A 56,113-nucleotide genomic window follows, 5' to 3' on the forward strand; every position below is an offset into this window, starting at 1 on the left:
CCGAGGCACACGAGCTGCGGGTCGAGGAGGCGCGCCGCGAGCGCGAGGAGCGCCGGCTGGCCGAGGACGGCGATCCGGAGGAGGCGCGTGCGCACGAGCGCCGCGCCGACAAGCACTCCTACCTGCGCGAGAAGCTCGCCGACCGCGAGCGCTCCGAGAACGACTAGAAGAGCGCCCGCAGGCTCGCGGCGTCGGCGTGGCGCGGCAGCGGCGTGGGGCGCTCGAGGCGCGTGTACACGGCCAGCAGCGGGTCCGGCCCGGTGTCGGGCGCGCTGACGGCGAGCAGGTCGGCCGATCCCTCGGCGTCGAGGCCGGCGGCGGCGACCGCGCGCAGCAGCGCGTCGACGGACGTGTCGCCGAGCTCGATCACGAGCGTGGCCGGGTCGGCACCGCTGAACGCGCGCCCGTAGCCGGCGAGCAGCGAGGGATCGCGCACGAGCTCGTCCGCGTACGCGAGCGCGGCGAAGCGCGCCGGTGCGGGGCGCAGATCGCCGTAGGCGGCCGCCTCGTCGATCGTCAGCGCCCACGCGCCGAGGTCGGCTCGGCGCGCGCCGAGCAGCCATATCGACCGCACCAGCACGCCGAGCTCGCGCGCGGCGCTCAGGCGCGCCTCGAAGGGCGCGGGGGCGGCGGCGAGGCGCTCGAAGGCGGCGGCCGCGTCGAGCTCGCCGCGCGCGCCGGCGAGCGCGGCGGCCACGACCTGCGCGGAGGCGACCGCCTGCTGCCGGAGGGCGTCGGGCGGTGGGTCGCCGAAGCCGGCGCGGACGTGAGGGATGATCAGCCCGTGGCGCAGGACGCGCCGCAGCAGCCAGCCCTCGTTCAGGCGGGCGGGGTCGATGCGGTGCCCCATCACGGCCCCCGCGGCGTACCCGAAGCGGCCGAGCCCGCGCCGGCGGACCTCGAACTCGGCGGCGCTCTCCTCGCCCGGCAGCGAGCCGAAGCGGCCGGCGCCCCAGCGGTCGTCGAAGCCGCCGATGGCCTCCAGCACGTCGCGCCGGATCGCCCAGTTGGCGCCGTAGAAGCTGCAGTCGTCGGCCGCGAAGTCGGCGTCGCCGCGCGTCAGCAGGCTGTAGTAGCCCGCGAACGCGGCCGGCGGGCGCCACGCGGGCGCCTCGGGCCAGAGCGCGTGGATCGGGCCGCCGCCGATCGCGACCTCCGGGTCGGCGAACGCGCCGCGGATGCTCTCCAGCCAGCCCGGGCCGGGGCGCGCGTCGTCGTCGACGAAGCAGAGCACGCCGTGCGCGGCGGCGGCGGCGCCGGCCATGCGGGCGCACGAGAGACCGCGCACGTCCTCGCGGACGACCGTCACCCCCGGATGGCGGCGCGCGAGCTCGCGCGCGACGGCCGGCGTCGCGTCTGCCGAGCCGCTGTCGACGATCACGATCTCGCAGCCGGAGGCGAGCGTCCCGTGGGCGACGAGCGCGTCGACGCAGCCCGCCAGCTCCTCGGCGCGGTCCTGGGTGCACACCACGACGCTCACCAGCGGACCCTCGCCGGCGCGCGCCACGCGCGCGGAGGCCACCACGGCAAGCGGGCCGGCGGCGCGGGCGAGCTGGAGCTCGTAGGTGCCGGCGAGCGGGTCCGTGGCAGGCAGGCCGGCGCGCCAGAACGAGCGCGGCGCAGCGAGGCAGTCGAGCGCCGGCGCGTCGGGCGCGCCCGGCGCCGTGAGCGGCAGCAGGCTGCCGTCGCCTGCGTCCGCGTATCCGTATACGGCGCCGGCCGCCGTCTCGAGCACGGGCGCGGCGAGCGCGGCGCCGTGCACGATCGCGTCGGCCAGCGGGGCGGCGAAGCCCGCGCGCGGACGGGCGAGCGGGCCGAGCGCGATGCAGACGTGCCCCGTGGCGCGGGCGGCCGCGAGCGACAGCGCGGCGCGGCGGCCGGCGCCCGCGGCCGCGTCGCAGCGGACGAGCGCGAGGCCCGCCGGTGCGGGCAGCTCCCGCTCCGCCGGCGCGGCGACCACCGTCTCGACGCCGCACGCGGCGAGCGCCTCGAGCTGCGCGGCGAGGCCTGCGCCGCCGCCGGAGGTCGCGTCGACGAGGACGCTCACGGGCACGCGGAAGCTCACGCCGCAGGGATCGGTCCGCCCGCGCGGGAACTTGAGCCCCGCTCAAGCGGCGGCGCGGATCGGCCGATGGCGCACGCAACGGACCTCTCGCCCGGTCCCTCTCGCCACTCCGATCCCCCGGAACCGCCTCTATGCCGCCAAGCACCGCCACGCCGTACGCCCGTGACTTCTATGAAGCGCAGGAGCCCGGCTCGCTGCGCTCCGCCCGCGCCGTCCTGCCGAACGTCATCGACGCGACCGCTCCGTCCTCGGTCCTCGACGTCGGCTGCGGCACCGGCACCTGGCTCGCCGCCGTGCGCGAGCTCGGCATCGAAGACGTCATCGGCGTGGACGGCGACTACGTCGAGCGCCGCCGGCTCTCGATCCCGGAGGACGTGTTCGTCGCCGCCGACCTCGAGCAGCGGCTCGACCTCGGGCGGCGCTTCGACCTGGCGATGTCGCTGGAGGTCGCCGAGCATCTCGCGCCGCACGCGGCCGACACGTTTGTGGGCACGCTCACGCGCCATGCGGACGTCGTGCTCTTCTCCGCCGCCCAGCCCGAGCAGGGCGGGACCAGCCACGTCAACGAGCAGTGGCCGGCCTACTGGGCGGCGCGCTTCGCGGCCCGCGGCTACGTCGCAACCGACCCGTTCCGCGCGCGCTTCTGGCTCGATCCCGCGGTCGAGCCGTGGTATTCGCAGAACATCCTCGCGTTCGTCCGCGCCGAGCGCCTCGGCGACTTCCCGGTGCTCGCGTCGGCCGTCGTGCCGGGCGGCGTCCCGCTGCCGCTCGTGCATCCGGAGCTGCAGGCGATGGCGCTGCGCCGCGCCGGGGCGCCGTCGCCGCGCTCGGTCTCCGCGCCCGCCCCGGCGCCGGCCCCTGCCCCGGCCCCTGAGCCGGAGGCCACCGGGCCCGAGCTGGGCTCGTTCGTCGCCGTCATGCACGTCGACGAGGTCGCGCAGGACCCCGAGCTGCTGGCCGCCTACGCGCGCCGCTTCAGCATCGCCGACGACGCGACGCTCGTGCTCTACGCCCCGGGCGCGGATCCCGACCGCGTCGGCGACGTCCTCGGCGACGCGCTGGTGGACGCCGGGATGCACGAGGATCGTGCGCCGCACGCCACGCTCGTGCTCGAGCCGGCGCACGAGGCCGGGCCGATGCTCAACGCCCGCGCCGCGATCGTGCTCAGTCGCCGTGCCGCGCGCCCCGGCCTGGCGTCCATCACCCACTGCGGCCCGGACGCGATCGTGCTGCTCCACGCGCTCGCCGCGGGCCGGCTGCCGCGCCTGTCGCGCACCGGCGGGCTGGGCACCGCGCTCGTCGGCGGGGTGATCCTGGCGGCCGGTGGCCCCGACGTCGAGGACAACGTCGATCACCTGCGCTACGTCAACGGCCAGCCGGCTCCCGCGCCCGAGGCCTGGCCCGGCCTGCTCGCCGCCCAGCTCGCGAACGCGGACGCGCTCGAGCCGCTGTGGGACGTCCTCGACGAAGGCTCGCGCGAGGTGCTCGTCGCGCTGCTCTCCTACAAGGTGCTCGGCAACCGCAAGGTGCGCATGCCGGTCGGCCCCTACAGCACGCTGCGGCGCAGCGCGCAGGAGATCCAGGACCGCATGCTCGTCGAGGCCGAGACGGACGACCCCGAGTTCCTCGGCTGGATCCTCGGCCGCTACGACCTGGCCGCGCTCGGGCTGCCGATCGAGCTGCACTCGCACCCGCGGCTGATCATCAACGAGTTCATGCTCGAGCAGTACCGCGCGCCGGCGCCCGTCGACGTGTCGGTGCGCCCGGGCGACGTCGTCGTCGACGGCGGCGGCTGCTGGGGCGAGTCGGCGCTGCACTTCGCGCACCTGTCCGGTCCCGGCGGGCGCGTGGAGACGTTCGAGTTCGAGCCCGGCAACCTGCGCCGCCTGCACCGCAACCTCGAGCTCAACCCGCGGCTCGCGGAGCGCATCTCCGTCAACGAGCGTCCGCTCTGGCGCGCCGCGGACGAGCGCATGAGCTTCCGCTCCGACGGGCCGGCGACGCGGCTCGACGGCGGCGCCGCGGACGGCGTGCTCACAGGCTCGATCGACGCGCTCGTCGCGTCCGGGCAGGTCGACCGCGTCGACTTCGTCAAGCTCGACATCGAGGGCAGCGAGCTGGCCGCGCTCGAGGGCGCCGCCGAGACGCTGCGACGCTTCCGGCCGCGCCTGGCGATCGCCGCCTACCACCGCGCCGACGACCTGCTCGAGCTGCCGGCGTTCATCGCCGGCCTCGGCCTCGGCTACCGCTTCGCGATCGGGCATTACACGATGTCCGACGAGGAGACCGTGCTGTTCGCCTGGTGCGACTGATTTCGCCAGGTCGTGGGGCGGGTACCACCGCCCCACGATGAGCGAGCACGAGAAGGCGGCCGAGCGGATGGAGCGCGAGGCCGAGGACATGGAGCACCGGTCCGAGCAGGTCGGCGAGGACATCGCCGATGCGCGCGAGGACTGGGAGCGCAAGAAGGCCGACGACAAGGTCCCGGGCGCGGGCGGCGACCCGCAGCGCGCCGAGGGCGGCCTGCCGCCGGAGGCCAACTACACGACGTCGGGCGACGAGCCGCCTGAGGATGGGGGCAGCAGGCTGCCGCCGCCCGAGCCGGACGAGACGGACTAGGTGTAGCTCAGGCCGGCGACGGTCACGCCGGGCGTGTCCGTCGCGGTGCCGATCCGGCGCGCGCCGGGGTGGTGCCCGGCGAGGATCGCCGCGGCGGCGTCCGCGTGCTCCGGCGCGACGACGGCGACGAAGCCGCAGCCCATGTTGAAGACCTCCCACGCCTCCTGGGCGGAGACGCCGGCGCGCTCGATCACGAGCTCGATCACCGGGGGGACCGGCAGCGGGTCCTCGAGTGCGAAGCCCGCGGTCTCGCTCAGCCGCAGCAGGTTGCGCACGCCGCCGCCGGTGATGTGCGCGAGGCCGTGGACCGGGATGTCCGAGCGCAGCAGCTCGAGCACCGCGCGCACGTAGATCACCGTGGGCTCCAGCAGCGCGAGGCCGACCGTCGTGTCGCCGAGGGGCTCCTCGAGGTCGGGCAGCGCCTGGCGGGCGAGCGAGTAGGAGTTCGAGTGCAGGCCGCTGCTCGGGAGCCCGATCAGCGCGTCGCCGGGCGCGATCCGCTCGCCGGTGATCACCGCATCGAGCGCGACGGTCCCGAAGCATGTCGCCGTGAGGTCGAACCCGTGCGGCGACGGATGGCCGCGGATCAGCTCCGGCAGGATCGCGACCTCGCCGCCGGGGATCTCCACGCCGGCCTCCTCGGCGCCCTTCTTGAGGCCCTCGCCGATCGCGGCGAGGACGTCCGGATCGGCCTGCTCGACGGCGAGATAGTCGAGCACGGCGATCGGCTCGGCGCCGACGCAGACGACGTCGTTGACGTTCATCGCGATGCAGTCGACGCCGACGGTGTCGTAGCGGCCCAGGCGCTCCGCGACGATCAGCTTGGAGCCGACGCCGTCGGTCCCGACCGCGATGCCGAGGTTCGGCGCCACCTCGAGGATCGCGGCGTAGTGGCCGGACGCGAGGACCGAGCGGCTCGCGCGGCCCGTGTCGATCGTCTTCAGGACCCCGACGAGCGCCGCGACGGCGCGGTCGGCGGCGCTCTGGTCCACGCCGGACCGGGCGTACGCGTCGGTGCTCACTTCGCCCGACGGTAGCGCACGGCGAGGATGCCGCCCGCGAGCGCCGCGCGCTCGGCGGCGTACGGCCAGAGCGGCCTTGTCCGCCGCGTGCCGAGGACGCGGACGGCCGCCGCCGTCGCCGCGAACGCCGACAGCGCGGCGATCGCCGCCGGGCCGCGATGCCCGCGCGGCGCGGCCCGCAGCCGCCACGCCTTCAGCGCCGTGGCTCCCACCAGCACCGGCCCGGCGACGCCGAACGAGAGCGCCGAAGCCTCCTCTCGCGCGAACCCGCGCGCGCGAGCGGCGGCCAGCGTCGCGCCGGTGCGCGACACACCCGGAGCGAGCGCGACCGCCTGGGCCAGCCCGAGGGCGAGGCCGTCGGCGGCCGACGGCGACTTGAATCCCTCAGAGGCCTTCAGGTCGGCCGCCGCCAGCGCGAGCGCCCCCGCCAGCAGCCCGCCCGCGATCGCCGCCGGCCCGCCGAGCCGCGTCTGGATCCGCTCCTCCAGCAGGTACCCGGCGATCACCGGGGGCGCGAGCGAGAGCGCGAGCGTGCGCAGGTCCGGCCGCCCGCGCCACAGCGCCGGCGCCAGCGCCAGCCCGGCGCCGCAGTGCAGCGCGACCTCGAGCTCCTTGCGGCGCGCGGGCGGCCACGCCGCCACCTCCCACCCGAGCAGCCACGGGATCATCGCCACGTGCGCCGAGGACGACACGGGCAGCAGCTCCGCGGCGCCCTGGATCAGCCCGAGGGCGGCCGCCTCTAGGGTCCGTCTAAGAAGATCCGGCGCACCGGGATTCTTCGACGGGCCCTTAAGCGCCGGTGGTGGCATCCGCCGCGGCGCTCTGGCCGCGGCGCCGGCGGTAGCGCAGGTACAGCCACACGGCGCCGGCCACGATCAGCACGACGACCGCGTAGTCGACGTAGTGCAGGTTGTCCTTCCAGGTCTCCCAGCGGTCGCCGGCCTGCTGGCCGACGAACGCCAGCAGGAACACCCACGGCACGCAGCCCGCGACGGTCAGCAGCGTGAAGCGCCAGAACGGCATCTTCGCGACGCCCGCCGGCAGCGAGATGAACGTCCGGATGACCGGCAGCATGCGCGAGAAGAACACCGTCGCGTCGCCGTAGCGGTCGAACCAGCGGTCGGCCCACGCCAGGTGGTGCGGCTTGATGCCGACCTTGCGGCCGTGCTTCTCGAGCAGGTCGATGCGGCCGAAGTAGCCGACGGCGTACGCGATCCAGGAGCCGGCGACGTTCGCGGCCACGCCGACGGCGGTCGCCGCGAACAGCGAGTACTCGCCGTTGGCGACGTTGAAGCCGGCGAACAGCATCGTCGCCTCGGACGGGATCGGCAGGCACGCGCTCTCGCCCACCATCAAGAGGAAGACGCCGGGAAGCCCGAGCTTGTCGATCACGTCGACGGCGAACTGGACCAGAGGATCCGTGATGGAGGCCTGGAGCAGCAAGCGGTGACCAGGGTAACGTCGCACGCAGGTGGAAGGCCCGCCGGTGCCCGGCGATGCGGCCGGCGCCCGCGACGGCCGACACCGGAGGGCGAAACCGATCTACGCCGGTGCGGGGGGTTCGATCCTGGGCAGCGTCAGCGACGAGATGCGCTGCTTGGTCCGCTGCGGCGGGCGACGGATGTCGGTCTTCGGCCGCAGCATCTTCAAGATCATCACGGCCTGGTCGACGTTGGCGGCGACCGCGGGGCGGTGCGCGACGTCGTAGGCGGCGAGCCGCTGTGCGACCGGCGCGGCGGCGCCCGCGACGATCAGCTCGCCCTTGCGGGCGCGCAGCGCGGCGGCGGCGTGGACCAGCGAGCCGAGCACGCCGTCCGAGACCTCGGTCGCCTCGGCGAGGTCGAGGATCAGCCAGCGCACCCCGCCGCCGAGGGCGGCGTCGACGCGCCGCCCGAGCTCCGCGGACGCGCCGTCGCCGAGCGTCCCGCTGACGTCGATCTGGTGCACGACGTCGTCGAGCCGGTGCTCACGGAAGGCCACCGTGCCGGGCTTGACGACGGCGCGCAGGGATTGCGAGGTGAACATGGCTCAGACGGACCTCACGGCAGCGTATTTCGCTGCCGTGAGGCCAGTCAACCCCACGTATCGTCGCCCGACGTCCGAACTTGAGAGGACGGAGGGCGAAACCGGTGTCCGTCTTCCGGCGGCTACGCCCCGATCAGAGAGCCGGTGAACGCCTTCGTGCCGGTCGCGAGCGTCACGTCCGGCCCGCCGTGGGACTTCATGTACGCGAGCATCCGCGACAGGTCGCTCACGCCGTTGGCCGCCGGCAGCGGCGCGATCTGCAGCGTCGAGAGCACGCCGAAGGCCTTCCCGGTCGCGTCCATGAACCCGGAGCCGGAGTCGCCGGGGATGCCGGGCGTGACCGTGTAGACCTGGTGCGTCCAGCCGTTGCCCGCCGTCCCGAGGCTCTTGCCGCGCTTGGGCGACAGCTGCGTGATGCCCAGGCGCAGCGACGAGTTGCCGTAGGAGTAGACGTCGTCGCCGGCCGCCGTCGAGTCGGCGATGCCGGTCGGGCCGCCGAGCGTCGGGACCGACGGGTTGACGCTCGCGTAGTCGGCGGGGTCGAGCTTGATCAGCGAGATGTCGTTGTACGCGCACGCGTCGGCGTTCGTCTCCCCGGCGGCCTGCATCGCGGCCCACGACGAGTAGGCGAGCGTGCCGGGCTTGGACGCGCCGTCGACGGTGACCGGCGTGCCGAGCGGCAGGCTCGGCGTCGTGCAGCCGTCGGTGTCGGTGTTGGAGCCGGTCCCGGCACAGTGCGCCGCCTGCCCGAGGTAGATCGCGTTGGAGCCGTCGTAGAAGACGAAGTTCGATGTGCATTGCGCGCCGTCGGTCACGGTCTGGACGCCTGGATGGACGGCGGCGCTTGCGGCGGGAGCCCACGTGGGGGCGGCGGAGGCCGACGCGGCGAGCACGAGCGATGCCGACGCGACGGCGAGAGCGGACAATGTCTTGTGCATGTCCGCTGTAACGTCGCCCGGGGTCCGAACTTGTGGGGACGGAGGGCGAAACCGCTTTCTCTCGCGACGAACTTGCGGCTATCGTGCCGCGGCCACTGATGCGCGTCTGGGTCGACCTCACGAACTCGCCGCACGTGCTCGTGATGCGCCCGGTGATCGAGACGCTGCGCCGGCGCGGGGCCGAGGTGCACGTGACGGCGCGCGACTTCGCGCAGACGCTCGGCCTGCTCGAGCGCTTCCGGATCGACCACACGGCGATCGGCCGCCACCGCGGCGGGAACGTCGCCGCCAAGGCGCTCGGCCTCGGCCGGCGCTCCGGCGCGCTGGTGCGCTGGGCGCGCGGGCGCGGCTTCGATCTCGCGCTCGGCCACGGCTCCAACGACGTCTCCGTCGCCGCCGCGCTGCTGGGCATCCCGTCGGCGACGTCGTTCGACTACGAGTTCGCCAAGGTCCAGCACGCGATCAACTGCCGGCTCGCGCGCCGGATCGTGGTGCCGGAGGCGATCCCGGCGCAGCGGCTCGCGCGGTACGGGGCGACGCCGGCCAAGCTGCAGCGCTACGCGGGGCTCAAGGAGGAGTACTACCTGGCCGACTTCGAGCCCGACCCCGCGGTGCTCGGCGAGCTCGGCCTCGACCCCGCCGAGCCGCTCGCCGTCGTTCGCACGCCGCCGGCGGTCAGCCTCTACCACCGCTTCGAGGCGCCGCTCTTCGGCCAGGTGCTCGACCGCCTGCGCGGACACCAGGTCGTCGTGCTCCCGCGCGTCGAGTCCCAGCGCGCCGAGCTCGGCGGCTTCATCGTCCCGGAGCGTGCCGTCGACGCCCAGTCGCTGATCGCGTTCGCCGACCTCGTGATCTCCGCGGGCGGCACGATGAACCGCGAGGCCGTCGCGCTCGGGACGCCGGTGTGGACGACGTTCGAGGGCCGCCTGGGCGCGGTCGACGAGCGGCTGATCGCCGAAAGGCGGCTGCGCCGGCTCGAGCGCGCCGAGGACGTCGTGCTCGAGAAGCGCTCCGCCGCGGGCGTCGCCGCGCGCGTCCGCCGCGACCCCGAAGCCTTCACCGACCTGTTCGTGAAGGACGGTTAGTCGCGGGTCTTCGCTCCGGCGCGGTCAATACACTGGCCGTCGCATGCGCCGCCGGATCCGCTCCGCGGCCGCCTTTCCGATCCATCGCCACGCCCTTCCTCAGGTCGCGCTGGATGCGGGGTTGGTCGCGCTGGCTTACTACCTGGCCTATCGGCTCCGGTTCGACGAGGGCATCCCGCCGCAGTACCACGATCTCTTCACGCGCACGATCACGTTCGCGATCATCGGCTCGCTGGCCGCCTTCGGGGTCGTCGGCAGCTACCGGCACTGGATGCGCTACTCGTCCCAGCGCGAGTACCTGAAGATCGCCGAAGGCGCGCTGCTGGCCGTCTTCCTGTTGATCGGCTACGTGACCGCGGTGCAGCCGAAGCTCGTGATCGCCCCGACCGGCCTGCTCTCGCTCCAAGTGCCCACGGGCGTGCTCGTCCTGTGGGGCCTGCTGATGGGCTTCTTCCTGGCCGGCGCGCGCTTCCTCGTCCACCTCGTCTACGAGCGCCCGCTGCGAGGCTACGGCTCCCTGCGCAACGCGCGCCGCGTGCTGATCGTCGGGGCGGGCGACGGCGGGCGGCTGCTGCTGCGCGAGCTGCTCCGCAACCCCGACCTCGGCCTGCGCCCCGTCGGCTTCGTCGACGACGATCCGCGCAAGCGCGGCATGCGCGTGGATCGCGGGCTCGCGGTGCTGGGCACGACGCAGGACCTCGGCGACGTGCTCGAGGACGTCGAGCCCGACGAGGTGCTGATCGCGATCCCGTCGGCGCCCGGCACGCTGCGCGCGCACGTGGTCAGCGCCTGCCGCGAGCGCGGCGTTCCGGTCCGGACGATGCCGACCGTCTTCGAGCTGCTGCAGAACAACGGCTCCACGCGGCTCATGGGGCAGATCCGCGAGGTCCGCGTCGAGGACGTGCTCGGGCGCGAGCCCGTGCGCGTGGAGGTCGAGCACGTCGGCGGCTACCTTACCGACCGCATCGTGATGGTCACCGGCGCCGGGGGCTCGATCGGCGCGGAGCTGTGCCGTCAGATCGCGCGCGTGGGCCCGAGCCGGCTGGTGCTCGTCGATCACGCGGAGGACAACCTGTTCGAGATCGAGCGCGAATTGGTCGACGACCGGCACGTGCTCAACGCCGCCGCCGTGCTCGCGGATTGCCGCGAAGAGGAGCGGATGCGGGAGGTGTTCGCCGGGCACAGGCCGAATGTGGTCTTCCATGCGGCCGCCTACAAGCACGTCGCGCTGATGGAGGGCAATCCCGTCGAGGCCGTGCGCAACAACGCGCTCGCGACCGAGGTGATGACGCGCGTCGCCGGCGATTGCGGCGTCGGCGCGTTCGTCCTGGTCTCCACCGACAAGGCGGTCGAGCCCGCCACGGTCATGGGCGCGTCCAAGGCGCTCGCCGAGTGGGCCGTCGAGGCCGCCGACCAGCGCTACCCGCGCACCGCGTTCTCGGCGGTGCGGTTCGGCAACGTGCTCGGCTCCTCGGGCTCCGTCGTCCCGATCTTCCGCCGCCAGATCGCGCAGGGCGGGCCGGTCACCGTCACAGACGCGCAGATGACGCGCTACTTCATGACGATCCCGGAGGCGGTCCAGCTCGTGATCCGCGCGGGCTCGCTGGCCGCCGGCGGTGAGTTGTTCGCGCTCGAGATGGGCGAGCCGGTGTCGATCCTCGAGCTCGCCGAGGATATGATCCGCTTCTCCGGCCTGGAGCCGGGGCGCGACATCGCGATCGAGATCATCGGCCCGCGCCCGGGCGAGAAGCTGCACGAGCAGCTGTTCAACGCCTACGAGCGCGCCGAGCAGACGCCCGCGCAGAAGATCATGCGCGCCGTCCGCACGCCGGTCGATCCGTCGTGGGTCGAGCACGTGTTCGACAAGGTCGAGCTGCTGGTCGCCGACGGCGACGCGGCGGGGCTGGCGGCGCTCGTGGTGGAGCTCGGGGCGGCCCGCGGCGGCGTCGCGAACCGCCCGCGCATGGCCGGCGCGATGAGCGAGGTTGTCCCCGATACGCCCACGGCGGGGTACACCGCCCGCCCGGGCTCCTAGAATCGGCGGGTCTGATCCATGGTCGTCCTCGCGTTCTCGCTTCAGGATCAGGTGGAGAAGTACGGCGCCTACGTGGGCATCGCGAGCTTCTTCGGCCTGGCCGTGCTCTCACTGCTCTACTTCGCCCAAGCGCGCGAGGTGCGCCGCCTGCGCGATTGGGCGGGGCGCTCGCCTGAGCGCGCGCAGGAGCTCGAGGAGCGCGTGGTCGCGCAAGCCGAGTCGGTGCGCCGCGTGCCCCAGCCCGCCGCCGTGCGCCCGCAGCCGGCGGTCGCCCCGCGGCCCGCTGAGCTTCGCAATACCGCGCCCGCCGCCAACGGCTCGCACAAGCTCAAGCCCGAGCAGGTCGCCGCGCTCGCCTTCGCGCGCGCCGCCGGCGTCGCCGAGCCGCCGCATCCGCCCCGCCCCGCGCCGGTGCCGGCGCCGCAGCCGGTCGCGGTCGGCGCCGAGGCGACGGTCGCCGCGCCGCCGGCCGCCCCGCAGACCGGCATCGAGCCGGTGCCGGCGAACGGCAACGGCCACGGCCGCGACGGCGACGTCCCCGCCCCCGCGACGCCCGCCGCCCGCCGCGTCCCGTCCGCGACGCCGCCGCCTCCGCGCCGCCCTGCCCCCGAGCGCCGCGCGCCGTCCGGCCCGCCGCCGCGGCGCGAGACGTCGACGCGCTCGGTCGTCCTCACCTCGGTGATCGGCGTGATCGTGCTCGCGGCCCTCATCTTCGCGGCGACGCAGCTGTTCGGCGGCAGCGACAAGCCGCAGGCGCCGGCGAGCAAGTCGAACCCGGTCGTGCCGCCGGGCGGCACCCCGGCGGCGGGCAACGGGTCCAACAAGCCCAAGCCGACGCCGACGCCGGCGCGTGCGACGACGACGGTGACCGTCCTCAACGGGACGCCGTCGGACGGGCTCGCGGCCAACCTGAAGGACCGCCTGACGACCGCGGGCTACGCCGACGACCACGTCGACGCCGGCAACGACCCGCAGGGCAAGGGGCGGCAGACGTCGCAGGTCCTCTACAAGCGCGGCGCCTCCGCCCAGGCGAAGGACGTCGCCCGCGTGCTCGACATCCAAACCGGCCAGATCAAGCAGATCGACGCCCAGACGCAGGCGATCGCGCCGGACAAGAGCGTCGTCGTCGAGGTCGGCGCGGACAAGAGCGGCAACTGAACGGGGTCACCCGGTGACGCTGGTCGCCCGGATCACCTTCCTGGTGCTGGTGGGCGCGACGTTCGCCGCGTTCTTCGTCGCCCAGCGGCTCAAGAGCTCGCCGCCGGTCATCCGCGTCGCCAAGCTCGACCGCGCGTTCTCGCCGGCGCGGCGCCCGAACCGGTTCTCGGTCACGCTGAAGGTCGCCGACGACGTGACGGTCGACGTCGTCAACCTCGAAGGCGATCGCATCAAGCGCCTCACCGACGCGGTCCCGGTCCCCGCCCACCGGCCGCTGCGGCTCGAGTGGAACGGTACGACCGACCAGGGCGCCCGCGCGCCGGACGGCCAGTACCGCGTGCGCGTCTCGCTGCGCAACGAGGGCCGCTCGTCGGTGATCCAGCGCACGATGACGCTCGACACCAAGCCGCCGACCCCCGAGGTCTGCGTCGGGTCGCCGTGCAGGGTCAAGCCGGACGGCAACATCATCGCGCCGTCGCATGGGCCGCTGAAGATCTACGTCACGGGCGTCTCGACCGCCTACCGCACGCAGTTCCGGGTCTTCCGCACCGACGCCGGCAAGCCGAAGCAGGTCGCGCAGTTCCAGCTCCAGCGCGGCGCGCACCTGATGCGGTGGGGCGAGAGCAGCGCGCTCGCGCCGGGCATCTACGTGGTCCAGGCGTCGGTGCGCGACCGCGCCGGCAACTGGGGCACCGTGCCGGCCGCGTTCGAGGTCGGCGCCGTGCCCGGCCGGCCGGGGATCACGGTCCGCGGGCTCGCCGTGCAGCCGCCGCTGCGGCCGGTGACGGCCGGCCAGCGGGTGGACTTCAACGTCGACTCGCGCGGCGCGGCGTACCACTGGCGCGTGCGCCGGGTCGGCGAGAGCGCGGTCCGCAAGCGCGGGCGCGGCGACAGCCCGAGCCTCACGTTCCGCGCGCCCGGCGGCGCGTCGGGCGCGTACCTGCTCGAGGTGACTGCGGGCCGCTGGCACACGACGGTCCCGTTCCTCGTGCAGGCCGAGCGGCGCTCGAGCGTGCTCGTCGTCGTGCCGGCGCTCAGCTGGCTCGGCACCGACACCGTCGACGACCCGCCGTTCGACGGCCTGGCGAACACGCTCACCGACGGCGCCGCGGTGCACTGGCCGCGCGTCTTCACCGGATTGCCCACGCAGTTCTCCGACGATGTGGCGAAGCTCTTGATCTTCCTCGACCGCCGCCGCATCCGGTACGACCTCACGAGTGACCTGGACCTCGACCTGTCGCGCAGCCCGCGCGCGAGCGACCGCACCGGCGTCCTGCTCGCCGGGCCGGAGACGTGGGTCACGCAGTCGCTGGCCAAGCGCCTGCGCCGCTACGTGCTCGACGGTGGGCGGGTCGCGTCGTTCGGCGCCGACACGCTGCGCCGCGGCGTGGCGATGCGGACGAGCGAGAGCGGCGACACCGGCGTGCTGACCAGCCCGACGCAGCCGACGAGCACCGACCCGTTCGGGGCGCACCTGGCGAAGCTGCGCACGCTGAGCAAGCCGGCGACGCTGATCCAGCTCGACGGCGCCGAACAGCAGCTCATGACGGGCGTCGTGCCGGGCCTTCCCGGCTTCACGCAGCTCGAGGAGTCGCTTCCGCCCGCCGGGGAGCGCAAGCTGCTCGCGGGCGTCGGGCAGGAGCTGACGCCGGAGGAGACCGCCTCCGCCGAGCAGTCCGGCAAGGACCCGCGCGAGCTGCGCCCGGCGCTGTCGGCCGTGCAGGTGGGGAGCAAGGGCGGCCTCGTGATCCGCGTCGGGCTGCCGGAGTGGTACGGGAAGCTGGGCGAGCCGCAGGTGGCGCAGGCGACGCGCAACATCGTCGACCTGCTGCGCAAGGTCACGCCGAAGATCAGGTCGGAGGGATGAGCGACACCGCCGCGCTCCCCCAGGGCGTCCTGGTCGCGGGCATGGTGCTCGCCGCCGCGCTCGCCGCCGGGGCCGTGCTCGGGCGCACCGTGCGCGGGCGCGCGTACGCGATGCTCGGCGCGCTCCTGCTGACGCCGGTCCTGCTCGTCGGCGAGATCTGGCACTCGCCGCAGCTGCACACCGCGCGCGCGCATCCGGTGCTCGCCGTGGCCGCCGCGGTGATCGCCGTGGCGGCCCTGGCCGCACTGGCCCTGTTGCTCTCGCGCCGTCCCGGCCTGCTGTGCGTGCTCGCGCTCGCTGCGCTGCCGTTCCGGATCCCCGTGCAGGCCGGCGGCAGCACGGCGAACCTGCTCGTGCCGCTGTACGCGGTGATCGGGGCGGGCGCGCTGGCGTGGCTGGTCCCGCGGCTGTCGCCGCGCCATCAGGGCGAGCCGGCGCCCAGGCCCGGTGCGCTGGAGTGGCTGCTGCTCGGCGGCGTCGTGCTCTACGCGCTGCAGGCGGTCTACTCCTCGGCGACGTCGGACGCGCTGCAGCAGGTCGTCTTCTTCTACGTCCCGTTCGCGCTGCTGTTCGCGCTGCTGCGCGGGCTCGAGTGGACCCCGCCGCGGTTGGCGTGGGGCGGCGGCGTGCTCACCGGCCTCGCGCTCGTGTTCGCGGCGATCGGCTTCTGGGAGTTCCAGACGCGGCGGCTGCTGCTGAACCCCAAGGTGATCGCGTCCAACCAGGTCGAGGAGTACTTCCGCGTCAACTCGCTGTTCTTCGACCCGAACATCTACGGGCGCTTTCTCGCGCTGGTGATGATCGGGCTCGCGGGCGTGCTCCTGTGGCGCGGGCGGCCGCGCGACGTCTGGATCGCCGTCGCCGCGCTCGCCGTCCTCTGGGGCGGCCTGCTGACGACGCTGTCGCAGTCGAGCTTCGCGGCGCTGCTGCTCGGGCTGTTCGTGCTCGCCTGGCTGCGCTTCGGAGGCCGCGTCGTGGCGGCTCCGGCGGTCGCCGTCGCCGCCGCCGCGCTGGTGCTCGTGCTCGCGTTCCCCGGCGCGCTGCGGCTCAACCTCAGCTCCGAGGACTCGATCAGCAAGGCGACGTCCGGCCGCGCCGACCTGATCCAGGGCGGCGTGAACCTCGCGCGCGAGCGCCCGCTGGCGGGGTGGGGCTCGGGCAGCTTCCAGCGCGAGTACCGCCGCCACGAGCACTCCTCGGGCCGCGAGGCCACGTCCGCGTCGCACACGATCCCCATCACCGTCGCCGCCGAGCAGGGCCTCGTCGGCTTCGCCGTCTACGTCGCGCTGCTCGTGCTCGCGCTGCGGCGGCTGCTGCGCGGTGCCCGCGGCGAGCCCGTGCGCGCCGTCGTGGCGGCGTGCTTCGCCGCGCTGCTGCTGCACACGTGGGTCTACGCGGCGTTCCTCGAGGATCCGATGACCTGGACGCTGCTCGCGCTCGGCACGGCGCTGGCCGCCCCGCGAGCTGCCGCCCGCGTCTCGCCGGCCGAGTCGGGGTCGCGCAACGGCCGGCCGCAAGAGCCGGTCGTCGCCGCCCAGACGGCGCCCTGAGCGCGTGAGTTCGCGAGGCTGTTCGTGCCCGGTCCACTCCTGTCGAGCTCGCCGAAGAATCGCCCCCTGGGCGATTCGGCCGTGACGGCGCTCGCCGCTCCTTCGCGCGCGGTCGCGGGGAGCCGCTTCCCCGTCGCGGCCGAGCGCGCTGCTGCTGCCGTGGTGCTCGTCGCCGCGGTCGTCGTGTGGGCCGTCACGCGTACCTATCCCAACTACGACTCCTACTACCACCTCGTGTGGGGACGCGAGCTGCTGCACGGGGTCGCGCCGACGTTCGAGGCCTACGCCGCCCCGACCCAGCACCCGCTCTACGTCGCGCTGTGCGCCGTGCTCGGCGGGGTCTTCGGCGAGTCGGGCGACCGCGCGCTCGTGCTCGTCTGCCTGCTCTCGCACGGGCTCCTGGTGATCGGGACCTACCGGCTCGGCGCCGCCGTGTTCGGGCGCTGGAGCGGGCTGCTGGGGGCGCTGTTCGTCGGCGCGAGCGCGTCGTTGTTGCTCTACGCGGCGCGCGGCTACGTCGACTCGCCGTTCCTCGCCCTCGTCATCTGGGCGGCCGTCTTCGAGGCCGAGCGCGGCGCGGACCGCGGGCCGTGGCGGCCGCTCGTCCTGCTGCTGCTCGCGGGACTGCTGCGTCCCGAGGCGTGGGTCCTCGCCGGACTCGCATGGCTGTGGTGGCTCCCGCGCGAGCGGCGGCGAGTGCTGCTCACCGCGGGGGTGGCCTTCGCCCCGCTCGCGTGGGCGCTCGTCGACCTGCTCTCGACCGGCGACCCGCTGCACTCGCTGCACGCGACGTCGGAGCTCGCCGACGACCTCGGGCGCGTGCGCGGGGTCGGCCACGTCCCCGGCTCGTTCGCCTCGTTCGTGTCCTCGACGGTCCGTCCGCCGGTCGCCGCGCTCGCCTTGGCGGGCGCGATCCTCGCCTGGCGCGTGGCGGGATGGCGTGCGATCCGCGTGCCGCTGGCGCTGTTCGCGGCCGGCGTGATCACGTTCGTCGGGACCGGCGTCCTGGGCCTCTCGATCCTGCCCCGCTACCTGACGGTCCCGTCGGTGGCGCTGTGCGTCGTCGCCGGCTACGCGCTGGCCGGATTCACGGCGCTGGCGGCGGAGCACCCGTGGCGGCGGCTGTGGATGCGAGGGTCGGTCGCCGCCGCGGTCGCCGGCACGATCGGCCTCACGATCCTCGCGCCGTCGCTGACCAACGTGCGCGACGAGGTGCGCTTCATCCGCGCCACGCACGACAGCCTGATCGCGCTGCTCGACGACCCGAAGGTCGTCGCGGCGCGCCGCTGCGGCGCGCTGACGTTCCCGACCTACCGGCTGGTCCCGGATTCGCGCTGGCACCGCGACGGGCGGATCGGCGCCCGCAGCGCGCGCAGACGGGCGACCGGCGTCGAGGTCTTCGCGCTCACGCAGAAGGCGCTGCGCCGCTACGGCTTCGCCGCGGGCACCTCGCCACTCGTCAACCTTCCGGATCCGGGCTACGCACCGCTTGCGCGGCACGGGCTGCTGAGTGCGTACTCGCGCTGCCGATGACCTCGACACGTTCGGAGCCGAGCCGCCCCGACTCGATCCCCAGCGCCTCCATCCGCTCCCACAGCGGCGTGTTCTGGGCGTGCGCGGTCTGGGCGAGCGCCCATTCGCGCAGGCCGGCGTCCGGTCTCGTCCGCGCGCCCGCCTGAGCGCGCAGCGCGGCGATCCACGCCTCCGGCGTGTCGACCGTGATCACGGCGCGGCCCCAGGTCGCGACGCCCGCCAGCGGAGGCGAGATCGTGCGGCGCCCGAGCCGTGCGTACTTGAGGATCCGGTAGGGCAGCGCGGTCTCGTTGAACTCCGAGCGCTCGAACGGCACGATGCCGACGTCCGCGCAGGCGATCAGCCGCGCCGCCTCCTCGTCGGAGCGGCGGCCGAGCCAGACGAGGTTCGGCGCCTCCCGGCACGCGCGGAAGCCGGGATCGGCGCCTGACTCGTCCTCGTGCCACTCGCCGATCAGCAGCAGCACGAGCTCCGGCATCCCCTCGGCGATCGCGCGCAACAGCGCCCAGTCGGTGCGATGGCCGAGGTGGCCGAGCGAGACGGCGACGACCGTCGCGCCGGGATCGGGCGCCGGGAACGTGTCGGCGGCGAGCGGGACCAGCACCGCCTCGCGGCCCTCCTCGCGCTCGAGCTCGCCGAGCGCGTCGGAGACCACGATCGTCAGCGCGGAGCGATGGACGGCGCTGTCGTGCAGCTCCTCGAGGCGCTCGCGGCGGCGCCTGGAGGCGTCGTAGGCGACCTCGTAGCGGTCCCAGCGCCAGTACCACAGCTCGGCATCCGGGTGCTCGGAGATCAGCGCGCGCGCGAGCGGGTACTGCAGCGGGTGGAAGATCACGATCGCGGCCGGCCTTCCCGGCAGCTTGAGGCGGCGCGCCTGCGTCGCCGCGAGCCCGTCGGCGACGGCGGCCGGAAGGCGCAGGTAGGCGCCGTACGGGACGCGCGCGGGCTCGATCGCGACCACGCCGGGCGCGGTCAGGAGATCCTCGGCCTGGTCGCGCAGGATGAACTCCTCGAGCTCGCGCGGGAGCAGCAGGACGCACAGCGGGGGCGGGTCGCCGCCGGCCTTGGCCGCGCGCGCCGCCAGGCCGCGCAGGCCGTAGGGGCTCGCCCCAGGGCGCTCGCCCGTCCTCCATCCGTAACCGCCGCCTGGATCGGTCATCGCCCGTCCCACGCTACCGCGCGCGTTCGCGCGGCATCGCGATCCCGTGCCGCCCGGTCGAGCTCGCGCACATCGCGTCGGCCTGGTGAGGCGCTAGCTTCATCGGCTGTGACCGGCTACCTGAAGCGCCTGCTCACGACGGGCGCCGCATACCAGGTCGCCGACGCGGTCTCGAAGCTGATCGCGCTCGCGCTGCTGCCGGTCTACACGAACCACCTGCGCCCGCAGGACTACGGCACCGCCGAGCTGCTGCTCACCACGATCATCCTCGTCTCGATCATCGTGCGGGCGGGGCTGGGCGAGGCGCTCGTCCGCTTCCACTTCCTCGACGCCGACCCGGAGCGCCGGCGCCGGCTCGCGCGCACGGCGACGGGCTCGCTCTTCATCCTCACGACGCTCGCCGCCGGGGCGGCCGCGCTCGCCGCCGCCCCGCTCTCCAAGGCGCTGCTCGGGGCGTCGCACCCCGACGAGCTGCGCGCCGCCGCGCTCGGGCTGTGGGCGTTCACCAACCTCGAGCTCGCGTACGCACTGCTGCGCGTGGAGGAGCGCGCGCGCGCCTTCGCCGCGGCGTCGCTGGCCAACGTCCTCCTCACCGTCGCGCTCACCGTCTACCTCGTGGTGGTCCGCGAGCAGGGCGCGCTCGGGCTCCTGCTCGGCAACTACATCGCGTCCGCCGCCGTCGTCATCGGGCTGTGGATCGCCCAGCGCGACGCGTTCGGGCTGCGCCCCGGCGGCATCGACCGGGCGCAGCTCGGCCCGATGCTGCGCTTCGGGCTGCCGACCGTCCCGGCGGAGGTCTCCGTCTTCGCCCTGTTCTTCGTCGACCGCCTGTGGCTGTATCGCTTCGAGAGCGAGGACGCCGCCGGCCTGTACTCGCTGTCGGTCAAGCTGGCGGGCGTCGTCGTGTTCACCGTGCGCGCGTTCCAGTACGCCTGGCCGCCGCTGGCGTACTCGATCGAGAGCGACGAGGAGGCCGCTCGCGTGTACGCCCGGATCACGACCTACTACGTCCTCTTCACGGGGCTCGTCGTGGCCGGGCTCGCCCTGCTCGGCCGCTGGCTGGTGCGGATCTTCGCCGCCCCGAGCTACTTCGCGGCCCACGAGGCGCTGACGTGGGTCGCGCTCGGGTGGGCGCTCTACGGCCTCTTCCTCGTCCTCGTCGCGATGGCGGGCCGCGCGCGGGTCACGGTCCGCAACGCGCCCGCGGCGCTCTGCGGGCTGGTCGTCAACATCGCGCTGCTGGCGGCGCTCGTCCCGCCGCTCGGGATCGCCGGCGCGGGCCTCGCGCTCGTCGGTGCCTACGTCGTGATGCTCGTCGCGATGTGGCTGCTCACGCGCGGCCTCTTCCAGGTCGCATTCGAGTGGGCGCGGCTGGCGCTCGTCGTGGCGGTCGCGGGCGGGCTGACGACCGTGGGCGAGCTGCTGCTGCCCGACACGGGCGCGACGGGCTTCGTCACGCGCGCGCTCGTGCTGGCGGCGATCGTCCCCGCGCTGTGGGGCGCGGGCTTCTTCCGCGCCGGCGAGGTCGCGGCCGCCCGTGGCCTGCTCAGGCGGACCCGTCCGGCGGCGGCCGCATCAGGCGGCGGTTGAACTCCTCCGCCGCCTCGGCGAGTCCCTCGCCGCGGCGCGGGAACAGCGTCGCGCCGACGTGCTTGGCGTAGCGCTTGGCGTCGTGTCCGGGCAGGAGCAGCGCGCCGGCCGCGCGCACGGCGTAGGTCCAGGCGGTGAGCCAGCGCACCAGCGCGGCCGAGACCGCGGTGTGGTGCTTGCGCATGTAGCGATCGCGGTTGCGCGAGAACTCGACGATCCGCCGCGCCGGCACGCTGCCGGTGACGAGCTGCTCGTGATGGACCGCGCGCGCCTCGGGGACGTAGAGCGTGTGCCAGCCGGCGTCGGCGAGCCGGCGGCAGAAGTCGACCTCGTCGGAGTAGACGAAGAAGGCAGGATCGAAGTAGCCGACCTCCGCCGCCGCGGCGCGCCGGACGAGCAGCGCGGCGGACTGGCTCCAGTCGACGCGGCGAACGGCGTCGCCGCGGCTCTGGACCACGAGCCGGCGGTGCAGGCACAACGCGGTCAGCAGCGCGCTCCACGGGGAGGGGAAGCGCCACGCCGACGGCTGCTGCACGCCGTCGGGGCGCACGAGCATGGCGCCCGCCGCGCCGGCCTGCTCGTCGGCCGCGAGCGCGGCGTGCAGCGCGACCGTGGCGCCGGGCTCCAGCTCGGAGTCCTCGTTGAGCAGCAGGCAGAACCTGCCGCGCGCGCGCCGCAGCAGCGCCGAGTCGTTCTCGGACTTGCCCCGGCGCTCTCGGAGCGCGATCACCTCCGTCGTCACCGGGTGGCGCGCCGCGGCCTCGGCCGATCCGTCCTCGGAGGCGTTGTCGAGCACCAGCACCTCGGTCTCGAAGTCGACCGTCGCGAGCTCGCGCGCGATCGCATCGAGGCAATAGCGCAGGAGTCCGCGCTGCTCGGTGTTCACGACGCAGAAGCTCAGCTCGACGGGCACGGCCCTGCATACTGCCCTGCGCGCCGGTCAACTGGCGCGCGGCTGCGGCCAGCCGGCCCGGTTTCGCGGGTTCGACCACGCCGGCATCGACGCGCCCGCCCGGCTCGCGCCGACCATACTCATCGCCGTGCGCGTCCACCTGGTCGACCCGGCGGCCTTCACGCCGCCCTACGACCGGGCGCTCGCGGCGGCGCTCGCCGGGCGGGGCGCGGACGTCGAGCTGTGGACGAGCGCGTTCGGCTACGGCGACGTGCCGGATGCGCCCGGCGTGCGTATGCGGGAGGCGTTCTACCGCTGGGCGCCGGGGCGCGGCCGCCGCGGCGCCCGGCTCGCGCAGCACGTGCCGGACATGCTGCGCTACGCCCGGGCGGCGCGGGCGGCCGATGTCGTGCACTTCCAGTGGCTGCCGGTCCAGCATCTCGACGGGCTGCTGCTCCCGCGCGTGCACCCGCGGCTGCTGACCGCGCACGACGTGCTGCCGCGCGAGCCGCGCCCCGGACAGCTCGCCGGGCAGCGGCGGCTGTACGAGCGCATGGACGCGATCGTCGTGCACTCCGAGCACGGCGCCGCCCGCCTGCGCGACGAGCTGCGGCTCGACCCCGCGCGCATCCACGTGATCCCGCACGGCCCGCTGACCGACCTGACGCGCCAGTCCGACGGCGCGGCTCCGCCGCCGGAGCTGCGGCGGGGGGACGGACCCGTGGTCCTGTTCTTCGGTCTCATCCGCCCGTACAAGGGCGTCGACGTGCTGCTCGACGCCTGGGGCCGCGCGGAGCGCCCGCCCGGCGCCCGCCTGTGGATCGCCGGCATGCCGCGGATGCCGATCTCGATCGACGCGCCCGACGCCGACGCGGCCCTGCGCTTCGTCTCCGGCGCCGAGCTGGCGGGCGCCTTCCGGGCCGCCGACCTCGTCGTCCTCCCCTACCGGGAGATCGACCAGTCCGGCGTCCTGTACACGGCGCTCGCGTTCGGCAAGCCGCTGCTCCTCAGCGCGGTCGGCGGCTTCCCCGAGGTCGCTGCGAGCGGCGCGGCCGAGTTGGTCCCGCCCGGGGACGCCGCGGCGCTCGCGGACGCGCTCAGCGCGCTGCTCGGCGATCCGGCGAAGCTCGCGCGCATGGCCGCGGCGACGGCGAGCGCCGCGCCGTCGTGGGACGCGATCGCGCGCCGGACGCTCGAGCTCTATGAGGCCCTGCGGGCGTAGACCTGCCAGCATGGCCGCCGCCGTGCGGCCGCTGTTCTGGATCTCGACGTCTCTGCTCGCCTGGACGCAGGCGCTCTACGCGCCGGCGCTCGCCGCCCTGCGCCGCGCAACGGGCTCCCCGCCGCCTGCGCCCCGCGCCGCGTTGCCCGTGCCGGCGCCGCGGGTCTCGCTGATCGTCGCCGCGTATCGCGAGGAGGCGGTGATCGCCGCCAAGGTCGCCAACGCGCTCGCGCTCGACTACCCACGCGAGCGGCTCGAGCTGATCGTGGCCGTCGACGGCGGCGGCGACGCGACGGCCGAGCGCGCCCGCGCGGCCGGCGCCGATCTCGTGCTCGAGCTGCCGCGCGGCGGGAAGATCCGCGCGCAGGACGCCGCCGTGCGCGCCGCCGCGGGCGAGATCGTCGCGTTCTCGGACGCCAACGCGCTGTGGGAGCCCGACGCGCTGGCGAAGCTCGCCGCCGTGTTCGGTGACCCGCGCGTCGGCTACGTCTGCGGCCAGGTGCGCTTCGTCAACGACGCCGGCACCAACCAGGAGGGGCTGTACTGGCGCTACGAGATGTGGCTGCGCGAGCAGGAGTCGGCGCTGGCGTCGGTCACCGGCGGCAACGGCGCGATCTACGCCGTGCGCCGGGAGGCCTACGTCGAGGTCGACCCGATCATGGGCCACGACCTGAGCTTCCCGTTCCGGATGGTCAAGAACGGCTGGCGCGCGGTCTATGAGCCGCAGGCGCGCGCGACCGAGAAGATGGTCCCGTCGATCGAGGGCGAGTGGGCGCGCAAGCGGCGCATGATGTCCCACGGCTGGCCGATCGTCGTCAAAGGCGGCCTGCTCGACCCGCGCGGCTACTCGCCGCTGTACGCGCTGATGATCGCCAGCCACCGCCTGCTGCGCTACGGCACGCCGCTGCTGCATGTGCTCGCGGCCGCCGCGACGCTCGCGCTGTTGCCGCGCGGCCGCGTCTACGCGCTCGCCGCAGCGGCCCAGGCCGCGCTGCTCGCGGCCGCTTTCACACCTGTCAAGGCACGCCCGTTCCTCGTGGCCCGGTACTACGTGCTCACGACCGCCGCGCTCGCCGCCGGCCTGTACGACTGGCTGCGCCACGGCACCGAGGCGGGCTGGGAAGCGCCGGAGGGGACGCGGTGACGAATCCCTACCTGCACTCGCGCCGCAAGCGCGCGCTGGACCTCGCGGTCGCCGGCACGCTCGCCGTCGTCTCGGCGCCGGTCGTGGCGCTCGCCGCCGCGATCGTCCGGCTCGAGTCGCACGGGCACCCGATCTACCGCCAGCGCCGCGTCGGCTATCGCGGGCATCAGTTCGAGGTCTACAAGCTGCGAACGATGGTCTCCGGCGCCGAGCACATGGGCGCGGGACTGGCGATCGACGAGGGCGACAGCCGCATCACGCGCGTCGGCGCGCTCCTGCGGCGCACCTCCATCGACGAGCTGCCGAACCTCGTCAACGTGTTGCGCGGCGAGATGTCGCTCGTCGGGCCGCGGCCGACGCTCCAGGTGCAGGTCGACCGGTACACCGACCGCCAGCGGCGGCGGCTCGACGCGCGTCCGGGGCTGACGGGCTGGGCGCAGGTCAACGGCCGGGCGTCGCTGCCGTGGCCCGAGCGCATCGAGCTCGACATCTGGTACCTCGAGCACGCGTCGCTGCGGCTCGACCTGCGCATCCTCGTCCTCAGCGCCCGCATGGCGATCACCGGCCACGGGCTCTACCGCGGCGAGACAGGCGGATGGCAGTCGAATCCCCCGGCGGGCGATTCTCCACGGAGCTCCGCCGGTGGGAGCGAGTGACCGCTAGGGGACGATCTCGGGACCCTTGTCGATGTAGGACTCGCGGAACGCCCGCAGCGCGTCGAACACCTTCGGGTTCATGGTCGTGCAGCCGACGAGGTGCCCCCAGGCGGTCGCGGCGACGGCGTAGGGCATGTTCGTCGTGTTCTCGAACAGCAGCATGTGGTAGCCGCTGCTGGACTGGTTGAACAGCGTGCGCAGCTGCTTGACCGTCTGGTCCGACGAGCCCTTCTTGTACTGCAGCTCGATCCGGCCGTGCTCGAGCGGATGCACGAGCATGCCGAGCCGCGGCGTGTCGCCGGGGTTGTACTCGCCGTCCTGGTACCAGGTCGGGTTGTGGTTGCCAGACGTCGGCGGGTTGGTCTTGTAGTCCGACGGCTTGAAGGCCTTGTCCTCATGCGTGTTGCCCTCGATCGGGGCGTCCTTGAGCTCGCAGCTCGCGGCGGCCGCCGCCTTCTTGAGGTCGGTCTCCTTCACGCCGGGGATGTCCGCGCCCCCGGTCGGCGGATCGCTCGGGGACCCCGAGCCGCCGCCGGTGAAGGCGCCGGCCGCGAGCGCGGCCACGCCGGCGATCACCAGCACCGAGAGCAGGCCGCCGAAGACGTACTGGAGCCGCTTGCGGCGCGACTGCGTCGCCCGCTCGGCCTGCTCGCGCTCCTCGCGCTCGCGGCGGCGGCGCTCCTTTTCTTCCTGGCGGCTCGACATGAGACGCGTGAGGGTAGCGGTCCAGGGGCCGTTTAGGACGCGCGCGTCCGCATGCGCGTGAGGCTCCTGGCCCAGCACGCTTCTGGCGATCACGCTCGATCACCGGGACGGGCGAGTTCGCGCGCAACCGATCATCGCCGCGCGCACAGGACCGGATCGATCACGCGGCCTCGCGAACCGGGCAGGCAGACCAGCCGCCGGCCGTCGAGGGTGAAGGTCGGCACAGCGGGCGATCGTAGGCTGTCGGGCATGATCCGCCCGATGCGACTCGAGGACGCCGGCGCGGCGCACGCCCTCGCCGTCGAGACGTTCGAGGCCTATGCCCGCAGCCGCAACGAGGCGCCCGAGCCGCGCCCGGACCCCGTCGCGGTCCGTCCCCGCTACGAGCGCCTGGCGCGCAGCGATCCGGGCGGTGCCTGGGTGGCGGAGGAAGGCGGCCGCCTCACCGGGTGCGCGATCTCGATCCTGCGCGAGGGCGTGTGGGGCCTGTCGCTGTTCATCGTGCACCCCGAGCGGCAGTCGGCCGGCCTCGGGCGCGAGCTGCTGCGGCGGGCGCACGACTACGCCGACGGCGCCCGCGGGCGCATCATCCTGTCCTCGCGCGATCCGCGGGCGCTGCGGGCATATGCGGGGCTCGGCCTGACGGGGCATCCCGCGTTCTGGGCCTCGGGCATCGCCCGCGACGTCGCCGAGCCCGAGGGGGTCCGCGAGGCGACGCCGGACGACCTGCCGTTCCTCGACGACGTCTCGCGTCACGCGCGCGGCGCGGCGCACGGCGACGACCTGCGGACGCTGTGGGAGATGGGGGCGACGATCCTGCTTGCCGAGGGGCGCGGTTTCGCGGTCACGCGCGGCGGCGGGCCGGTCCGCCTGCTCGCCGCCTACGACGACGCGGGCGCGCAGGATGTGCTGCGCGCGGTGCTCGCGCGCTCGCAGGGGCACGTCGCCGTCGAGTGGCTGACCGCCAAGCAGGCGTGGGCTGTGCCGGTCTGCCTCGAGGCGGGGCTTGAGCTGCGGACCGACACCGGCCCGGTCTTCACGGGCGGCGACGTCGGGCCGTTCGCGCCGTATCTGCCGAGCGGCGCCTTCCTGTGAGACTTCTCACCCTGGGCTCTAGCCTGCTCCATGCCTACGCTTCAGAAGTCAAACTATTGACATTGCGTCCAGGAACGAGGAGAAGCTCCCCATGGCCAAGAATCCGCGCTCGCTGAACGGCAAGGTCGCTGTCGTCACGGGCGGCGCCCGCGGCATCGGCAACGCGATCGCTCATGCACTCGCGCGCGAGGGGGCCGTGGTGGCCATCGGCGACTTGGACCGCGCGGCAGCCGAGGCCGCCGCGGCACAGCTGGGCGGCCGCTCGCTGGGCCTCGCGCTGGACGTCACCGACCGGCCGGGCTTCACGGCGTTCCTGGATGCCGTCGAGCAGCGCCTCGGGCCGCTGGACATCGTCGTCAACAACGCCGGCATCATGCCGGTGCAGCCGCTCGAGCAGGAGTCGGACGCGAGCATCACGCGGCAGCTGGAGATCAACCTGCACGCGGTGATACACGGGACGCAGGAGGCGATGCGCCGCATGCGGCCGCGCCGCACGGGCCACATCGTCAACGTCGCGTCGCTCGCCGGTCGCGCCGCCGCGCCCGGCCTGGCGACTTACGTCGCCACCAAGCACGGCGTGATCGGGCTCTCGGAGGCCGTGCGCGCCGAGCTGCGCGGCTCCGGCGTCGAGGTCACTGTTGTGATGCCGGGCTTCGCCCGCACCGAGCTCGCCGGCGGCGTGCCGGATCTGCGTGGCGTCAGGCGCGTGACGCCCGAGGAGATCGCGGCGGCCACGATCGATGCGCTCAAGGTCCCGCGCTTCGACGTCTGGGTACCGCGCCGGCTCGGCCCCCTGGTCGCGTTCGGCGCGATCCTGCCCCGCAGCTGGCGCGAGGCGGTCTCCCGCGCGATGAACTCCTCCGCGGTCGCCCACACCGACCCAGGCGCCCGCGCGGCCTACGAGGCGCGCGCCGCGGAGAGCGCCCCCGCCGTCGAGGCCGAGGCTGAAGAGGCGCAGGCGGCGTAGCCGGCTTCTGAGACGGACGTCTCAAGGACGATCCGCTCGGTCGCGGGTCCTGTCCTCGCGGGACCCGGGTCGTCGGTCGACCCGACGCCCGCGCGGCAGGCGCTGTCGCCTGCCGCGGTCGACGCGCCGACCCCCGCACGCCCACGAGGCCACTCGCGAGTGATGCGGCTGCGACGCAGCCGCGTGGCCACCGGGCGGCCCGGCTCGCTCAGCTCGACTGGAGCCAGTCGGCGATCGTGGTGCCGACGAGCTCGCCGCGGTCTTCCTGGAGGTAGTGCCCGGCGCCGCGCACGAGCGTGGGCGCCGGGCGGCCGAGCGCGCTCGCGAACGCCTCGCCGGCGCTCGGCGGCAGCGGCTGGTCCTCTTCGCCCCAGAGCATCAGGAGCGGGCGGCGGTCCTCGCGCAGCGCGGCCAGCACGCGCGCGCCCTCGGCCGCGCCCGGGTCACCGGGGTCCTGTGGCAGGATCGCCGGAAACGCCCGGGCGCCCGCCTTGCTCGCCTCGTTCGGGAACGGGGCGTCGTAGGCGGCGGCGACCTCGTCGCCGGGATCGCTCGCGCAGCCGCGCCGCACGAGGAAGCCGATCGGCAGCTCCTCCGCGCGCTCGACGAACGCGGCGAAGCGCTGCCAGGCCGGGCTCATCGGCTGGCGCCCCGTGAACAGCCCCGTGTCCATCAGCACCAGCCGCGCGACCCGCTCGGGCTGTTCGACGGCGACCCGGAGGCCGATCGGCCCGCCCCAGTCGTGCAGTACGAACGTCGCGTCGCGCACGTCGAGGTCCTCGAGCAGCGCGGCGAGCAGATGCACGTGGCGGTCGTAGGAGTACCAGTCGCGGTCGATCGGCTTGTCCGAGCGGCCGAAGCCCGGCAGGTCGGGCAGGATCACGCGGCGCCCCGCCTCCAGCAGCGGCGGGACGACCTTGCGCCACAGGAAGCTCCACGTCGGCTCGCCGTGGAGCATCAGGACCGGCGCTCCTTCGCCCTCGTCGATGTGGGCGAGGCGCAGGCCGTCGTAGGCGCGGAACCTCGTCTCCCACGGGAAGCCGGGAAGCCCGTCGAGCAGCACGTCGGGGGTGCGGATCGCGTCGGTCATCGCTTCAGCAGCGGCTCCAGCCTCGCCGCGTCCTTGGAGACGGTGATATGGATCGAGCGTGCATCGCGCCACCACTGGATCGCGCCGAGCACGCGCAGCCGGTCCAGAACGTACTGGAACGCCACCGCCTGCGCCGGCGAGGCGTAGCGGCGGGAGACGTCCAGCCGCCCGCCCGCTGTGCCCGTCACGTTGAGCGACGGCGCGCCCGAGATCGTCTTGACCAGCGCGCCGGCGTAGAGCGCGAGCGCGGCCGCCTCGCTGCGCAGCCGCGCGCCGGGCGGAAAGCGCATCCCCGAGGCGCTCCGCACCGCCACCAGGTCGCCGTCCGCGGCAGGGGGCGCGGGTGCCTCGAGCAGCGCCGATTGGCGCGCGAGCCGCGCCGGGTCGGTGCGCATCAGCCGCATGATCGCCTCGGCGGCGCCGATCTTCCAGAAGTAGTTCGAGGAGTCGTCGCCGAAGCCGGACAGCTTCGCGTAGGCCGCGGCGTGGCGCAGCGGCGTCGAGTCGAAGTACAGCTGCGCATACGGCACCGGGCCCTTGCCGTAGGCCTTCAGGACGCCGTCCAGGTTGCCCATGCCCATGTGGTAGGAGACGAACGCGAGATCCTCGCGGCCGAACTTGTTCTTGGCCATGGCGAGGTAACGCGCCGTCGCGGCGAGCGCCTTGCCCGGGTCGAAGCGCTCGTCGACGCGGGCCCGGGCGCGCTCCAGCGCCGCCACCCGGCGGGCGCCGGCGGCGCGCGCGATCCGGCGCGTGTAGCTCGCGCTGCGCGCCGTATCGATCTTCATCCCGAGCAGGTCCTGTCCCGTCTCGGCGAGGATCTGGGTGAGCCCCGCGGCGCTTTGAACGCCGCCCGCCGTCGCGTCCGGCCGGCCGGCGCTCTCGAGGAACACGAGGCCCTCCAGCCGGTCGGCGCGGACGCCGGCCGCCTTGGCCGCCCGCTCGATCTGCGGGCGGAAGCGGGCGACCCGCGCGGCGCTGACCGCGACGCCGCCGGGCGACAGCTCGTACAGCGCGCCGGCCGTGCCCGCCGCGGCGCGGCGCGAGAAGTCGGCGGAGCGGTCCGGCGCCCACGCGTACGGATCGGCGAGCGGCTTGACGCCCTTGGGCGCCGGGACGGTCGGGACCGCCACCGTCCGGCCGTGGTCCTTGCGCAGGGCGAAGGCGATCGAGACGACGACGATCAGCGCGCCGGCGACGAGCGCCAGGCGCGAGCGGCGGGGACGGACCACGCATCCCAGGGTGGCAGGATGCGGCGCATGAGACGGCAGGCGGTCCTCGCGTGGCGGATGCGCCGCCGCCGAGGCCGAGGCCGCCCGCCTTCACGCTTCCCGCGTGACGTGGGGCTAATCTGCGCGCCACGCCCGCGCTCGTGACCCTCTCCGCCTCCTTCGGAGCCGGCGGCAGCCGGGTGGGTCCTGCCGTGGCCGAACGGCTGGGCGTCGAGCTGCTCGACCGCGCGATCCCCGTGCGGGTGGCGGAGCGCCTCGCGGTCCCGCTCGACGACGCGCTCGCGCACGATGAGTCGCTCGGCGACGCGATCGGGCGGCTCGCGTCCTCGTTCGCGCTGCTGCCCGAGCTCGCCGGAGCGATGGTGCAGGCGGGCGTGCTGGCGGGCGAGGACTACCGGCGCGAGACGGAGCGCATCATCCTCGAGCACGCGCCGCGCGGCGAGGTCGTGCTCGGGCGCGGCGGCGCGATCGTCCTGCGCGAGCACCCGGAGGCGCTGCACGTGCGCCTCGACGGCCCGCAGGAGCGCCGGATCGAGCAGGCGATGCGGCTCGGCGACCTGGAGCGCGCGGACGCGCAGCGGCTGCTGCGCGACAGCGACCGCGCGCGCGAGGCGTATGTGCGCCACTTCTACGCCGCCGACGCACGCGACCCGTCGCTCTATCACCTGGTGATCGACTCGACGGCGCTTCCGCTGGACACCGTGGTCGACGTGATCGTCGCCGCCGCGCGGTGACGCGGACGCTCACGCAGCTCGAGCTCAACCGCGCGGTGCTCGCGCGGCAGGGCCTGCTCGAGCGCTTCGACGCGCCGCTCCCCGGCGTTCTGGAGCGGATCGGCGGGATCCAGGCGCAGTACGCGCCGTCGATGTACATCGGACTCTGGTCACGTGTCAACGACCTCGAGCGCGATGCCGTGACCGACGGGCTGGAGCGGCGCGGCATCGTCCAGGCGACGCTGATGCGTTCGACGATCCACCTCGTCTCGAAGGCCGACTACTGGCCGCTCGCCCTTGCGATCCGCGGGGCTCGGCGCGTCTCGTGGCGGCGCGCGACCAAGAGCACCGCCGACATGGATGCGGCGGCGGCGACGGCGCGCGAGGCGCTGCGCGGCCGCCATCTGCGCCGCGCGGAGCTCGAGCAGCTCGTCGGCAAGGAGGCCTTTCACGGGCTCGGGCTGTGGCTCGACATGGTCCGCGTGCCGCCGTCGGGGACGTGGGAGCGCCGCCGCGCGGACCTCTACGGCCTCGCGGAGGAGTGGGTCGGCGCCCCCGGGGACGCCGGCGACGCGCACGCGACGCTGGTCCGCCGCTACCTGCAGGGCTTCGGTCCGGCGACCCGCAACGAGATCGCCAACTTCGCCGGGCTGCGCGTGAGCGACCTCGAGCTCGACGGCCTGGACCTGTGCCGCTTCGCCGCCGAGGACGGCGCGGAGCTGCTCGACCTCCCCGGTGCCCCGCTCCCGGGCGCGGACACGCCTGCGCCGCCGAGCTTCCTGCCGACGTGGGACGCGACGCTGCTGGGCCACGCGCGCCGCGCGCTGATCATCCGCGAAGAGGATCGCCCGCGGATCTTCAGCTCGAAGACCCCGCAGTCGTTCCCGACGTTCCTCGCCGGCGGCACCGTCGCCGGGACGTGGCGCTTCGCGGACGGCGAGGTGATCCTGGACCCCTGGCGCCCGCTGCCCGCCGCCGACCTGCGGGCGCTCGAGGAGGAGGGCGAGGCGCTCGCCCGGTACCTTGGGGGCCAGTGAGCAGCCCGCACGCCGGCCCGTTCGCCGTCTTCGCCGAAGAGGCCCACGAGGACTCGGCCGATCTGTTGTTCCTGCCCGAGGCGACGGCGTCGGACTGGGCCGTGGTGTTCTCGCACGCCGAGGTCCTTCGCGTCGCCGCGGGGCTCGCGCTCGTCCAGGCCGGCGAGGAGGACCGCGCGCTCTACCTCATCACCGAGGGCAGCGTCGGCGTCCGCCTGCCGCGCGACGAGAGCGCCTTCAAGGTCATCGACGCGCCGTCCGTCGTCGGCGAGCTGGCGTTCTTCGACGGCCGACCGCGCTCGGCGACGCTGGACGCGGTGACCGACGTCGAGGTCGTGCGGCTGGATCAGGAGGGCTTCGCGCGCTTGACCGAGGCGGCCCCTGAGCTCGCGCACGCGATGCTGCGCGACCTCGCGCGCATCCTCGCCCTACGCCTTCGTATGGCTTCCGAGGTCATCGCGAACCTCCGCAGCGCTTAGACTCCGGCGCGCCGGGTCAAGGAGGAGGAGAGAGAGATGCGCAGCAGGATGCTCGCGCTGGCCGCGGTCGCGGCCAGCTTCGTCGTTCCGTCGGCGGCGCAGGCCGCGATACCGAGCGTGTTCGGGGGTGCCGTCGCCTGCACGGTCCAACCCAACGGGCAGCGGTTCTGCGGCACAGGCGCCGCGACGATCCCCAGCTTCGACGGCAGTCCGGTCGACGTCTCGGCGGCGTTCCCGCCGGCGCCCGCGTCGGGTCCCGACGGCCCGTACCCGGTGATCGGCGTCTACCACGGCTGGGGCGGGTCGAAGCTGGCGCTCAGCGGCGCCGACGCCCAGCGCGCGCTCGCGCGCGGCTACGCCGTGTTCACGATGACCGATCGCGGCTGGGGACGCTCGTGCGGGACCGCGCCGCGCGCCGCGGAGTGCGCCGGCAAGGGCTACATCCACCTGATGCACGACGCCTACGAGGTGCGCGACGCGCAGTACGCGCTCGGTCTGCTCGCCGACGACGGGGTGATCGACCCGCAGCGGATCGGCGCGACCGGCGGCTCCTACGGCGGCGCGATGGCGATCGCGCTCGGCGCGCTGCGCAACCGCATCCAGCGCCCGGACGGCACGCTCGCGCCGTGGACGAGCCCGCTCGGCAAGGCGATGCAGATCGCCGCGACGGCGCCGCAGTACACCTGGAGCGACCTCGACACCGCGCTGATGCCGAACGGCTCGAGCCTCGACTACGTCGCCAACGGCACCTACCGCGGCCCGCTCGGCGACCGCCGCATCGGCGTCCAGAAGCAGAGCTGGAACGCCAGCCTCTTCCTCGCCGGCCAGGTGCTCGGCTTCTACGCGCCGGCCGGAACCGACGCGTCGGCGGACCTCGTCGGCTGGAAGGCGACGACCGACTCGGGCGGCCCGTTCGACGCCAACGCCGCCGCCCAGGCGATGACCGACGAGCTGGCCGCCGACCACTCGGCGGTCTACATCGACGACTCCGTTGCGCCGGCGCCGGCGCTGCTGGCGAACGGCTGGAACGACGACCTCTTCCCGGTCGACGAGGCGATCCGCTACTACAACAAGGTCCGCGCGCGCCGGCCGGAGCAGCCGATCACGATGTTCCACCTCGACTTCGGCCACAACCCGCGCGCCGGCACGGTCTCCGCGGCCGACGGCGCGGCGCTCACGGCGGCCGTGAACGCCTGGTTCGACTACTACCTCAAGGGCGTCGGGCCCGAGCCCGCCGACGCCCGCGGCGGCGTCGACATCCTCACGAGCAAGTGCCCCGTGAGCGGCGCCGGAACGCACTTCCACGCGGCGAGCTGGCCGCAGCTCGCGCCGGGCGAGATCCGGCTGAGCACGACCGGGACGCTGACGGCCGCGCCCGGCACGGCGCCGTCGAACGCGTTCACGTCCGGCGATGTGTGCGCGACCACGAGCAGCGCGGACAACCCGTCGGCCGCGACGTACACCGTCCCCGCCGCGAGCTCGGCGTACACGCTCGCCGGCTCCGCCACGATCGTCGCCAAGCTCGCGACTGCGGGCGCGAACGACTTCGTCGCGGCGCGCCTCTACGACGTGGACGGCGCGACGGAGCGGCTGATCGCGCGCGGCGTCCAGCGCCCGGTCGGCGTCGGCGCGGGGCCGGTCGAGCAGGTGTTCCAGCTGCATCCGCAGGCTTGGACCGTCCAGCCCGGGCACGCGCTCAAGCTCGAGCTGCTCGCGCAGGACTCGCCGTACCTGCGCACGTCCTCGGCCGTCGCGCCGCAGCAGCCCGTCGGCGTGACCGACCTGCAGCTGCGGCTACCGGTCGTGAACGCCCCCGGAACCGATCTCGGCAACGGCGTCACGGTGGCGGCGCCGGTGGCCAAGGTCGTGCCGCCCGGCTACAAGCTCGCGCCGGGCTGGGCGACCTACGCGGACGGGACCGCGGGCGGGACGGTCCCCGCGACGCTCGCGCTCAGCCTCGGCGGCCCGGCGAGCTTCGGGGCGTTCCGGCCGGGCGGGCAGGACGAGTACACGGCGCAGACCACGGCGACCGTGACATCCACCGCAGGCGAGGCGACCCTGACCGCGTCGGGACCCGTCCAGCTCCGCAACGGCGCGTTCAGCCTGCCGCAGCCGCTGCGGACCGAGATCGCGCCCGGGAGCTGGTCCGGGCCCGTGTCCAACGGCACGGCGGCGATCACGTTCCGGCAGGCGATCGGTGCGACGGATGCGCTGCGAACCGGCGCCTACGCGGCGACGGTGACGTTCTCGCTGTCGACGACGAACCCCTAGCGAAGCGGTCGACGCCCCAGCCGAGCAGTCCGAGGAACCCGAGGCCCAGCACCAGGACCACGAGCGAGGCCGACGTCCACAGCCAGGCCGGGACGTCCGGCCTGCGCTCGCGCTGCAGCAGGTCGCGCGTCTTCTCCAGCGGGCGCGTGACCCGCGCGCGGGCGGGGACCTCGCGCACGGGGATGGCGGAATCGGCCGGCTCGTAGACCGGCGCGGCGACGAGCGCGCGGCCGCTGTCGATCAGGACGAGCGACTTCCAGTCGCCGCGCGCCGGCACGGCGTCGCCGGTGCGGTAGACGCCCGGCGCGAGGCGGCGCAGCGTCGCCTCCCGCCGCGGCGGCCCGCCCTGCCATGCGACGTAGCGCACCGATGCGGCGTCGTCGGCGAGCGCGGCGGGCTCGACGCGCACCGTCATCCCGGCGCCGTCGCGCACGATCGTCGCGCGCGCACCGGCCGGGGTGTGCTCCACCAGGCCGTCGGCGATCACGGCCGCGAACGCGGCGAGCGCGGCGGTGGCGAGCCATCGGCGGGGTGGCTCGCGCCGCAGCGCGCCGCCGAGCTGGCCGCCGATCACGGCGCCCGCGACGCCCGCCACGACCGCCATGATCGCCGCCTCGGGCAGCAGCGCGGGCGTCCAGGCGATCGGCATCGCCGCCTGCGTCCACGCCCACTCGCCGGCGAGGCCGACCGTCGCCGTCAGCGCGCCCGCCGTGACCGGGCCGCGGCGCGCGAGGAAGGCGAGCTCGACGGCGATGCCCCCGGGGAGGAAGAGCGGCATCAGCGGCATCGCCTCGCCGGCGAGCTTGACCGTGAGCGCGGTCGCCAGCGCCATGGCGAGCGCGAGCCCCGACGCCGCCAGGGCGCCGCCGGGGCCCGCCCAGCGCCGGGCCGCGACGAGGGCGACGCCGCTCGCGAACGCGATCAGCGCCGGCTGCAGCACGAGCCGGAACTGGGGCACGCTGAAGTCGAACTCGCCCATGAAGGCCGACAGGCCGACGAGCAGCGTCGCGCAGGCGAGCACGCGCGCGAAGCACAGCCGCGAGCCCGACTCCGCGAGCAGCACGGCGACCCCGACGATCGAGAGCACGCCGCCGCCCATCATGATCAGGTGCGTCGGGCCCCAGAGCGTCACGTCCTGCCCGAACAGCCGGTGCCAGACGTCGTCGAGCGGGAAGCCGGCGAGCGCGAACGTCCCCGCCGCAGCCAGCAGGATGCCGCCGGTCGGCCGGCGTCCCGGGGTGCCCAGCGCCAGTGCCAGGAACCCCGCCGCGAAGATCCCGTAGAGGCCGAGGAGGATCAGGTAGTGCGCCGGGTTCGCCAGCGGCCCGGGGTCGCGGCCCTTGTCGATGTGCAGCGACATGTCCCACATCAGCCCGAGGTAGACGGTCACGAGCGAGACGCTGACCACGCCGAGCGGGAGCCCCGCCCACGGCGGGATGCGCTGCCAGGCGCCGATGCGCTCGGCGAGGGCGCCGATCCGCGTCGGCCGGCCCGCGCGGTGCGCGAGGGCGAACGCGAACAGGAACGCGTAGGCGACGCTCACGAAGCCGACCACGATCGCGATCTGGCCGAGCTCCGCTCCTCCAGCGGGAGCGGCGGCGGACATCCTGGGTACGCTAGCGTACATACGGCACCGTAGGTTGCGGTTCCTCACACATGGCCCCAAGCACCGCCCCACGCCGCCGCGCTCCGCGGCTCCCGATCGAGGTCCGCCGCGAGCAGGTGCTCGACGCCGCGCTGCGGATCATCTGCGCACGCGGCTACGGCGCCGCCAACATGGAGGCGATCGCGCGCGAGACGGGCGTCGCCAAGACGGTCGTCTACGAGGCCTTCGGCGGGCGCGGACCGCTCCTGCGCGCGCTGCTCGAGCGCGAGGAGCGCCGCATCCTCCCGACGCTCGCGGCGGTGTCCCCGCCGGAGGGCGACCCGCGCGAGGTCCTGGTCGCCTGGGTCGAGCGCGGCCTGCGCGCCGTGCGCGAGAGCCCCGCCGAGTGGCGCCTGCTGCTGGCGCCCGCCGTCGAGACGCCGGAACTGGTGCGCGAGCACGTCGAGGCCGGCCGTGCGGTCGTGCTGGAGCAGCTGCGCGCGCTGCTGCGTCCGCTACGCCCGGCCGATCTCGAGCTCACCGCGCGCGCCGTCCTGGCCGTCGCCGAGCGCGCGGCGCTCGACGTCCTCGACGGCGACGCCGAGCCCGACCGCTACATCGCCTTCGCACGGGCCACATTCGCGGCGCTCACCGGCTGATCCGCCGCCGTCCGCCGGCCGCTCGGGCGGCGAGGCCCCGGTGTAACCGCCGGCGCCACCGGGAAGGCGCCTGGAAGTGAACGGCCTCTTGGTCGGGCTCCTCGCCGCCGCCGCGGCACCTGGTCCCTCGCTCCCCGTGGGCGGGAGCCTGATGCGCGCCGACGGCGCCGTCGTCGAGCAGCGCACGGTCACCGTCGATCCCGTCCGGGCGCCGGACGTGCGCTCGCTGACGCTCTCCGTGGACGGGCGCCGCGTGGCGGGGGGCCCGCCGTGGAGCGTGGCGACGCGCGAGTACGGCGACGGGCCGCACCGCGTGGAAGTCACCGCGACCGACGCGGCGGGCCGCGCGACGACCGAGACCGCCGAGGTGCGCTTCGCACGTGCCGGCCCGCTGCCGCCCGATGCGCCCGCGGGGACGACCTTGCTGCGCGGCGCGCGGCCGGGCGACGCGCTCGGAAGCGCGGTCGCGAACGTCGGCGACGTCGACGGCGACGGGAGCGAGGACGTGCTGGCCGGCGCTCCCGGCGCCCGTACCGCCTACCTCGTCCTGCGCGGCCGCGTGCTGCGCTTCCGCGGCGACGCCGGGACCGGACGCGCCGTCGCGGCGGGCGGCGACGTCAACGGCGACGGCTATCGCGACCTCGTCATCGGCTCCGCGCGGCGGACGTACGTCGCCTTCGGCGGACCGGCGCTGCGCTCGCTCGACCTGCGCCGGCTGGGCCGGCGTGGCCTGACGATCCCCGCCGCGGGCGCGCTCGCATCGCGCCGGCTGGGTGACTTCGCGGTCGACGGCGACGTCGACGGCGACGGGCTCGACGACGTGGCGATCGGCGAGGGCGAGACGACCGCCGTCGCGCGAGGCCGCCGGTCCGCAGGTTTGACACCTGTCACATACCGGATCCAAGGCGCCGGGCGGTCCGTCGCGTTCCCGGGTGACGTGAACCACGACGGGCGCGCCGACCTGCTCGCCGTGGGCGACGGCGGCGCTGACGTGGTCTATGGCGGCGGCGGCGGCGGGTTCCGCGTCCGCGGCGACGTGACGTCCGCCGGCACGGTCGGCGACGTCGACGGCGACTCCACCCCTGACCTCCTCCTCGGCGGCCCGAGCGCCGCCTACGTGGTGTTCGCCCAGCCCGGCGGCGACATCGACCTGCGTGGCGACTTCCCCGGGTTCCGGATCGACGCGCCGCCCGGCGCCGGGCCGGCGACGGTGATGGGCACAGGCGACCTCGACGGCGACTACGCGCCCGACGTCGCCGTCGGCCTTCGCGGCGCGGCCTACGTCGTCTTCAGCCCGCTCGCGCAGAAGGTCGTCTCGCTCGCGGACCTGCCGGGCGAGCTGGGAGCGCGGATCGGCTCCGGGCCCGCCGTCGACGGCCTCGACGCGTTCGGAGCCGGCGTGCCGGCCGCGATCGCCGGCGACCCGCGCGGGGCCGGCAGCGTGGCGGTCGTCTCCGGGTTCTCGGGCGCGGACGCAACCGGATGCCTGCCGGACGCGCTCTGGAGCTTCCCGCTCTCCGCCGATCACGTCCTACCGCGCTGCCGCCGCGCGTCGCGCCTGGTCGACTCGCCGGCGTTCAACCCCGGTCCCGATGCCGGCCAGATCGGCCGCTTCAACCCCGCGCCGGCCTGCGGCGCGCCGTCGCGCACGTGCCAGCCGACCGCCTACCGGAGCGGCAACGCGCGCATCCACGGGCCCGGCGTCGGCCCCGCGACCGGCGCGATCGTCGACCTGGTCGACTCCTACGGCGCGCGGTTGGCCGCGGTCCAGCGCGCCGGCCCGGACTGCTTCACCGTCTTCGACCGCGACCTCACGCGCGTCGGCGCCACGTGCGATCCCACCGGCGATCCGCGCGTCCCGCATCCGATGGAGGTCCAGGTCCAGGGCCGCGCGTGCATGGCGACCGATGCGCTCGAGCAGTCGCACTACCTCGTGCGCCTGCTCGACCCCAGCGGACCGCCCGCCGGCGCCTACCGCGAGCTGCAGGGCTTCGTCCGCCGCGACCAGGTCACGCTCGGGTCCGAGCAGACCACCGTCGGCGGCGCGACGTACAGCCCGCAGGAGCTCGCCGAGGCCGCGTACTCCGGCTGCGGTCCGGCGCCGCCGAAGCGCCGGGCCGTGCCCATCCCGTTCATCGCGCTGCCGGGGCTGCCGTCCGGCGACCGCCTGTTCGGCTTCGAGGACCGCTACGTCTCCAACGCCTCGTTCGCGGACTGCGAGGGTCATGCGCCGCCGCCCGACCTGCGGCCGGGCTGCTACGGCCCGTACGCGAACTACCAGGTCCCGACGCTCGCGGCCAAGGACCCGCAGGTGGCGACCGGCGATCCCCGCGCGGGCGCCGACTGGGCCGCGCTGACGGTCTCGAGCACCGGCGTCAGCGGCTCCGGTTACCCCGCGCACCCGCAGGACGGGCAGGACGTCGACGCCGCAGGCGGCGGTCTCGTGCGCGCGATCGTGCCGCGCGGCCGCCCGTTCACCGCCCTGGACGCCTTCGCCTACGCCGACCCGAACGTCCCGTGCGACACGCCGCGCGTCGCGCGCTGGGCGTACGGCTTCGCGGTCCCGCGGCCGGGCGAGCGCGCGATCTACGGGTGGACGCCGTTCCGCGAACCGCAGGGGGTGCGCGAGCGCAACGGGCTCTCGCCGGCGTGCCCGTGAGATGCCACGAGCCCGATCGCAAGGCCCACGAGCCCGCCGCTGCGGCGCCGCTCGCGGCGGACGGACAGCTGCGACGCGTCCCAGGTCGGGACGCTGGGCACGGGCGTCCCGGGACGCGTGGGCGGCGGCGGGGGTGGAGGCGGCGGGGGCGCGGGGCGCGGTGCCGCCGCGACGAGCGAGAGCTGCGCGGAAGGATGCGGCGGCCCGTCGAGGCCCAGCTCGAGCTGGCCTTCGCACTGGCGGGCGAACCGCGGGGGGCGCTCGACGTCGAGCAGGAACGCGAGCTGCGGCCGCGATTCGTCGGCCGCGGCGCCGGCCGATGCGGGGACGAGCGCCAGCGCGAGCTGCTCGAGCGGGTGGCCCTCCGCCTCCGGCTCGGGCTCGGGCTCGGCCGGCGCGGCGGCGCCGACCGCGGCGGCGACCGCGAGCTGGATCTGGCCGGGCAGCCGCTCGAGGTGCTCGTTGAACGCCGCGGTCACGAGCTGAAGCTGCTGTGACAGAGCGTCGCGTTCCGCGAGGCGCTCGAAGCGCAGTTCGACGAGCTCCTCGCTGATCTGCTCCAGCCGGCCGCGCAGGCCGTCGGCCTCGCGCTCGGCGCGGTGGCGCCGGCGGTCGAGCAGCGGCATGCCGATGAAGAGCGCGGCGCCGCCGCCCAGCCACAGCAGCCCGAGCGGGCTGCCGAGGAAGGCCAGCACGCTGCCGCCGGCGGGCAGGCGCCCGACGACGCGCGCCGAGAGCGCGGAGCGCGGAACCGAGAACGGGTCGGGCTCCCTGCGCGCGTCGCCCTTGGTCGTCACCGCGCCGCCGGGCGCGATGCGAACCACGCGATGGATCACGACCGTGGGATAGCCATAGCGCGTGCGGGCGTCGTCCGGGACGTGGACGACGACCACGTCGCCGACGCGGGCCGGGCGGTCGAGCCGCTTGAGCACGGCCATGTCGCCCGTGTCGATCGTCGGCGACATGCTCGCCGACATCACCGTCGCCAGCGGCGGCCACTCACGCAGGTACGCGACGCCGCCGGCCGCCGCGGCGAGCACGGCGGCGACGAGCATCCAGCCCCAGCGGATGCGCGAGGACTGGGCGCGCGCGGCAGACCGCGGCGGCGCGGCGACGCGCATCCGGGCCGGGGCCAGGACCGAGGCGGCGAGGAGGGGGGTCGGCTGCATGGCGAAGCGGGACGGCGCGGGGCGGGCGGGCGGACCCGCCCCGCGGAGCGACTACTGCGAGCGGTCGACGGTCGCGATGAACTCCGGATACACGGTCGGGGCGACCGTGTCGCTGTCGCGGCGCAGGAACGTGCCGCTGATGTCGTGCCCGTCGGCGGTCTTGATGCCCACGCAGTAGACCTTGTCGCCGTCGAGGTTGTTGAAGTACACGCCGGCGTCGTCGGCGTCGAACGCCATCACCTCCTGCGCGGTGCTGGCGCCGGCGAAGTCGGCATCGGCGCAGGACGCGCCGGCCGCCTTCTGGAGCAGCTCGATCTTGAGCTGGATCGTCGACCAGCCCGTGCCGGTCGTGCCCGAGAGCAGCGTGCCGTTGGTCAGCAGGAAGCCGACGTTGTACTTGTTGGGAGCGAGGCCGCTGCCGGTCAGGTCCACCGTGAAGAGGTTCGTATCGGTGACCGAGCCCCAGCGACCGTCCCAGTCGTAGTCGAGCCCGGCGGCGTTGGCCGTGATCTTGCTCTGGAGGTCAGGGCTGTGATCGGCCGGATCGGACGGGTTGATGAACTGCGCCGGATCGTTGGCGCCGACCTGGCCACCGGTGGTGCCGAACCCGGTCGCCCAGACGGCGCCGGTGGCGAGCCCCACGGCGCCGAACGCCAGCCAGGCGGCAAGCCGGCGGCGGGAGCGCGACCGGGGGATCGCGGTGTGAGCTGAATCGATGCTGGACATGGCTCCGTGCCTGTCGGGGGCCGATTCCGTCCGGCCCGGATCGGGTGGTTTCCCGGTTTATCGGCAATTTGCGGCCATTGCTGAGCAGGACTTCACTCGTGGGCGCCGGCGAACCGCCTGCTCAGCGTGCGATCCTGCGCCGCCATGGACGCTCACGAGTTGCTGGACGGCTACCGCGCGGGGACGCTCTCGCCGGTCGAGGCGCTCGAGTCAGCGCTCGCGCGGATCGAGTCCGCGAACCCCGCCGTGAACGCCTTCCGGCTCGTCGACGCGGACGCCGCGCAGGCGGCCGCGGAGGCGTCGCAGGAGCGCTGGCGCCGCGGGGCGCCGCGCGGGCTGCTCGACGGCGTGCCGGTCGCGATCAAGGACGTGTTCCCGACGCGCGGGTGGCCGACGCTGCGCGGCTCGCTGACGGTCGCCGCCGACCGCGACTGGCCCGACGACGCGCCCGCGGTCGCGGCTCTGCGGCGCCACGGCGCGGTGCTGGTCGGCAAGACGACGACGCCCGAGTTCGGCTGGAAGGGGATCACCGACAGCGCGCTCGACGGCGTCACGCGCAACCCGTGGGACGTGACCCGGACCTCCGGCGGCTCCAGCGGCGGCAGTGCGGTGGCGCTCGCGAGCGGCATGGTCGCGCTCGCACTCGGCAGCGACGGCGGCGGCTCGATCCGGATCCCGTGCGGCTTCTGCGGCCTGCCGGGCATCAAGCCGACGTTCGGGCGCGCGCCGGCCTGGCCGCCGAGCGTCTTCGGGATCCTCAGCCACGTCGGGCCGATGGGGCGCACCGTGCCGGACGTGGCGCTGCTGCTCGACGTCATGTGCGAGCCGGACGCGCGCGACTGGGCGGCGCTCGAGCCGCCGCCCCAGCCGTTTCGCGACACTCTGTCGCAAGGCATCCGGGGCCTGCGGATCGCGTTCAGCCCGGATCTCGGCCACGTGCGCGTGGATCCCGAGGTGGCGGCGCTCGTTGAGCGCGCGGCGGCGCGCCTGGAGGCGCTCGGCGCGCACGTCGAGGCGATCGATCCGGGCTTCGAGGACCCGCGGCCGGCGTTCGACGCGCTCTGGTCGGCCGGCGCGGCCAAGCAGCGCGCCGCCTTGAGCGACACCGGCAGGGTCGATCCGGGCTTCCTGCGCTGGGCCGAGCGCGGGCAGGCGCTCACGGTGCTCGAGTACCTGCACGCGCTCGACCGGCGCGACGCGCTCGGGCGGCGGATGGCGGCCTTCCACGGCGCGTGGGACCTGCTCATCACGCCGACGCTTCCGATCCCGGCGTTCCAGGCCGGCAGGGACACGCCGGACGGCGAGGGGGAGTGGCCGGACTGGACGCCGTTCACTTATCCGTTCAACCTGACTCAGCAGCCGGCGGGGACGGTGCCGTGCGGCTTCACCGCCGCCGGCCTGCCCGCCGGGTTGCAGATCGTCGGCCCGCGCTACGGCGACGCGACCGTCCTGCGCGCGATGCACGCGTACGCGAGCGCGCACCCGGAGCCGGCCGTGGCTTCCGGCTGAGCGGCGCGATCAGGCCGCGACCAGCGCGATCGCGCACAAGCGCCGCCACGTCCGGGGGAGACTACGAGACATGAACGCCGTCGAGATCGTGGAGCGCTTCTGGGCGGAGGTCTGGCAGCCGCCGCAAGATCCGGATGCGGTCGACCGCCTCGTCACCGAGGACTTCGTGCTCACCAGCGCGGGCGTCGACATCGTCTCGCGCGCCGCCTTCAAGCAGTGGGTGATCGACTTCCTCGCGCGCGTGGACGGCCTGGAGTTCGAGGCCGTCGAGACCTTCCAGAACGCAGACGGCACGCGCGTCGCCTCCCGCTGGGTCATCACCGGCCGCAACAACGGGATGCTCGGCACCGAGCCCGACGGGCGACCGATCCGCATGACCGGCACCGCGGTCTGGGCGGTCCGTGCCGACGGCCTGCTCGAGCAGAACTGGGTCGAGCGCAGCGCGTTCGAGGTCTACCAGGCGCTCCGGTAGCCCCGCCCTGGCTCACGCTTGGCAGCGCGCGGCCGTGGACGATGCGCTGTGGTCGGCGATCGCCGATCCGACGCGTCGGCGCCTCAGCGCGTCATCACCAGCATCTTGATCGAGCCCTTGCCCCGATCGAAGTTCTGCAACGCCTTGCCGATGACGGTGCCGACCGTAGCCCGGGGTCGACGACGCCACCAGCAGGTCGCCGATCCGGATGGCTCGGCGCTCCGCAGAGACCCTCACCGGCACGCGACCCGCGAGAGCCGGCGCGGGACCGGTGACTTCGGCGTCGGCTCCGTCGGGGGCATTGAGCGTCACGCCGGGCGCAGATGAGATCACGCCGGCCACGCGGGTGCCGTTGGCTGTAGTCGAGACGCGGAAGCAGTCCGGCTTCGCCGGATCGATCTCGACGACTCGACCCGCGAGCACCTTGCCGCACGTCGGAACGGCCGTCGGCAATCGCGGTCATGGCCGGCCCGTTGCCGCTCGGGTTGCTCGCGTGGAACGGGCCGCCGGAGCCGCCGGTGCCCGAGCTGACGCCGTACACGCGTCGTCGGGTTACCGAGCGTGCAGGGCGTCTCACCGACCAGCGTTCTCGATGGCCTCGGCGATCGCCTTGATCGCTCCCAGCCGCCGGTCCCAGCGTGCCGCAACCTCGGCGATGCTTCGCGTGGCCCGGTCGAACTCGTCGACGCGGATGCGGTAGGTCATCTGGCGTCCCTGAGGCGTACTGTTGACCAGCCCGGCGCGTTCGAGGACGGCGAGGTGCTTGGACACCGCCTGCCGGGTCAGGGGGAGTTGGCTTGCCAGCTTGGTCGGCGTGGATTCGCCGGTGTCGAGGAGCAGGTCGAGCAGGCGTCGGCGGCTGGGATCACCGACGGCCGTCCAGACCTGGTCCAGGACGGCGGTCATGCCGAGCTCCGGGTGACGAGCGCTTCGGCGTAGTCGCGCAGCGACGGCAGGAAGGTCCCCCATCCGTTGCTGTGGTTGGCGGCGTAGGCGGCCTTGGCGGCGTCGTCCCAGTCGACCGCGTCAAGCCCGGATTCGCTGACGACCAGGCGGGTGCCATCCGGCTCGGCGGTGATCCGGAACTCGACGAGCACGGGGTCCGTCGCCGTCGGCGTCGCTCGCTGGCGCTCGGGAGAGATCCAATGGAACGCGAAGAGGCGCGGCCGGTCGGCGCTCACCACGGTCAGCTCGACCGTCGTCGCCCGGTTCGTCTCCTGGTCTCGCCAGATGAGCACGCCGCGGGCATCGGGAACCGGTTCGAAGTCTGCCTCGTCACTGAACCATTTGACGATGTGCTCCGGTCGGCTGACCACGTCGTACACGGTCTCCGGGGACGCGTTGATGAGGATGTCACGGGTGATGGTGTCGCTGGTCATGTGTGGGCTCCCGATACGCAACTAGTAGTTGCGAAACAGTCTAGGTCGAGCTAGCGTAACGCGCAACTACTAGTTGCTCAAGGAGTCGTTCAATGCCCGATGCCCATATCCATCGTCATCCCGGCCCCACGCTCGCGGTGGCGTCGATCGCGGCATTCATGACCAGCATCGACATGATGGTCGTGACAACGGCGCTCCCCGCCCTACGCCGGTCGCTCGGCGGGGACGTGGGCGCTTTGGAGTGGACGGTCAACGCCTACCTGCTGGCCTTTGCCTGCCTGCTGCTGACCGCCTCCGGCCTTGGCGATCGGTTCGGACGCCGGCGGGTCTTCACGGTGGGGCTCGCCGGGTTTGCCGCGTCGTCGGTCGCCGCGGCGCTCGCGCCGAGCATCGGGGCTCTGGTGGCGGCGCGGGCGGCGCAGGGCGCGGCCGCGGCGCTGGTCCTCCCGTTGACGCTGACGATGATCAGCGAGGCCTTCGCGCCGGAGTCCAGGGGCCGGGCGATCGGCATCTGGGGAGGAGTGACCGGCCTGGGCGGCGTGCTCGGGCCGATCCTCGGCGCCGGCGTGGTGCAGGCCTTGGGGTGGTCGTGGATCTTCTGGATCAACGTGCCGATCGCCGTGGCGCTGATCCCCGCGGCCCTGCGGTTCGTGACCGAGACCTTCGGAGCTCGCCAACGACTCGACGTCCTCGGGCTCGTGCTCGCCAGCCTCGGCTTCCTGGGGATCAGCTGGGGACTGGTGCAGGCGAGCGACCGGTCGGTCGGATCGCCGGCCGTCCTGGTACCCCTCGCCGGCGGGCTCGTTGTCGTTGCCTGCTTCCTGTCCTGGGAACGCAAGACGCATCACCCCATGCTGCCGCTCCCGATCTTCCGCAACGCCCGGTTCAACGTCGCCAACACGGTCGGCTTCTGCATCTACGGCAGCCTGTGCGGTGCCGTGTTCCTGACGTCGCAGTACTTCCAGATCGCGCAGCACCACAGCCCCATTGCGGCCGCCTTGCGGTTCATGCCCTGGCCGCTGCCGACGATCGTCGTGGCGCCCCTGGCCGGCTCGCTGGCCGCCAAGCACGGCAACCGACGATTCATGGCCGCGGGCATGGCGATCCAGGCAGTCGCGCTGGCGTGGTTCGCCGCCGTTGCGCACGCCGACACCCCGTACGTCGAGTTGTGCCCGCCGCTCGTGCTCAGCGGCATCGCCATCGGCATGGTCTTTCCCGCCTTCTCGAGCGAGGTCGTGGCCTCGGTACGTCACGACCAGATGGGCATCGCCGCCGGCGCCAACGCGACCATCCGCGAGCTCGGCGGGGTGTTCGGCGTCGCGCTCGTCGGACTCGTCTTCGCCAGTCCAGCGGCCTACGCCACGGCAGAGGGCTTCGCCACCGGCTTCGTCCACGCGATCTGGGCCTGCGTGGCACTCACCACCCTCGGGGCCGTGGTGGCCGCGGGCGCGTTGCGGTGGCCAGTTGCGTCTGCCGTGAACGCCGAACCTGCTGTTGGGGCGCCCGTCGTCGGCGGCTAGCCCGGATCGTGCGTGCTCCTCGGGTTGTGCCCGCCGTGGAGGTGGATCAGGATCGGAGCGCGTGAGGGCAAGTCGCGGCGGCGGTAGAGGTCCAGCCGTTGCGCCTGCAGCGCGGCCCATAGAACAGGTTCGCGCTGCGCCGGCCACGCGATCTCGCGGGGACCGGGTCCGCAGCTCGCGACGCCCTGCGCAGCGAGACGCTCACCGTCCGCAGGCTCGGCCAGAAGACTGCTCGCTCGGCTCCACGCGCGCGGTGTCGCGTCCCCAGCCACACGTAGCCCTCGTCGTTCCGTGACGTCGGCGCTAAGGGGTGTGGGTGGCCGTACTGTGGCCGGCGCCGGCGCGCACCAAGGTGTAGCCAGCGATTCGGGCGCCTCAGATGAGCCCACTGGCAGGGTCGCGCGAAGCCCCCGCGGCGATCACGCTCGACCACGACACGATCGTCGGCGACGACACGTTCAGCTCGAGCGGGCTCTACGCCGGCGGAGGGTCCGCGAACGGCAGGATCGCATCGGTCACGATGCGCAACTCGATCCTCCGCGGCTTCACGGCCTCGCTCCTGCGCTTCGTCGCCGCCGGCAGCGGCGGGTCCACCGTCACGACAAGCTACTCCGACTACGCCCCGACGACGAAGACGATCGGCAGTGGCCCGGGCGGCTTCACCCAGGGCGCCGGCAACGTCGACGCCGACCCGGCGTTCGCAAGCGCCGCCGGCGGCGACTACCGCCTGACCGCGAGCTCGCCCGCGATCGACGCGGGTGACCCGGCCGGGCTGCTCGGCAACGAGCCCGGCGTGGATCTGGCCGGGCTGCCGCGCATCGTGCTCGGCAACGCCGGCTGCGCCGTTCGCAGCGACATGGGCGCGTTCGAGTTCCAGGCGACGGGGCTCTGCACGTCACCTCCGCCGCCTGCACCGCCCGCGCCCGCCGCGACGCCGCCGGCCGACGTGACGGCGCCGGTGCTGTCGCGTCTGACCGCTTCGCCGTCGCGGTTCCGGCCCGCCCCGGCCGGCAAGGCGGTCCGCAAGCGTGGCACCACGCTGCGCTTCTCGCTCACCGAGGCAGCCAACGTCAAGCTGGCGATCGTCCGTATCGTCGCCGGCCGCAAGTCGGGCGGCAGGTGCCGCGCGCACGGCAGCGGGCCTCGCTGCACGACGAGCAAGCAGCTGGGAACGCTGGCGGTGAGCGGCAAGGCCGGCGCCAATGCGCTCGCCTTCACAGGCCGGGTTCGCGGACACGCCCTGCCCGCCGGGGCCTACCAGGTCGTCGCGACCGCCGGCGACGCCGCCGGCAACGTCACGGCACACGCGATCAGGGCCGGCTTCAAGGTGGTCCGCTGACGGCAGCCCGAAAGTAAAGAAGCCCCGCGGGTGCAGGGCTTCCTCGGAGGTGGAGCTAGGGGGACTCGAACCCCCGACCTCCTGGGTGCGATCCAGGCGCTCTCCCAACTGAGCTATAGCCCCGAGCCGGCGGCAGGAATCGAGAGCCCGCCGTCCAACGCCGCACTATAGCCGTCCCGGCTAGATTGGCCGGCCGAGGCCTCAGCGACATGCCCATTCTCCAGCCCTCGTTCCGCGGCAGGCTGCGGCTCTTCTTCGCAGTGATCGTCGTCGTCCCGATGATCGCGGTCGCGGTGGTGCTGTTCCAGCTGCTCGGGGCCAACGACACGGGCAAGGTGAACTCGAAGCTGGCAGAGGCGCAGGTGGCCGCCGGCGGGCTGTTCAACGACGCGCGCGCGGATGCCGGGCGGGCGGTTCCCGTGGCCGAGCAGGACGTGGGCCTGGCGACCGCGCTGCACGACCACGACACCGCCGCCGTGCGGGCGCAGCTCGCGCAGCTGGCGCGCCAGACGGACGCGCAGCGGATCAAGCTCCAGGTCGACGGCGAGGGGACGATCGAGACCGGTGCGAAGGACGCGATCGCGCCATCTGTGTCGGATCTCGCCAACGCGCAGGGCCAGAGCATCGGCCGGCTGACGATCTCGGCCATGAGCGCGACGGAGCTCGCCGCCCGGATCCAGCGGATCCTGGGCGTCGACGCCCGCATCGACGAGAACGGGAAGGTGCTCGCGACCTCGCTCCCGGCCGCGCGCGACGCGAAGCTGCCCGAGCGCGGTGCGATCCACCTCGGCAACGACGACTACCGCACGACCACGTTCTCCGCTCCCGCGTTCGACGGCGGCGAGACCGTGATCCACCTGCTTGCGCGCGATCCGGACGAGGGCTTTACGCGCGGGACGGTCGCCGTGATCGGCCTCACGCTCGGCTTCCTCGTGCTCGCGGCGGTCTTCTTCATCACCGTCTCGCGGACGCTGCAGCAGGAGGTCCAGCGCCTGCTCGTCGCCGCGCAGCGGCTCGGGCGCGGGGACTTCTCCGTCACCGTCCCAGCCGAGGGCAACGACGAGTTCGCCGCGCTGGGCAAGGAGTTCAACAGCATGGCGCGCGAGCTGGAGACCCGCCTGGAGGAGCTCAGGCGCGAGCGAGGACGCCTCCAGGAGGCGATCCGCCGCGTCGGCGAGTCGTTCGCGCGCGGCCTCGATCGCGTCGGCGTGCTGGAGATCGTCGTCCAGACCGCCGTCGACGGCGTCGGCGCCGCCTGCGGCCGCGCGACGATGCGCACGCGCGCGGACGCGGCGCTCCAGGAGGTCGCGCACACCGGCGAGCCGGAGGCCTACGAGCGCGCGCTGCACGCCGCCGAGCTGGCCGTGATGGACGCCGGCGAGGTGGCGGAGATCCAGATCGGCGGCGCGTCGGCGCTCGCCGCCCCGCTCTCGGCCACCGAGGGCGGCGACCGCGTGCTCGCGATCGTCTCCGTCGCCCGCGGCGACCGCGGCTTCAGCCACCCCGAGCGAGAGCTGTTCAGCTATCTCACGTCGCAGGCCGCGGTCTCCGTCGAGAACGTCGATCTGCACGAGACCGTGCAGCGCCAGGCCGTCACCGACGAGCTGACGGGCCTCTTCAACCACCGGCGCTTCCAGGAGGTCATGGCCGCCGAGGTGGAGCGTGCGCGCCGCTATGACCAGGAGATGGGCCTGATCATGCTCGACATCGACAACTTCAAGCGCGTCAACGACACGTATGGCCACATGCAGGGCGACATGGTGCTGCGCGAGGTCGCGCGCGTCCTGCGCCAGTCCGCCCGCGAGATCGACGAGCCGGCCCGCTACGGCGGGGAGGAGATGGCCGTCGCGCTGCCGCAGACCGATCTCGAGGGTGCGTTCCGCTTCGCCGAGCGCGTCCGCAAGCGCATCGAGGCGCTCGATCTGCCGCTCCTCGACGGCGACGGCGTCCTCAAGGTGACGGCCTCGTTCGGCGCGGCCTCGCTGTCGGCCGCCGCCAACGGCGACAAGGAAGGCCTGGTTGCCGCGGCGGACGCCGCGCTCTACCGGGCGAAGCGTTCGGGGAAGAACCGCACCGTCAAGGCCGAGTAGGCTGAAGGGCAAGGAGGTACGGCCAATGGGACTGCTGGACGACGCCATCCGCGAGCACCTCGAGCTCAAGCGCAAGCACGGCGCCAACCCGGAGGACGTCTTGCGTGAAGAGAAGGAAGCCCTAGGGCAGGGAGGGCCGCGCGCGGAGTTCGCGCAGCCGGACGCCGAGCCCGAGGATCGCCAGGCGGCGCCGCCCCCGGCGCCCGAGCCGGAACCGGAGCCCGTGGACGAGCTGCCGGAGGGTGAGCCCGGCATCCGAGAGGAGCCCTCAGAGGGCCACGTAGCCGAGGCTCCGGGCTACGACGAGGACCCGTGGCTCGACGAGGAGCCCGACGAGGTGCCCGCCGGTGAGTCGCTGGAGCGCCCGCAGGGGCAGCCGGCCGGCGAGGAGGACGTGCTGGAGGAGACACCCGACTTCCTCCAGGAGACGCCTGAGCATGACCGTCTTTGGTTCGAGCAGAAGCCGCCGCGCGACTTCGACTGGGACAAGTAGTCCAGATCCCGGCGTGCCGGCTCCAGGCGGGCCCGGCGCCCGCCGATCACGGGACGTGACCGGCTCGCCCCTTCCCCGTGTGAGCGGACGGTCGGATGGCCCCCGGCGAGGGCGGGTCCACGTGCCCCGGGCCTGCCCTCCCGCGTCCGGGCTGTTGAGACGTCCTCACACCCATCTCGCACTCATGTGCGCCGTGGGAGCCGCGGCTCTGAGCGCGATGGCGCCGGCCGCACGCGCGGGAACCGAGGCGCACTTCACGCCGGGCGCTCCCGGCATCGGCGACCCGTACTTCCCGCTCGAGGGCAACGGCGGGTTCGACACCCGGCACTACGACCTGAGCTTCTCTTACGACCCGGCCGGCGACCGGCTCGAGGGGCTCGCGGTCATCACCGCGAAGGCGACGCAGAACCTCTCGCGCTTCGACCTCGACCTGCAGCAGCTGGACGTGTCGTCGGTCACGGTCGGCCCGCAGCGCGCGGAGTTCGCGCGCGACGGCCAGGAGCTGCAGATCACGCCGAAGCAGCCGATCCCGGACGGCCGGACGTTCACCGTCGCGATCCACTACGGCGGCGTCCCGCAGACGATCGTCGGCTCGCCGGTCGTCTTCGGCTCCCCCTACGGATTCCTGCACACCGATGACGGCGCGTTCATGGGCGACGAGCCCAACGCCGCGTCGACCTGGTTCCCGGTCTCCGACCACCCCGCGGACAAGGCGACCTACACGTTCCGCGTGACCGTGCCCAAGGGCCTCGGCGTCGTCGCCAACGGCACGCTGATGTACGACGTCGACGCCGGCGACAAGTCGCTGTGGGTGTGGGACGAGCCGCTGCCGATGGCCTCCTACCTGGCGACGGCCGACATCGGCCACTGGCTCGTCAAGCAGGGCCGCACGCCGGGCGGGATCCCGGAGTACGTCGCGGTCGATCCGGTGCTGCCGGACGTGACTGTCGACGGCGTCACCAAGTCCGCCCTGGACTTCTTCTACGACAGCACGGCCGAGGCCGGCGACCTGTGGTCGCAGACGTTCGGGCCATACCCGTTCGACGTGATCGGCGCGATCGCCGACAACGCGACCTACGACGGGCGGCCGCTCGGCTTCTCGCTGGAGACGCAGACCAAGCCGGTCTACTCCGCGGTGCGCAACGCCGGCACGATCGCGCACGAGCTCGCGCACCAGTGGTTCGGCGACAGCGTCTCGGTCGCCACGTGGGACAACATCTGGCTCAACGAGGGCTTCGCGACGTTCGCGGAGTACCTCTGGGGAGAGCACACCGGCGCCGGCAGCGCGCACGACGCGTTCCTGGCCGACTACAGCCGGCCCGCGACGTCGGCGTTCTGGAACCAGGCGATCGCCGACCCGCAGCGCGACACGATGTTCGCGAGCGCCGTCTATCGCCGCGGCGGCATGACGCTGCAGGCGTTGCGAGAGAAGATCGACGACGACGACACGTTCTTCCGGATCCTGAAGACGTGGACGTCGACCCACGAGTACGGCAACGGCACCACGGCCGAGTTCACCGCGCTGGCCGAGCGGATCTCCGGCCTGGACCTGGGCGCCTTCTTCCAGACCTGGCTGTACACGCCGAGCAAGCCCACCACCTGGTGAAGCTCACGCGGGGGGCTCAAGCGCCCTCACGCGCCGCCGATCAACCGGGCAGTGCGTCTGATCTCATCGCGCAGCATCCGCGACGGCGTCGAGCTGGCGCGGGACGTCGTCGCGGGACCGCCCGGCACGGCGCCGCTGCTGCGGGCCGGCGTGCGGCTCTCGGAGCGCTACGTCGGGCTGCTGACGCGCTCGGGCATCGGCTCGGTCTGGATCGAGGACGAGCTCGGCGCCGACCTGGAGATCGCCGAGCCGCTGACCGCCGAGACGCGCGGCAAGGTGCACCGCGCCACGGGCGAGGCGTTGCGGGAGGCCAGTGCGGCGCTGCGCTCGGGCTCGGGCATGCCGAACGCCGTGGTGGACTCGCTCGCGGGCGTGGCGGAGGCAATGGTCGGCGACCTGCTCGACGTCCCGGACGCCGCGCTAGTGCTCGAGGACCTGCACAGCTTCGACTCCTACACGCACCGCCACAGCGTCCAGGTGACGGTGCTCGGGCTGCTGATCGCGCGCCGCATCTGGTCGCAGGACGGCTGGACCGACTTCCGCGGCAACCGGCGCCGCGACAGGCTCGAGGGGCGGCTGCGCAAGCTCGGCCTCGGGCTGCTGATCCACGACGTCGGAAAGCTCGCGGTGCCGCCCGAGGTGCTCAACAAGCCGGGCGTGCTGACGCCGGAGGAGATGGCGGTCATGCGCACCCATCCCGACGCCGGCGTCGAGCTGCTGCGCGGCGCCGGCCTCTCACCGCTGGTGCTGTCCGTCGTCCGCGACCACCACGAGCGCCCGGACGGCAGCGGCTACCCGCGCGGGTTCGAAGGGCGCCTCGTGCAGGAGTTCCCGCGGATCGCGGCGGTCGCCGACGTCTACGACGCCGTGACGTCCGAGCGCGTGTACAAGCCGGCCGGCTCGCCGGCGGTCGGCGTGCGCGTGATCCGCGAAGGCGCGGGCGGGCAGTTCTGCGAGGACGTGGTCCGCCACTTCTCCGCGATCGTGATGCCGTACCCCGTCGGCCGCGAGCTCGCGCTGCCCGACGGGCGGACCGCCGTCGTCTCGCGCGTCGACCCCGGGTCGCCGGACACGCCGACGGTGCGGCTGCTCGAGGACGGCTCGATCACCGAGCTCGTCGTCGACATGTCCGATGGAGGCGAGGGGAATCGAACCCCTACTTCGGCCGTGCAAAGGCCGCGTGCTCCCATTACCACTACGCCCCCAGAAGGTGTCTCAGCTTAGGGACCTGACGATGTCCACGGTCGCAGCATTGATCTCGACCGTGTCGTCGACGTCCGGCGCATAGCCTCCCGCGAGCACCACGACGACCGGCGCGCGCGGCGTGAGCCGGTGCAGCACGTGCTCGTCGCGCGCCCGTAGGCCCGCCTTGGTGAGCGACAGACGGCCCAGGCGGTCACCTTCCCACGGGTCGGCGCCCGCGAGGTAGAACGCGACGTCGAAGTCGAAGGCGAGCGCGGTGTCGAGCGCGTCCGACAGCGCCGCGAGATACTCGTCGTCGCCGGTGCCCGACGCGAGGTCGACGTCGAGGTCGGATGCGATGCGCTCGAACGGGTAGTTGCGCGCGCCGTGCAGCGAGAGCGCGAACGCGTCGGGGTCCGGGCCGAGGATCTGGGCCGTGCCGTCGCCCTGGTGCACGTCGCAGTCGACGACCAGCGCGCGCCGCGCGCGGCCCTCCGCGCGCAGCCGGGCGAGCGTGACGGCGACGTCGTTGAACAGGCAGTAGCCGCGGGCGAACGTGCGGCCGGCGTGATGCGTGCCGCCGCCGAGGTTCATGCCGATGCCGTGCGCGAGCGCGTGCGCGGCGGCGCCGAGCGTGCCGCCGACCGAGCGGCGGCCGCGCTCGACGAGCAGCTCCGACCAGGGCAGCCCGAGCCCGCGCTGCTCGCGAACGGTCATCGCGCCGTCGCGGATGCGCGCCAGCAGATCGGCGTCGTGGACGGCCTCCAGCCACTCCCACGGGACCGGCTCGGACTGATGGATCACCACCCCGTCGGCCTCGACGCGGCGCCGCAGCCGCTCGTACTTGTCGATCGGGAACTTGTGCCCCTCCGGGAGCGGTATGCGCCAGCGGTCGTGACTCCAGGCCTCCACAGCCCCTAGAATGAAGTACGCCGATCGCCCACTCGGCCGCGGAAGCGGCCGGGAGTGTTTGGTTCGCCAGGCATCTAATCGTCCTGGGACTCGCAGTGATAAGGGCGATCGAGCGCAGTGGGGAGCGGGCTTACTGCCCGCTCTAGCTGTTTAATGGGCAGACTGCTCCCATGGCCATGTACGCAGGTATCGACCTCGGCGGGACCAAGATCCAGGCCGCGGTGGTCGACGGGCAGCACGAAGTCCTCGGCACCAAGCGCGACCAGACGCCGCTGGAGGGCGGACCCACTGCGATCGCGGCCAAGATGGTGGAGGTCCTGCGCGCGGCCGCCGCGGACGCCGCCATCGAGACCGCCGCGCTCGACGGCATCGGCGTCGGCTCGCCCGGCAGCGTCGACGACGAGGCGGGAACGGTCGCGACCGCCAAGAACCTCTCGGGCTGGAGCGGCACCTTCGACCTGCGCACGGCGCTGGAGGGCGCGCTCGGCGCGCCCGTCTCGCTCGGCAACGACGTCGACCTGGCCGTCGACGCCGAGTTCGAGGTCGGCGCCGCGCGCGACTACCGTTCCATCCTCGGCGTGTTCTGGGGCACCGGGGTCGGCGGCGGGCTCATCCTCGACGGGCACCCGTGGACCGGTCGCGGGACGGCCGGCGAGATCGGCCACATGGTCGTCAAGATGGACGGCGCCCGCTGCCCGTGCGGTCGCAAGGGCTGCATGGAGGCCTACGCGGGCCGCGGCGCGATGGAGGCGCGCGCCCGCCGCCGCGTCGAGAAGGGCGAGAAGACGCACCTGTTCAAGATCATGGAGGAGCGCGGCCGCGACCGGCTCTCCAGCGGGATCTGGGAGCGCGCGCTCGCCCGCGGCGACAAGCTCGCGCAGGAGCTGCTCGACGAGGCGGTCCAGGCGCTCGGCAACGGGATCGCCTCGGCCGTGAACCTGATGGACCCCGAGGCCGTCGTCATCGGCGGCGGGCTCGGCATCCGCCTTGGTCAGCCGTGGCTGGAGAAGATCCGCACGGCGATGATGCCGCACCTGTTCGTCGACTTCGACCCGCCGCCGGTGCTGCTCGCCGAGCTCGGCGACCTCGGCGGCGCGCACGGGGGCGCCCTGCTGGCCGCCCGCCGTGCGCGCGCGAAGGCCTAGTCGACGAGCTGCGGCTCGGGCTCGCGGTCGCGGTCGAAGCGGCCCCTCCGCGTGGCGGGGCCCGCCTCCGCGCCGACGCCGAGCTCGGAGCGGACGAGCAGCTCGTCGTAGGTGTGCTCGCCCTCGTCGGGCTTGCCGAGCATGGTTCCCAGCCAGCACCCGAGGAAGCCGATCGGGATCGTCACGAGGCCGGGGAACGTCAACGAGGACGGCGAGCCCTGCGAGTCCGGCCCGGGCCACACCGGCGGGCTGAGCGCGATCATGACGATCGACGCGATGACGCCGAACGCGATTCCGGTCAGCGCGCCCGCGGTGTTGAAGCGCCGCCACGTCAGCGCGAGCAGCAGCGGCGGGAAGTTCGCGCTCGCCGCGAACACGAACGCCATGCTCACGAGCACGGTCACGTTGAAGCCGGAGCCGACCACCAGCGTGACGAGGATCGCCCCCAGTCCGACGCCGACCGCCGCGACCCGCGCCACGCGCCGCTCGGTCGACTCGTCCCCGCGGTGCAGGACGTTCGCCCACAGGTCGTGCGCGATCGCGCCCGACGAGGCGATCACGAGGCCTGCCACGACGGCGAGGATCGTCGCGAACGCGGCGGCCGAGAACAGCGCCAGCGCGATGTCGCCGCCGGTCGTCCCCACGCCGCCGCCGAGCGCGGCGGCGAGCAGCGGCGCCGCGAGGTTGCCGCCCTTGCCGACCTCCTCCGCCGCGCCGGCGCCCAGCACGGCGCGCGCGCCGAAGCCGATCACCGTCACGAGCACGGTGAAGGTGGCGATGATCGCGATCGTGTAGATCACCGACGTCCGCGCCGCCTTCGCGTCGGGGACGGTGAAGAAGCGCATCAGGATGTGCGGGAGGCCGGCGGTCCCGATGAAGATCGTCAGGCCGGTCGAGATGACCAGCGCCGGCGACGTCAGGTACGTGCCGGGGCCGAGGATCGAGCGGCCGTCCTCGTGGTGGGCCGCCGCCGCGTCGAACACGTGCGCGGGCGAGAAGTCGAACTTCGCCAGCACCCACACGGCGACGACGACGCCCGCGATCATCAGCATCCCGGCCTTGACGATCTGCACCCAGGTCGTCGCCAGCATGCCGCCGAAGACGACGTAGACGACCATGAAGACGCCGCAGACCATCACGGCCAGCGGGAACGATATCCCCGTCAGGGCCTCGATCACCGCGCCCGCGCCGACGAGCTGCGCGACGAGGTAGATGCCCGAGATCAGCAGCGTGTTGATCGCGGTCGCGACCCGGACCGGCCGCTCGCGCAGGCGGAAGGCCAGCACGTCGGCAACGGTGAACTTGCCCGCGTTGCGCATCCGCTCGGCCAGCAGGTAGAGCACCGGCAGGAACGACAGCAGCGCCGCGAGGCCGATGACCCAGCCGTCGAAGCCGTACAGGTACATCAGGCCCGCATAGCCGAGGAACGTCGATGCCGAGAGGTAGTCGCCCGCGGTCGCGACGCCGTTCGCCGGGCCGGCGATCCCGCGGCCCGCGGCGTAGAACTCCGTCGCGCTGT

The 56,113-nt window shown here is 74.0% G+C and carries 50 protein-coding genes, 2 tRNA genes and 1 pseudogene (2 of these 53 only partly in view); 30 read left to right on the plus strand and 23 right to left on the minus strand.

All coding sequences use genetic code 11. The annotated features are described in order from the left end of the window. A protein-coding gene (locus tag H958_RS0101755; RefSeq protein ID WP_028057400.1) for a hypothetical protein crosses the window boundary here: on the plus strand, positions 1 to 167 show its 3' portion. It extends 13 nt beyond the left edge of the window; only the last 167 of its 180 coding nucleotides appear in the window; the start codon falls outside the window, past its left edge; its stop codon occupies positions 165 to 167. Here H958_RS0101755 and H958_RS42595 read toward each other — a convergent pair. Next, positions 164 to 2,047 (minus strand): glycosyltransferase, encoded by a 1,884-nt coding sequence (locus H958_RS42595; RefSeq protein ID WP_196807161.1) that lies wholly within the window; start codon positions 2,045 to 2,047, stop codon positions 164 to 166. The genes H958_RS0101755 and H958_RS42595 overlap by 4 nt on opposite strands. A gap of 149 nt (positions 2,048 to 2,196) precedes the next feature. Between H958_RS42595 and H958_RS42600 the strand changes: the two genes are divergently transcribed. Together H958_RS42600 and H958_RS0101775 are read left to right on the plus strand one after the other, a co-directional pair. Next, the gene (locus tag H958_RS42600) at positions 2,197 to 4,377 is read left to right on the plus strand and encodes a class I SAM-dependent methyltransferase (protein ID WP_051323687.1); all 2,181 of its coding nucleotides are present in this window, start codon (positions 2,197 to 2,199) and stop codon (positions 4,375 to 4,377) included. 37 nt (positions 4,378 to 4,414) lie between these two features. Continuing rightward, a complete protein-coding gene (locus H958_RS0101775; protein WP_028057401.1) occupies positions 4,415 to 4,684 on the plus strand; it encodes a hypothetical protein in 270 nt (89 codons plus the stop codon). Here the strand turns inward: H958_RS0101775 and purM are convergent. The 5 genes from purM to H958_RS0101800 form a co-directional block, all read right to left on the minus strand. After that, on the minus strand, positions 4,681 to 5,706 hold the full coding sequence (gene purM, locus H958_RS0101780) for a phosphoribosylformylglycinamidine cyclo-ligase (protein WP_028057402.1): 1,026 nt from the start codon (positions 5,704 to 5,706) through the stop codon (positions 4,681 to 4,683). The two genes, H958_RS0101775 and purM, sit on opposite strands and share 4 nt — an antisense overlap. After that, positions 5,703 to 6,515, minus strand: coding sequence for an undecaprenyl-diphosphate phosphatase (locus tag H958_RS0101785; protein ID WP_081685504.1), 813 nt, complete (start codon positions 6,513 to 6,515; stop codon positions 5,703 to 5,705). The genes purM and H958_RS0101785 overlap by 4 nt, the downstream gene beginning before the upstream one ends. Then, positions 6,496 to 7,149 carry a DedA family protein gene (locus tag H958_RS0101790; protein WP_051323688.1) on the minus strand — a complete coding sequence of 218 codons (654 nt, stop codon included), beginning with the start codon at positions 7,147 to 7,149 and terminating at the stop codon, positions 6,496 to 6,498. The genes H958_RS0101785 and H958_RS0101790 overlap by 20 nt, the downstream gene beginning before the upstream one ends. A 99-nt stretch (positions 7,150 to 7,248) precedes the next feature. Continuing rightward, positions 7,249 to 7,731 (minus strand): STAS domain-containing protein, encoded by a 483-nt coding sequence (locus tag H958_RS0101795; protein WP_028057405.1) that lies wholly within the window; start codon positions 7,729 to 7,731, stop codon positions 7,249 to 7,251. A 122-nt stretch (positions 7,732 to 7,853) separates the two neighbouring features. After that, on the minus strand, positions 7,854 to 8,657 hold the full coding sequence (locus H958_RS0101800; protein ID WP_231379151.1) for a serine protease: 804 nt from the start codon (positions 8,655 to 8,657) through the stop codon (positions 7,854 to 7,856). Between the two features lie 110 nt (positions 8,658 to 8,767). On the opposite strand from H958_RS0101800, the gene H958_RS0101805 reads away from it, so the two are divergent. The 6 genes from H958_RS0101805 (at position 8,768) to H958_RS34280 (ending at position 17,897) form a co-directional block, all read left to right on the plus strand. Then, positions 8,768 to 9,754 carry a DUF354 domain-containing protein gene (locus tag H958_RS0101805; protein ID WP_028057407.1) on the plus strand — a complete coding sequence of 329 codons (987 nt, stop codon included), beginning with the start codon at positions 8,768 to 8,770 and terminating at the stop codon, positions 9,752 to 9,754. A gap of 43 nt (positions 9,755 to 9,797) precedes the next feature. Continuing rightward, positions 9,798 to 11,789 carry a polysaccharide biosynthesis protein gene (locus H958_RS34275; RefSeq protein ID WP_081685505.1) on the plus strand — a complete coding sequence of 664 codons (1,992 nt, stop codon included), beginning with the start codon at positions 9,798 to 9,800 and terminating at the stop codon, positions 11,787 to 11,789. 18 nt (positions 11,790 to 11,807) lie between these two features. Further along, positions 11,808 to 12,947: a LytR C-terminal domain-containing protein gene (locus H958_RS0101815; protein WP_028057408.1), complete on the plus strand. Its 1,140-nt coding sequence runs from the start codon at positions 11,808 to 11,810 to the stop codon at positions 12,945 to 12,947. Between the two features lie 13 nt (positions 12,948 to 12,960). After that, positions 12,961 to 14,814: a N,N-dimethylformamidase beta subunit family domain-containing protein gene (locus H958_RS0101820; protein WP_028057409.1), complete on the plus strand. Its 1,854-nt coding sequence runs from the start codon at positions 12,961 to 12,963 to the stop codon at positions 14,812 to 14,814. Beyond that, positions 14,811 to 16,364, plus strand: a complete 1,554-nt coding sequence (locus H958_RS0101825) for an O-antigen ligase family protein (RefSeq protein WP_028057410.1) — start codon at positions 14,811 to 14,813, stop codon at positions 16,362 to 16,364. Before H958_RS0101820 ends, H958_RS0101825 begins: the two co-directional genes overlap by 4 nt. Before the next feature lie 81 nt (positions 16,365 to 16,445). Then, positions 16,446 to 17,897, plus strand: a complete 1,452-nt coding sequence (locus tag H958_RS34280) for a glycosyltransferase family 39 protein (RefSeq protein ID WP_037408812.1) — start codon at positions 16,446 to 16,448, stop codon at positions 17,895 to 17,897. On the opposite strand, the gene H958_RS44725 is transcribed toward H958_RS34280, so the two are convergent. Beyond that, a complete protein-coding gene (locus tag H958_RS44725) occupies positions 17,824 to 19,056 on the minus strand; it encodes a glycosyltransferase family protein (RefSeq protein WP_028057411.1) in 1,233 nt (410 codons plus the stop codon). The genes H958_RS34280 and H958_RS44725 overlap by 74 nt on opposite strands. 108 nt (positions 19,057 to 19,164) lie before the next feature. Between H958_RS44725 and H958_RS0101840 the strand changes: the two genes are divergently transcribed. After that, positions 19,165 to 20,646, plus strand: a complete 1,482-nt coding sequence (locus H958_RS0101840; protein WP_028057412.1) for a lipopolysaccharide biosynthesis protein — start codon at positions 19,165 to 19,167, stop codon at positions 20,644 to 20,646. On the opposite strand, the gene H958_RS0101845 is transcribed toward H958_RS0101840, so the two are convergent. Next, on the minus strand, positions 20,603 to 21,559 hold the full coding sequence (locus H958_RS0101845) for a glycosyltransferase (RefSeq protein WP_028057413.1): 957 nt from the start codon (positions 21,557 to 21,559) through the stop codon (positions 20,603 to 20,605). The genes H958_RS0101840 and H958_RS0101845 overlap by 44 nt on opposite strands. A 127-nt stretch (positions 21,560 to 21,686) precedes the next feature. On the opposite strand from H958_RS0101845, the gene H958_RS0101850 reads away from it, so the two are divergent. From H958_RS0101850 to H958_RS34290, 3 genes are read left to right on the plus strand one after another with little or no spacing between them, the layout of a single operon-like run. Then, on the plus strand, positions 21,687 to 22,760 hold the full coding sequence (locus H958_RS0101850; protein WP_028057414.1) for a glycosyltransferase: 1,074 nt from the start codon (positions 21,687 to 21,689) through the stop codon (positions 22,758 to 22,760). Between the two features lie 10 nt (positions 22,761 to 22,770). After that, the gene (locus H958_RS34285) at positions 22,771 to 23,904 is read left to right on the plus strand and encodes a glycosyltransferase (protein ID WP_051323689.1); all 1,134 of its coding nucleotides are present in this window, start codon (positions 22,771 to 22,773) and stop codon (positions 23,902 to 23,904) included. Next, complete coding sequence (locus tag H958_RS34290; protein ID WP_051323690.1) at positions 23,901 to 24,560, plus strand: sugar transferase; 660 nt, start codon at positions 23,901 to 23,903, stop codon at positions 24,558 to 24,560. Before H958_RS34285 ends, H958_RS34290 begins: the two co-directional genes overlap by 4 nt. Positions 24,561 to 24,563: 3 nt before the next feature. Here H958_RS34290 and H958_RS0101865 read toward each other — a convergent pair whose 3' ends face one another. Continuing rightward, the gene (locus H958_RS0101865) at positions 24,564 to 25,265 is read right to left on the minus strand and encodes a DUF3105 domain-containing protein (RefSeq protein ID WP_028057415.1); all 702 of its coding nucleotides are present in this window, start codon (positions 25,263 to 25,265) and stop codon (positions 24,564 to 24,566) included. A gap of 249 nt (positions 25,266 to 25,514) precedes the next feature. On the opposite strand from H958_RS0101865, the gene H958_RS0101870 reads away from it, so the two are divergent. Beyond that, positions 25,515 to 26,360, plus strand: coding sequence for a GNAT family N-acetyltransferase (locus H958_RS0101870; RefSeq protein WP_037408815.1), 846 nt, complete (start codon positions 25,515 to 25,517; stop codon positions 26,358 to 26,360). Positions 26,361 to 26,451: 91 nt separating this feature from the next. Beyond that, positions 26,452 to 27,327 carry an SDR family oxidoreductase gene (locus H958_RS0101875; RefSeq protein WP_028057417.1) on the plus strand — a complete coding sequence of 292 codons (876 nt, stop codon included), beginning with the start codon at positions 26,452 to 26,454 and terminating at the stop codon, positions 27,325 to 27,327. A 208-nt stretch (positions 27,328 to 27,535) separates the two neighbouring features. Here H958_RS0101875 and H958_RS0101880 read toward each other — a convergent pair whose 3' ends face one another. After that, on the minus strand, positions 27,536 to 28,417 hold the full coding sequence (locus H958_RS0101880) for a haloalkane dehalogenase (protein ID WP_028057418.1): 882 nt from the start codon (positions 28,415 to 28,417) through the stop codon (positions 27,536 to 27,538). After that, positions 28,414 to 29,649, minus strand: coding sequence for a transglycosylase SLT domain-containing protein (locus tag H958_RS0101885; RefSeq protein WP_028057419.1), 1,236 nt, complete (start codon positions 29,647 to 29,649; stop codon positions 28,414 to 28,416). Before H958_RS0101885 ends, H958_RS0101880 begins: the two co-directional genes overlap by 4 nt. A 140-nt stretch (positions 29,650 to 29,789) precedes the next feature. On the opposite strand from H958_RS0101885, the gene H958_RS0101890 reads away from it, so the two are divergent. The 4 genes from H958_RS0101890 to H958_RS0101905 are packed head-to-tail and all read left to right on the plus strand — an operon-like array spanning position 29,790 to position 34,149. After that, positions 29,790 to 30,383 (plus strand): cytidylate kinase-like family protein, encoded by a 594-nt coding sequence (locus tag H958_RS0101890; RefSeq protein WP_081685511.1) that lies wholly within the window; start codon positions 29,790 to 29,792, stop codon positions 30,381 to 30,383. Next, positions 30,380 to 31,399, plus strand: coding sequence for a winged helix DNA-binding domain-containing protein (locus H958_RS0101895; protein WP_028057421.1), 1,020 nt, complete (start codon positions 30,380 to 30,382; stop codon positions 31,397 to 31,399). The genes H958_RS0101890 and H958_RS0101895 overlap by 4 nt, the downstream gene beginning before the upstream one ends. Then, a complete protein-coding gene (locus tag H958_RS0101900; RefSeq protein WP_028057422.1) occupies positions 31,396 to 31,878 on the plus strand; it encodes a Crp/Fnr family transcriptional regulator in 483 nt (160 codons plus the stop codon). Before H958_RS0101895 ends, H958_RS0101900 begins: the two co-directional genes overlap by 4 nt. Before the next feature lie 36 nt (positions 31,879 to 31,914). Then, on the plus strand, positions 31,915 to 34,149 hold the full coding sequence (locus H958_RS0101905) for a S15 peptidase family protein (RefSeq protein ID WP_028057423.1): 2,235 nt from the start codon (positions 31,915 to 31,917) through the stop codon (positions 34,147 to 34,149). On the opposite strand, the gene H958_RS34295 is transcribed toward H958_RS0101905, so the two are convergent. Next, a complete protein-coding gene (locus tag H958_RS34295; RefSeq protein WP_051323691.1) occupies positions 34,055 to 35,755 on the minus strand; it encodes a hypothetical protein in 1,701 nt (566 codons plus the stop codon). The two genes, H958_RS0101905 and H958_RS34295, sit on opposite strands and share 95 nt — an antisense overlap. Positions 35,756 to 35,805: 50 nt before the next feature. On the opposite strand from H958_RS34295, the gene H958_RS42605 reads away from it, so the two are divergent. Continuing rightward, entirely contained in the window at positions 35,806 to 36,393 is a 588-nt protein-coding gene (locus tag H958_RS42605) for a TetR/AcrR family transcriptional regulator (RefSeq protein ID WP_051323692.1), read from the plus strand. Positions 36,394 to 36,469: 76 nt separating this feature from the next. Beyond that, a complete protein-coding gene (locus H958_RS0101920; protein WP_156027604.1) occupies positions 36,470 to 39,052 on the plus strand; it encodes an FG-GAP-like repeat-containing protein in 2,583 nt (860 codons plus the stop codon). On the opposite strand, the gene H958_RS0101925 is transcribed toward H958_RS0101920, so the two are convergent. Together H958_RS0101925 and H958_RS0101930 are read right to left on the minus strand one after the other, a co-directional pair. Next, positions 38,980 to 40,221, minus strand: a complete 1,242-nt coding sequence (locus tag H958_RS0101925; RefSeq protein ID WP_028057425.1) for a S26 family signal peptidase — start codon at positions 40,219 to 40,221, stop codon at positions 38,980 to 38,982. The genes H958_RS0101920 and H958_RS0101925 overlap by 73 nt on opposite strands. Positions 40,222 to 40,272: 51 nt before the next feature. Then, positions 40,273 to 40,947: a hypothetical protein gene (locus tag H958_RS0101930; RefSeq protein ID WP_028057426.1), complete on the minus strand. Its 675-nt coding sequence runs from the start codon at positions 40,945 to 40,947 to the stop codon at positions 40,273 to 40,275. 144 nt (positions 40,948 to 41,091) lie between these two features. Between H958_RS0101930 and H958_RS0101935 the strand changes: the two genes are divergently transcribed. Both H958_RS0101935 and H958_RS0101940 read left to right on the plus strand, forming a co-directional pair. Continuing rightward, positions 41,092 to 42,456, plus strand: coding sequence for an amidase (locus H958_RS0101935; protein ID WP_028057427.1), 1,365 nt, complete (start codon positions 41,092 to 41,094; stop codon positions 42,454 to 42,456). A 70-nt stretch (positions 42,457 to 42,526) separates the two neighbouring features. Then, complete coding sequence (locus H958_RS0101940; RefSeq protein WP_037408817.1) at positions 42,527 to 42,928, plus strand: ester cyclase; 402 nt, start codon at positions 42,527 to 42,529, stop codon at positions 42,926 to 42,928. 12 nt (positions 42,929 to 42,940) lie between these two features. On the opposite strand, the gene H958_RS45800 is transcribed toward H958_RS0101940, so the two are convergent. From H958_RS45800 to H958_RS0101950, 3 genes are all read right to left on the minus strand, one after another. Further along, positions 42,941 to 43,381, minus strand: coding sequence for a hypothetical protein (locus H958_RS45800; protein ID WP_156027606.1), 441 nt, complete (start codon positions 43,379 to 43,381; stop codon positions 42,941 to 42,943). Positions 43,382 to 43,501: 120 nt separating this feature from the next. Beyond that, the gene (locus tag H958_RS0101945; RefSeq protein ID WP_028057429.1) at positions 43,502 to 43,834 is read right to left on the minus strand and encodes an ArsR/SmtB family transcription factor; all 333 of its coding nucleotides are present in this window, start codon (positions 43,832 to 43,834) and stop codon (positions 43,502 to 43,504) included. Then, positions 43,831 to 44,307, minus strand: a complete 477-nt coding sequence (locus H958_RS0101950) for an SRPBCC domain-containing protein (protein ID WP_028057430.1) — start codon at positions 44,305 to 44,307, stop codon at positions 43,831 to 43,833. Before H958_RS0101950 ends, H958_RS0101945 begins: the two co-directional genes overlap by 4 nt. Positions 44,308 to 44,399: 92 nt before the next feature. Here H958_RS0101950 and H958_RS34305 point away from each other — a divergent pair, with 92 nt between their 5' ends. Both H958_RS34305 and H958_RS0101965 read left to right on the plus strand, forming a co-directional pair. After that, a complete protein-coding gene (locus H958_RS34305) occupies positions 44,400 to 45,827 on the plus strand; it encodes an MFS transporter (RefSeq protein ID WP_081685513.1) in 1,428 nt (475 codons plus the stop codon). 379 nt (positions 45,828 to 46,206) lie between these two features. Next, the gene (locus tag H958_RS0101965) at positions 46,207 to 47,166 is read left to right on the plus strand and encodes a choice-of-anchor Q domain-containing protein (protein WP_028057431.1); all 960 of its coding nucleotides are present in this window, start codon (positions 46,207 to 46,209) and stop codon (positions 47,164 to 47,166) included. A gap of 50 nt (positions 47,167 to 47,216) precedes the next feature. On the opposite strand, the gene H958_RS0101970 is transcribed toward H958_RS0101965, so the two are convergent. Next, positions 47,217 to 47,289: transfer RNA gene (locus H958_RS0101970), tRNA-Ala, on the minus strand. A gap of 86 nt (positions 47,290 to 47,375) precedes the next feature. On the opposite strand from H958_RS0101970, the gene H958_RS42610 reads away from it, so the two are divergent. The 3 genes from H958_RS42610 to H958_RS0101990 all read left to right on the plus strand — a co-directional run bounded on the left by H958_RS42610 (position 47,376) and on the right by H958_RS0101990 (position 51,355). Further along, positions 47,376 to 49,256, plus strand: coding sequence for a GGDEF domain-containing protein (locus H958_RS42610; protein ID WP_051323694.1), 1,881 nt, complete (start codon positions 47,376 to 47,378; stop codon positions 49,254 to 49,256). Positions 49,257 to 49,281: 25 nt separating this feature from the next. Continuing rightward, the gene (locus H958_RS0101985) at positions 49,282 to 49,749 is read left to right on the plus strand and encodes a hypothetical protein (protein ID WP_028057432.1); all 468 of its coding nucleotides are present in this window, start codon (positions 49,282 to 49,284) and stop codon (positions 49,747 to 49,749) included. A gap of 217 nt (positions 49,750 to 49,966) precedes the next feature. Continuing rightward, on the plus strand, positions 49,967 to 51,355 hold the full coding sequence (locus H958_RS0101990; protein ID WP_196807162.1) for a M1 family metallopeptidase: 1,389 nt from the start codon (positions 49,967 to 49,969) through the stop codon (positions 51,353 to 51,355). A 167-nt stretch (positions 51,356 to 51,522) separates the two neighbouring features. Here H958_RS0101990 and H958_RS45805 read toward each other — a convergent pair whose 3' ends face one another. Next, positions 51,523 to 51,696: a hypothetical protein gene (locus H958_RS45805; protein ID WP_156027608.1), complete on the minus strand. Its 174-nt coding sequence runs from the start codon at positions 51,694 to 51,696 to the stop codon at positions 51,523 to 51,525. A 43-nt stretch (positions 51,697 to 51,739) separates the two neighbouring features. Between H958_RS45805 and H958_RS48985 the strand changes: the two are divergent. After that, positions 51,740 to 52,237: pseudogene (locus H958_RS48985) on the plus strand (HD-GYP domain-containing protein); the annotation flags it as partial. Here H958_RS48985 and H958_RS0102005 read toward each other — a convergent pair. The 3 genes from H958_RS0102005 to H958_RS0102015 all read right to left on the minus strand — a co-directional run bounded on the left by H958_RS0102005 (position 52,213) and on the right by H958_RS0102015 (position 53,449). Further along, positions 52,213 to 52,482, minus strand: a complete 270-nt coding sequence (locus H958_RS0102005) for a hypothetical protein (protein WP_028057435.1) — start codon at positions 52,480 to 52,482, stop codon at positions 52,213 to 52,215. The pseudogene H958_RS48985 and the gene H958_RS0102005 sit on opposite strands and share 25 nt — an antisense overlap. A gap of 6 nt (positions 52,483 to 52,488) precedes the next feature. Beyond that, a tRNA-Ala gene (locus H958_RS0102010) sits at positions 52,489 to 52,560 on the minus strand. Positions 52,561 to 52,570: 10 nt separating this feature from the next. Then, positions 52,571 to 53,449 (minus strand): histone deacetylase family protein, encoded by an 879-nt coding sequence (locus H958_RS0102015; protein WP_028057436.1) that lies wholly within the window; start codon positions 53,447 to 53,449, stop codon positions 52,571 to 52,573. A 170-nt stretch (positions 53,450 to 53,619) separates the two neighbouring features. On the opposite strand from H958_RS0102015, the gene H958_RS0102020 reads away from it, so the two are divergent. After that, positions 53,620 to 54,594, plus strand: a complete 975-nt coding sequence (locus tag H958_RS0102020) for an ROK family protein (RefSeq protein WP_051323695.1) — start codon at positions 53,620 to 53,622, stop codon at positions 54,592 to 54,594. Here H958_RS0102020 and H958_RS34320 read toward each other — a convergent pair. Further along, on the minus strand, positions 54,591 to 56,113 hold the 3' portion of the coding sequence (locus H958_RS34320) for a solute symporter family protein (RefSeq protein WP_081685514.1). The gene runs 94 nt beyond the window's last position; the window shows 1,523 of its 1,617 coding nt (coding positions 95–1,617); the start codon falls outside the window, past its right edge — the gene reads right to left on this strand; the stop codon is at positions 54,591 to 54,593. The two genes, H958_RS0102020 and H958_RS34320, sit on opposite strands and share 4 nt — an antisense overlap.

It is taken from the genome of Candidatus Solirubrobacter pratensis, assembly GCF_000425945.1.
GTDB lineage: Bacteria > Actinomycetota > Thermoleophilia > Solirubrobacterales > Solirubrobacteraceae > Solirubrobacter > Solirubrobacter pratensis.

Coding starts and splice junctions, on each gene's coding strand:
- H958_RS0101825 (WP_028057410.1), top strand. CDS start 14,811: ATGAGCGACACCGCCGCGCTCCCCCAGGGCGTCCTGGTCGCGGGCATG.
- H958_RS34305 (WP_081685513.1), top strand. CDS start 44,400: ATGCCCGATGCCCATATCCATCGTCATCCCGGCCCCACGCTCGCGGTG.
- H958_RS0101985 (WP_028057432.1), top strand. CDS start 49,282: ATGGGACTGCTGGACGACGCCATCCGCGAGCACCTCGAGCTCAAGCGC.
- H958_RS0101815 (WP_028057408.1), top strand. CDS start 11,808: ATGGTCGTCCTCGCGTTCTCGCTTCAGGATCAGGTGGAGAAGTACGGC.
- H958_RS0101865 (WP_028057415.1), bottom strand. CDS start 25,265: ATGTCGAGCCGCCAGGAAGAAAAGGAGCGCCGCCGCCGCGAGCGCGAG.
- H958_RS0101945 (WP_028057429.1), bottom strand. CDS start 43,834: ATGACCGCCGTCCTGGACCAGGTCTGGACGGCCGTCGGTGATCCCAGC.
- H958_RS0101775 (WP_028057401.1), top strand. CDS start 4,415: ATGAGCGAGCACGAGAAGGCGGCCGAGCGGATGGAGCGCGAGGCCGAG.
- H958_RS0101990 (WP_196807162.1), top strand. CDS start 49,967: ATGGCGCCGGCCGCACGCGCGGGAACCGAGGCGCACTTCACGCCGGGC.
- H958_RS0102005 (WP_028057435.1), bottom strand. CDS start 52,482: ATGTCGACGACGAGCTCGGTGATCGAGCCGTCCTCGAGCAGCCGCACC.
- H958_RS0101965 (WP_028057431.1), top strand. CDS start 46,207: ATGAGCCCACTGGCAGGGTCGCGCGAAGCCCCCGCGGCGATCACGCTC.
- H958_RS34275 (WP_081685505.1), top strand. CDS start 9,798: ATGCGCCGCCGGATCCGCTCCGCGGCCGCCTTTCCGATCCATCGCCAC.
- H958_RS0101940 (WP_037408817.1), top strand. CDS start 42,527: ATGAACGCCGTCGAGATCGTGGAGCGCTTCTGGGCGGAGGTCTGGCAG.
- H958_RS44725 (WP_028057411.1), bottom strand. CDS start 19,056: ATGACCGATCCAGGCGGCGGTTACGGATGGAGGACGGGCGAGCGCCCT.
- H958_RS0101935 (WP_028057427.1), top strand. CDS start 41,092: ATGGACGCTCACGAGTTGCTGGACGGCTACCGCGCGGGGACGCTCTCG.
- H958_RS0101930 (WP_028057426.1), bottom strand. CDS start 40,947: ATGTCCAGCATCGATTCAGCTCACACCGCGATCCCCCGGTCGCGCTCC.
- H958_RS0101950 (WP_028057430.1), bottom strand. CDS start 44,307: ATGACCAGCGACACCATCACCCGTGACATCCTCATCAACGCGTCCCCG.
- H958_RS0101905 (WP_028057423.1), top strand. CDS start 31,915: ATGCGCAGCAGGATGCTCGCGCTGGCCGCGGTCGCGGCCAGCTTCGTC.
- H958_RS0101870 (WP_037408815.1), top strand. CDS start 25,515: ATGATCCGCCCGATGCGACTCGAGGACGCCGGCGCGGCGCACGCCCTC.
- H958_RS0101875 (WP_028057417.1), top strand. CDS start 26,452: ATGGCCAAGAATCCGCGCTCGCTGAACGGCAAGGTCGCTGTCGTCACG.
- H958_RS34285 (WP_051323689.1), top strand. CDS start 22,771: ATGGCCGCCGCCGTGCGGCCGCTGTTCTGGATCTCGACGTCTCTGCTC.
- H958_RS42605 (WP_051323692.1), top strand. CDS start 35,806: ATGGCCCCAAGCACCGCCCCACGCCGCCGCGCTCCGCGGCTCCCGATC.
- H958_RS42600 (WP_051323687.1), top strand. CDS start 2,197: ATGCCGCCAAGCACCGCCACGCCGTACGCCCGTGACTTCTATGAAGCG.
- H958_RS0101880 (WP_028057418.1), bottom strand. CDS start 28,417: ATGACCGACGCGATCCGCACCCCCGACGTGCTGCTCGACGGGCTTCCC.
- H958_RS0101805 (WP_028057407.1), top strand. CDS start 8,768: ATGCGCGTCTGGGTCGACCTCACGAACTCGCCGCACGTGCTCGTGATG.
- H958_RS0101795 (WP_028057405.1), bottom strand. CDS start 7,731: ATGTTCACCTCGCAATCCCTGCGCGCCGTCGTCAAGCCCGGCACGGTG.
- H958_RS45805 (WP_156027608.1), bottom strand. CDS start 51,696: ATGCCCGAGCCCGAGCGCAGCGCCGCACTGGCCTCCCGCAACGCCTCG.
- H958_RS34295 (WP_051323691.1), bottom strand. CDS start 35,755: ATGTCCGCCGCCGCTCCCGCTGGAGGAGCGGAGCTCGGCCAGATCGCG.
- H958_RS0101925 (WP_028057425.1), bottom strand. CDS start 40,221: ATGCAGCCGACCCCCCTCCTCGCCGCCTCGGTCCTGGCCCCGGCCCGG.
- H958_RS0101785 (WP_081685504.1), bottom strand. CDS start 6,515: ATGCCACCACCGGCGCTTAAGGGCCCGTCGAAGAATCCCGGTGCGCCG.
- H958_RS42610 (WP_051323694.1), top strand. CDS start 47,376: ATGCCCATTCTCCAGCCCTCGTTCCGCGGCAGGCTGCGGCTCTTCTTC.
- H958_RS0102020 (WP_051323695.1), top strand. CDS start 53,620: ATGGCCATGTACGCAGGTATCGACCTCGGCGGGACCAAGATCCAGGCC.